Here is a 56,553-nt window from a genome sequence, read left to right on the forward strand (position 1 = left end):
GAACCTTGATATCGTTTTAATTGATGAAACACTTTCTTTACTTCCAAAGCCATTTCATCATTTAGAATTTATAAAAGGTTGTCCGCATCACGATCAAACTTTATTAAAAGCTAACATTGCAACAGCTCACACTATATTAATAACATCAGATAAAGAGAAGAACGAAAGCTTAGCAGATACACAGTCCATTTTAAATATTTTAACTGCAAAAGGACTTAATCCAAACATTCACTGCATCGCTGAACTTCTTACTTCTGAACAAATCCAAAATGCAACGAGAGCTGGCGTATCAGAAATTATAGAAGGAAATAAATTAACGAGCTATGTATTTACCGCTTCTCTTTTATTCCCTTCCATTTCAGGTGTACTATTCTCACTTTACGATGAAATCTCTGATAACAAATTACAACTGATGGAGATTTCCCCGTCCTGCACCGGACAATCCTTTGCAAATTGTAGCTATACTCTTTTAAAACAAAACATTCTCTTACTAGGTGTAAAGCGCGACGAACAATATATGATCAATCCAGTTCATTCTTTCATTCTCATAGAAAGCGACATACTCATCGTTATTCACCATTAAAAAAATGATTTTCTAGTTCTTGTACCAATACTTTACCAATATTGACATACTTTCTTTTCACATCTCCATCTGGATCTTGCGGCTCCGCAAATTGATCCAATCCACTCGTTCCAGCTGTTAAAGCATTAACATTATCATCTAGTTCGTCTTGATATACGTGCGAAAGAATATACGGTGTTTCAAGACGGACTATTACACCAGGCACATCTAGTTCCCCATCCACCGCTGTAAATGGTACGCGTAAAAATTGATACCCTTCTTCTTCGTCGATTTTATAATCAAAGCATCCTTTAGCATAATCCCAATTGCCGCCAATACTATATCCAAGTGGTTTCATAACCTCTTCTAACTTATATAACGCATATGTACATCCTTCTAATTTTGATTGAATCGGAATCAAGCCCATCCCTCCTAGACTTTTCCTTTAGCATACCCATTCTAGTTTGAATATACCGATGTACCTTTCAATAAAATAATAAAAAGCGACCGGAGACCCGATCGCTTTTCATTATTTTAAACGCTCTTCTAATTCTGCTTTTAATTCTTCAAATCCTGGTTTACCAAGTAAAGCAAACATGTTTTTCTTGTATGCTTCTACTCCCGGTTGGTCAAATGGATTTACGCCTAATAGGTAGCCGCTCATCGCACATGCTTTTTCGAAGAAGTATACAAGGTAACCGAATGTGTACTCATTTAATTCAGGGATGTTTACGATTAAGTTTGGTACTCCGCCATCGCTATGTGCAAGTAATGTACCTTCGTATGCTTTTGTGTTTACGAAGTCTATCGTTTCACCAGCAAGGTAGTTTAATCCATCTAAATCGTTGTCGTCTAATTCAATTTTTAGTTCGTGTGTAGATTTACCTACTTTAAGAACTGTTTCGAATAGGTCACGACGACCTTCTTGAATGTATTGACCTAATGAGTGTAAGTCAGTTGAGAAGTTTGCTGAAGATGGGAAAATACCTTTTTGATCTTTTCCTTCACTTTCACCAAATAACTGTTTCCACCACTCAGAGAAGTAGTGAAGTGCTGGCTCATAGTTAACAAGCATTTCAATTGTTTTCCCTTTATTATATAGAGCATTACGAACTACTGCGTATTGGTAAGCTGGGTTTTCTTCAAGTTCTGATTTCGCGAAATCATTATGACCAGCAGCTGCACCTTTCATCATCTCTTCAATGTTTAGACCACTTACAGCGATTGGCAATAAACCTACTGGTGTTAATACAGAGAAACGACCGCCAACATCATCTGGAATAACGAACGTTTCGTAGCCTTCATTATCAGATAATGTTTTTAAAGCACCGCGCGCTTTATCTGTAGTCGCATAAATACGTTTGCGTGCTTCTTCTTTTCCATACTTTTCTTCTAATAATTTACGGAAAATACGGAATGCGATTGCAGGCTCTGTTGTTGTACCTGATTTGGAAATAACGTTAATAGAAAAGTCTTTACCTTCTAGTACGTCCATTAAATCTTTCATGTAAGTGGAGCTAATGTTTTGTCCAACAAATAGCACTTGTGGAGTTTTACGTTGTTCTTTAGAAAGCGTGTTATAGAAAGAATGGTTTAACATTTCGATTGCTGCGCGTGCTCCTAGGTAAGAACCACCAATACCTACAACAAGTAAAATGTCAGAGTCATTTTTAATTTTTTCTGCGCATTTTTGAATGCGAGCAAATTCTTCTTTGTCATATTGAAGCGGAAGCTCTACCCACCCAAGGAAATCGTTCCCAGCTCCAGTTTTTTCGTGGATTGCATGATGTGTTACTTTTACTGCATCACGTAAATAAGTTAGTTCATTTTCACCGATGAAGGATAACGCTTTAGAATAGTCGAACGTTACATGTGTACTCATCTTTTTCCCTCCAATTATGTATATGTATTTCTGTATTCACTTTAGCGAAACTAAAGTTGTAAATCAAGCGATTCAACAATTGTAAACGTAACCATTATTTATTTTTTAGAAAAAGTTCATTTTTTGCATAAAAATTCGAATTTTTCGGTATAGATGTATATACATCGTTTTTCGTACATTTTTCATGTATAAAAACAACAAAACTATACCATTCTATAAAGGAGTTAAATTTTCTTATTAACTCCTTGCTTGCTCACGCTTCACATTAAGGGGGGACTTTTCATGAGTACCTTGCAACGTATCGCATTAGTCTTCACTGTAATCGGCGCTGTTAACTGGGGACTGATCGGGTTCTTCCAGTTTGACTTAGTAGCGGCTATTTTCGGGGGACAGAACTCAGCTCTTGCACGTATTATTTACGGCATCGTTGGTATTTCTGGGCTTATCAATCTCGGCTTACTATTTAAACCATCCGAGAATCTTGGTACTCACCCAGAAACACATGAAATTCAATAGTCAGTATGTCTTTTTCGCCTCCGACATACGAATATGATTGCATGCAATCATATTTGCAAATATATATATCATAAGTCACAGTAAAAGAGGAACGCTCATATGCGTTCCTCTTTTACTTTATTACCTCCGACTCTTCAATCCATTCTGCTAGCTTTTCTCGCAGTGTATTAAATCCGTTCTCTGATGGATTCGGTATAAGAATTCGTCCTTGCTTTCTTTTCGCCGCTTTTAACGATAAACTCATTTTTCTGTGTTCTTCATCAATTGAAAGTACTTTTACTTCTACTGTATCCCCGACCTTTAAAAAGTCATGAATATCTTTTACATATCCATTTGTAATTTCAGATATATGCACAAGTCCTTGTGTTTCTGCATCTAAAGCTACAAATGCACCGTAATCTTGAATTCCAGTTACTTTCCCTGTTACAACCACTCCCGTTGTATATTGTTCTGACATGTGAAACACTCCCATACGTTTACCATTTTCTCTACAATTGTAAATAGCAAAGCAGATGTATTTATTATTAAATATCCGATTGGTGAATAAGTATCCTAAGTAAAATACCGAGGATACTTACACCTTATATTAGTAAATTATACCACTATGATAGAACTCATTCAAAATTCATGAAAAAATTTCCTGTAATACGTATAATTCTCCAATATTAGGATAGAATACTAACACATGGCTTTCTAGTATTCCCCCCCTTTTATGGACAGAACGTATTGTGTTTTGTCCTTTTTTTATTCTCTATGAACCGTTCCATTCTCTTCATGGCTTCCATAAGTTGCTCAAGCGATGTTGCATATGAACAACGAATAAATCCTTCACCACTCCCGCCAAACACATTTCCAGGAACAACAGCCACTTTTTCTTCTAATAATAATTGTTCTGCAAATTCTGCTGAAGATAGTCCGGTTGAAGCTATAGAAGGGAAAACATAAAATGCCCCGCCTGGCACATGACATGTTAAGCCCATTTCATTGAAAGATGTCGTCATAAAGTTACGACGTTTTTTATAGCTATCTCTCATTCGAATTACTTCATCATTCCCTCCGCGTAATGCTTCAAGCGCTGCAAATTGAGACATCGTTGGTGCACACATCATTGAATACTGGTGGATTTTGAGCATTAATTCTGAAAATTGAACAGGGGCTGCAATCATCCCAAGACGCCACCCCGTCATGGCAAACCCTTTTGAAAACCCTGAAATTAAAATCGTATGGTCACGCATATTTTTAATACTCGCGAAACTCGTATATGCTTCGTCGTATACGAGCTCTGCATAAATTTCATCCGATAACACGATTAAATTATACTTCTCAACAATAACAGCTAGCTTTTCTAATTCGGATTTATTTAACATTGCGCCTGTTGGGTTATTGGGAGAACAAAGTAATATTGCCTTTGTTTTCGTTGTAATAGCTGCTTCAATTTGATTTGGCTGTACTTTAAATTCATCTTCTAATGAAGTCGCCACTGGAACTGGGACCCCGCCCGCTAACGTAACAAGCGGTGCATACGAAACGAAACTTGGTTCAATAATAAGCATTTCATCATCAGGGTTTACAATAGCACGCATCGCTACATCTAGCGCTTGACTCGCTCCAACTGTAACAATGATTTCATCATTCGGATCATAAGATACTGCAAATTGTTTTTTTAGATACTTTGCTATTTCTTGACGGAGCTCCAATAATCCTGCATTTGCTGTATATGACGTATATCCTTGTTCTAAAGAACGAATACATGCTTGCCTTACATTCCAAGGTGTAACAAAGTCCGGCTCTCCCACTCCAAGTGAAATAACACCTTTCATACTTGCCGCTAAATCAAAAAACTTTCGTATACCGGACGGTTGTAAAGATTCTGCTACTCTAGATAGGTCAAATTGCTTCACGGTGTCACCACAATTCTCTTATCATCATCTGTCTTTTCATAAATAATCCCCTCATGTTTATACTTCTTCAAAATAAAATGAGTTGTCGTTGAAACGACAGATTCAATTGTTGCTAATTTCTCAGAAACAAACATCGCTACTTCTCCCATCGTCTTTCCTTCTAATGTAATAGAAAGGTCATATGTCCCAGACATTAAATAAACGGATTTCACTTCTGAATAGCGATAAATTTGTTCAGCTACTGCATCAAAACCAACACCACGCTTCGGTGTAACTTTCACATCAATCATCGCCGTTAAACCAGTATGTTCTTTCACTTTTGTCCAATCGATATGTGTTACATAGTCCACGATAATCTTTTCACTTTCTAATTTCGTAACCATTTTTTTCACTTCTTCTACTTCTATATTTAACAACTTCGCTAATGTATCTACAGATAAACGACTATTCTTTTCAAGACAAGCTAATAATTCCAATTCTTTCTCTGTCACCATATAAATCATCCTTCCTTTTAGTTTGTGTCTAAATTATACAAATACTCTTTCCAGTTTGAAAAGAAGATTTTTTTTGAGAATTATGTCAAAATAAAGTGAAACTTGAATCAGTGGAATGCTTTATCTCACTGATTATTAGCCCGCACCAATCGGGCATTTACGGACAGTTGCTTTCCAACTTATATTCTTTGCCTTAGCTGTTCTTCAAGGCGGAAAGCTTACTGCCCGCAAATAGCGGGGTAAAGTGAAACTTGAATCAGTGGGAGCTTCATACCCGCTGATTATTAGCACACACCAATCCAGGTAAAGAGGAAAGGGGATGGAACCGTGAAACCAAAAGTATATATTGCCGAACCAGTTCCAACATTTGTAGAAAACTATTTATCAGAACACTGTGATTTTGAAAAATGGGATCGAAACGAGAAAGTACCTCGTGATGTTCTATTAGAAAAAATAAAAGATAAAGATGGGTTATTAAATTTCGGATCTACTATAAATGAAGAATTATTGCAGGTTGCTCCTAATTTAAAAGTAGTAAGTAACATTTCTGTTGGCCATGATAACTTTGATTTAAAAGCGATGGAGAAACAAAATGTTATCGGAACGAATACTCCATATGTGTTAGATGATACAGTAGCCGATCTCGTTTTCGCTCTTATGTTATCTGCTGGTCGCCGTGTTTGCGAACTCAATTCCTATGTAAAAAATGGTGAATGGAACGCTGAAATTGGAAAAGAACACTTCGGACTAGATGTACATCATAGTACGATTGGTATTATCGGAATGGGACGAATTGGAGAAGCTGTCGCAAAACGAGCGAAATTCGGCTTTGATATGAATGTCCTTTACTATAACCGTCGCCGTAAAGAAGAAGCTGAGCAAAAATTTGATGCTACATATTGTGATTTACAAACTTTAATCAAACAATCTGATTTTATTATTCTTCTTACTCCATTAACAGATGAAACGTATCATCTTATCGGTGAAAAGGAATTTTCACTAATGAAAGAAACAGCAATTTTCATTAATGCTTCTCGCGGGAAAACAGTAGATGAAACTGCATTAATTCATGCGTTAACAGAAAAGAAAATATTTGCAGCCGGCATCGACACATTTACACAAGAGCCGATTCAAAAAGAGAATCCGCTCTTATCATTACAAAACGTTGTAACTTTACCGCACATCGGATCTGCAACATTAAAAACTCGGCAGCAAATGGCAATGACAGCTGCTGAAAATTTAGTAGCAGGATTACAAGGAAAAACACCACCTAATATTGTGCGTGGGTAATTATAAAGTGAAACTTTAATCAGCCCTTACCAATCGGGCTTTTACGGGCAGTTATCTCCCACCTAACTTCCTCGCATTCGCCGAATTTTGAGGTGGGAGTCTACTGCACGATAAATTGCGGGATAAATATGCGAAAGGCAAGATGACATCGTCATCTTGCCTTTTTTTGTTAACATATTTTGTTTCTTGCCGGGAGATGATATGAACAAAAATCAATGGAGTGACAAAAAATGAACCATGAATGCAAATGCCCTTACTTCACTTTTTCCACTCGCGGGACTACTATTCATTACGAATTGTATGAACATAATACTAAAAAAGAACGACCTACTTTCGTACTCGTTCACGGCTTCCTCTCTTCCTCATTTAGCTATCGACGACTCATTCCTTTACTAACAAAGGAAGGTACAGTAATTGCCCTTGATTTACCACCATTCGGAAAAAGTGATAAATCTCATCTCTTTAAATATTCTTATCACAATTTAGCAGCTATTATTATCGATTTAATCGAACATTTATCTCTCGCGAATATTGTATTAGTTGGCCATTCTATGGGCGGACAAATTTCACTCTTTGTAAACCGTTTACGCCCTGAATTAATTTCAAAGACGATTTTACTATGTAGCTCTAGTTATTTAGCACGCGCAAACTTACCTTTACTGTACTCCTCTTATTTACCGTTCTTCCACTTATACGTGAAGAACTGGATTATTCGAAGGGGCATCGTCCATAACTTAATGAATGTCGTTCATGACCATTCATTAATTGACAATGAAATGATGGAAGGCTATGCTGCTCCTTTTTATGATGATCGTATATTCCCTGCTTTAACTCGAATGATAAGAGACCGCGAGGGTGACTTATCTTCAACTGAATTACAAAAAATCGAAACCCCAGTATTACTCATTTGGGGTGAAAAAGATCGCGTCGTCCCTGTACATGTAGGACACCGTCTCCATAAGGACCTACCTAATTCAACTTTCATTTCTTACGAAAATACAGGGCACTTACTACCTGAAGAAAAGCCCGATCATGTTTATGAAGAAATTATTACGTTTGCGACGCAATAAAGTGAAGCTTTAATCCGTGGGGGTTTTTACGGGCAGTTTGATTTCTCGCCTAACCTCTTTGCTTCAACTGAATTTTGAGGCGGGAGTCTTACTGCCCGTTAAAACGGGATAAAGTGAAGCTTTAATCAATCTGCACAAATGAAAATAAACAAAAAGGCTGTCGTAAATTCCGACAGCCTATAATGAACAACTTCCGCCTTCTTTTAGTACGAGTAACTCTACTGCTAATTTTTCGCATTTTTCAAGTGCAGGTACTTCTTCAAAAGACATAAAGTATATATGTTGAATCTTCTTTGCGATGTATTTCGGATCATCAAACACACTTACGACGTTTACAACATCGCTCGCTTCTGTTTCATAAAACTCCGGTCCCATTTGAAACGGATCCCAATTTTTCACAACCTCAATCATTTTGTCATATGCACCCATCTGCTTCCCGCCTTTTCACTTTTTAATGCTTTTCTTTATCGTATCACATCAGCTATTCTATAAGAAGAGTGAGAATTTTCATAACTTAACAGTTTGACAGAAGAAAGGAGCAAACATATGCAACTATTTCATAAAACGGTAAATCGTCGCGGAACGCATAGTACAAAATGGGATACATATAAAAATGAAGAGCTCATCCACGCTTGGATTGCCGATATGGATTTTGAAGTACCAAAACCAATTCAAACTGCATTACAAAAACGCACAGAACATCCTATTTTCGGCTATACACTTCCTCCTGAAAATATTTGGGATATCATTTGTAATTGGACGAAAAGCCAATACAATTGGGAAATACAAAAAGAATGGATTGTATTTAGCGCAGGTATCGTTCCAGCTCTTAGTACGAGCATACAAGCTATAACGAAAGAAGGAGAATCCGTACTCGTACAACCTCCTATTTATCCACCATTTTTTGAAATGGTCAAAACAAATAATAGACAATTATGTGAGAGTCCCTTGCTTAAACAAAATGGCATATATAAGATAGACTTCGAGCATCTAGAAACTCAATTTAAACAAGGTGTAAAACTAATGCTTCTTTGCAGCCCTCACAATCCTATCGGGCGCGTTTGGACGAAAGAGGAGCTAACAAAACTCGGTACGTTATGTACGCAATATAATGTAACCGTTGTCGCGGATGAAATTCACGCCGATATTATTTATAGAGGCCATACTCATACACCGTTTGCTTCTTTATCTGAAGAATTAGCAGCACGCACTATTACTTGTATGGCTCCGAGCAAAACATTTAATATCGCTGGATTGCAAGCATCGATCATTATTATTCCGAACGAAAATCTCCGTACTACCTTTATGTCTATCCAATATAGACAAGGATTCCATGGATTAAATACATTTGCTTATACAGCAATGCAAAGTGCCTATACAGAATGTAATGATTGGCTAAATGAAATTCGATTGTACGTTGAAGATAACGCTCAATTTGCTTGTGAGTATATTCAAAATCACATACCAGCTCTTTCTATAATTAAACCAGAAGGCAGTTTTTTACTGTGGATTGATTGTTCCCACTTGGACCTTTCTCAAAATAAACGAACAGCCTTGCTTGAAGAGAAAGGTAAAATCATCGTTGATCCTGGTGAGAAATACGGAACAGGTGGAGAAGCCCATATAAGAATTAACATTGGCTGTCCTAGATCTGTTTTAGAAGAAATTTTAAACAGACTGCGTCATACATTCTCCTAACAAAAAAAGAGGCTGTTCCAAAATCATTTTGGGACAGCCTCCTTTTTTCGGTAAATCGATATAATTCCACTTACTATCATGTGGTTTCTCAACAAAATCTACCATTCACGGTACATTCTATTTTTTCTTCATGTCCGACGCTTTTTTTACGATAACACCGCAAGCAATTCGATCACCAGATTTTCCTGTTGGTTGTGTCATACCATCATCAGGGTTTTCTGTAATTATAATAGACGCTCCATCTTTTCTATGAATCGTCGTTTTTCCTTCTTCAAGCGTTATATGCGGCGCATCGATTTCCGCTTTAATCTTTCCAGAACCGTCTGCAATTACGTTCGGTAAATCACCATTTTCTGCACCCTTCGGATTGAGGCGTCCGTGCTTTTTATTGTCTGGATTAAAATGATTCCCAGATGATTCAAAACGAGGTGCTTTACACTCTCCAATTTCGTGTACATGTATTCCATGCGGGCCTGGTGTAAAACCTTCCGCTTTAATCTTAATCTTCACTCCACTTGTTTGCTGAACTACTTTTGCAGTCCCAACTTCATCACCTGAAGCATTATGTAATTTCACGTCAATTTCTTTCGGCTTTCCTTGGTCACAACCCGCCATCAGAAATAACAAACAACAACTGAAAAAAAGCCGTCTTTTCATTCAATTCCCTCCAAAATACTTTCTGCCCTTAGATTGTCCGAGCATAGAGGGAAACATGCAAAAATGAATTACTGTTTCTTTTCAGCTAAAAGCTTTTCTTCTACTTTCTGTAATCGCTCTGCTTCTCGTTTTGATACACGAATAAACATACGCCACGTAGCAACCGCACCGATGATAAATAGAACGCAAACAATACCTGGAATAATATACTCCGTTTTATCTTCAGGAAAATATAAAGGCATCATATAGAACACTCCTTATCAGGGAATTTATGAAAATAATCAACATCAGAATTTTCTGTTATATCATTTTAAATTATAGTTGAAGCCTGTCATATTCTCAAGGACATTCAAAAATCAACTAATTTCTTTGACTCCTTCTTATACTTTCCTTACTATAAACTTGAGGTGAAAAATATGAGAGAAACATTTGAAATTGGTGAAATCGTTACTGGTATTTATAAAACTGGAAAATACATCGGCGAAATTACAAATAGCCGTCCTGGCAGTTACGTCGTAAAAGTACTAGCTGTTTTAAAACATCCGGTGCAAGGTGATTTACATAATGTAAAACAAGCTGACGTACCATTCTTCCATGAAAGACGTGCTTTAGCTTTTCGTGAACAGACGAACATTCCAGAGCAAATGGTGAAGAAATATGAAGGAGAAATTCCGGATTATACAGAGTCACTAAAATTAGCATTAGAAACTCAAATGAATTCATTTTCTGAAGATGATTCACCTTTTGCGGGGCGTAGTCTAGAAACACTTCAGCAATTGAAGCAAGATTACAAACTTTAAAAAACAAAACGACCAAATTACATATTTTGCAATTTGGTCGTTACTGTGTACTCACTTTCTTTAACACTTTCGAAAAATCAACAAGTTCCCCTAATGTCGGAGGTGCTGGTTTGACTAAATACTCTTTATCTTTTTCTACTAACTTAAAAATATTATATGTCGTCATCGCATCATCAAGTGCACAATGATGCTTTCCGGTTCCTGCTTTTCCATACGCCTCAATTGCCTTCCACAGCCCTGTTTGATTTCTCTCTCCAAAAAACTTCTTATACTCAAGCGATAAATCACGAAATTGTCCAAAGAATGGAAATTCTACTCCCGCCATTTCACAATTATGCTTTAAGACTTTCATATCCATATTTCCCCACGTTACAATTGTCGGTTTACAACTCTTTTCATATTCTGCAAGTTTCTCAACAAGTTCATGAAAAGAAATTCCTTTGTCCACTACTTCCTGTTTAATTCCTAAAAATTTTTTACATCGATCCGTTAAAGACGGAAATGTTTTCGGTCTAATATGCGATGAATACGTATCTTCCACCTTACAACCAACAACTGAAACGAGTCCGACCTCAATAATTTCTGGGAAAAAACCTTTTGGCTTCTTTCTATGCTGGGGCATCGTAAACTCAAAGTCTAAAAACAAAAATCGTTGTTCATCCATACGATCCCTTCCTTATCATCTTTGTCATTCCTTTCTATTTGACACTCCTACACGAACAAGCTCGAATGCTGATTCGATTTTAAATATTCAGATTGGATGTATCTTATATATATGTCAGATGCCCACAAATATTTTTAAAAATAAGAAAAAATGACCTATGCAGAAAATATGACAAAATAAACCCTTTCATTTACATCCGCCATTTTTCTACTTTATAATGACGTTATGTGTGTTCCATCTAGTTAATTTTTTGACACACTAAGAAAAGTGAATGAAGGGAGATGAGAGTTTTGCACGAAACAACGCAAGAACTCGCAAACTGGCAGTATTATTTCGCTATCGCAGTCTTTTTAATTACATATGCCATTATTATTTCTGAAAAAATTAACCGTGCTGTCATCGCACTTCTTGGTGCGGCATTCATGGTAATTGCAGGGGTCGTTGACTTACACAACGCCTTTACGAAACATATTGAATGGGGAACAATTACATTACTCATCGGCATGATGATACTGGTAAACATTACAAGTAAGTCAGGTGTCTTCCAATACGTTGCCATTAAAGCCGCAAAAGGAGCACAAGGAAATCCAATTAAAATTTTAATTTCACTTTCCTTACTTACCGCGCTTGGCTCCGCATTTTTAGATAACGTTACAACAGTACTTCTTGTTGTTCCAGTTACTTTATCTATTACGCGCATCTTGCAAGTAAATCCTGTTCCATATTTACTTTCTGAAATTATTTTTTCAAATATCGGAGGAACAGCAACATTAATTGGTGATCCACCAAATATTATGATTGGTTCTGCAAATAAGCATTTAGATTTCAATGCTTTCTTATTCAACTTAGCACCTATCATAATCATCATTATTGCTGTTACAGCAACAATTCTTTACTTCATGTACCGTAAGCAATTAATTGCTGATCCTGTACAAATTAAAAAATTAATGAGCTTAGATGAAAAACAATACATTAAAGACCCAGTATTAATGAAGAAATCTTTAACAGTACTTGGCCTTACTATTTTAGGTTTCATGACTCATTCTATTTTCCATATTGATGCAGCTATCATCGCCTTAACTGGCGCTACTGTACTTATGTTAATCGGTGTGAAAGAACATGAAATTGAAGAGGTATTCGCAAGTGTAGAGTGGGTAACAATCTTCTTCTTCGCGGGACTATTCGTACTCGTTGGAGGACTTATCGATATCGGGCTTATCAAAATGTTAGCTCAAAAAGTAATTGGGATAACAGGCGGAGATATTTCTCACGCATCTATCCTTATTCTATGGGTATCTGGTATCGCCTCTGCAACAATCGATAACATTCCATTCGTTGCAACAATGATTCCGCTTATTAACGATATGGCAGTTGGGCTAGGTTTATCACCTTCTGACGCACAAATTGACGTACTATGGTGGGCATTAGCATTAGGTGCTTGTCTAGGTGGAAACGGAACATTAATCGGTGCTTCTGCTAACGTAATCGTAGCTGGTATCGCTAGCCGTGAAGGACATAAATTTAGCTACATGGAATTCCTAAAAGTCGGATTCCCAATTATGATCGTTTCATTAATCATTTCTCATATTTACATTTACTTACGCTATCTTATGTAGTAGAAAAAAGCGCCCTGCTCAGCAGGGCGCTTTCGTTCTTTTTTCAGCATATCCGAATTATTATGAAACCAAATATATCGACCGCAGGGCAACTTTGATACGCCTACTCGTTATACCTCACCGGCTCATTCCGAATAATGAACAAATGAATCGGCAAGAAAACCGAAAATGTGATTGTATGAACGATCGTAAATAGTATGGAATTCGTTCCGTATCTATCCAAAATAGCGTAGATAAGATAAATAGACAGTACAAGTGATACAGCTGTTGCTAATATATATAGAATTGGTACGAAATTAAAGATGAAGCATCCAACATATATGCCAAATACTTTCCACCCTGCTTCTTCTTTCAAGAAATCTGGTAATTTATCTTTCGCTAAATCACCCCATATCTTACTATTTATAAACGGAATAAAAGCAAGAACACCATCAGTTGCACCATCATTTTTCGCCATCGTATAAAGTGCAAAAGCCGTTAACAAATACGAAATAATTGCCCAAATTATTATAACAAGAATAAACGTAAAACTAAGAGCAAAGAAACCTGCTAGTACGCCTTGTTCTTCCATCTTATCCTCTCCTCTCTCTTCTCAACATATTTCATTACAGTGCAAGTTATGTTTTAAAATTTAACCAAACTCTTTGTATAATAAGAAGAGAAAGATAATGAGAGAGGAGTACATACCTATGCATCCATTTGTAAGGGCATTACAAGAGCATTTTACAGCTCATCAAAATCCCGAAAAAGCAGAACCGATGGCACGTTATATGAAAAATCACTTCCCGTTTCTCGGTATTCAAACTCCTGAGAGAAGACAGTTATTGAAAGACGTAATTCAAATACATACTCTCCCAGATAAAAAGGACTTCCAAATTATCGTGCGTGAACTTTGGGACCTACCAGAACGTGAATTTCAAGCTGCCGCACTCGATATCATGCAAAAATATAAAAAACACATAAATGAAACTCACATCCCATTTTTAGAAGAACTTATTGTCACAAAATCTTGGTGGGATTCTGTTGATAGCATCGTCCCTACATTTTTAGGTGCTATCTTTTTAAAACATCCAGAATTAATTTCTGCATATATTCCAAAATGGATTGCATCAGAAAACATATGGTTACAGCGTGCCGCTATTTTATTCCAGCTAAAATATAAACAAAAAATGGATGAAGAACTCCTTTTCTGGATTATCGGGCAACTACATTCCTCAAAAGAATTTTTCATTCAAAAAGCAATCGGCTGGGTCCTTCGCGAATATGCAAAAACAAAACCAGATGTGGTATGGGAATACGTTCAAAACAACGAACTCGCTCCACTTAGTAAACGCGAAGCAATTAAGCACATTAAGCAAAATTACGGAATAAATAACGAAAAAATAGGCGAAACTCTATCCTAGATGGGCACGTTCCTCTATTGAGATTTAAAAAAGAACGTGTTAAAATATGTTCATTATTATTAATATAAGTAGCGATGACGGACTTATAAGTACTTGCATAAAAAGCGATTCAGGGATAGTGAAAGCCTGAAGCCGCGAGGAAACGGCAGTCTCGAGCAATACGTGATAAAGTGGATGCACATTTTGTGTATCAACTAGGGTGGAACCGCGGGCAAACGCTCGTCCCTAGGCGATTAAGCCTTGGGATGAGCGTTTTTTTATGTTTTTTAAAGCATATATTGCTCGTTTCCAAAGTACCCATCACGTCATCGCAAATACGTTAACTTTCAAAAGGAGGATTTTATTATGTATTCAATGGAACAAGTTGTAAACTTAGCGAAACATCGCGGTTTCGTTTTCCCTGGTTCTGAAATTTACGGTGGTCTTGCAAACACATGGGATTACGGTCCACTTGGAATCGAATTAAAAAATAACGTCAAAAAAGCTTGGTGGAAAAAATTCATTCAAGAATCTCCACACAACGTTGGTTTAGATGCTGCTATTTTAATGAACCCAAAAACTTGGATCGCTTCTGGTCACGTTGGTAACTTTAATGATCCAATGATCGACTGTAAAAAATGTAAAGCTCGTCACCGTGCTGACAAATTAATTGAAGATGCATTAGACGCAAAAGGTATCGAAATGGTCGTTGACGGTCTTACTTTCGACCAAATGGCTGACTTAATGAAAGAACATGAAGTAAAATGCCCAGATTGCGGTAGCCAAGAATTCACGGAAATCCGTCAGTTCAACTTAATGTTCAAAACATTCCAAGGTGTTACAGAGTCTAGCACAAACGAAATCTTCCTTCGTCCTGAAACAGCACAAGGTATTTTCGTAAACTTTAAAAACGTACAACGCTCTATGCGTAAGAAACTTCCATTTGGTATCGGCCAAATCGGTAAAAGTTTCCGTAACGAAATCACACCTGGTAACTTCACATTCCGTACACGTGAATTCGAACAAATGGAACTTGAATTCTTCTGTAAGCCTGGTGAAGATTTAGAGTGGTTCGCATTCTGGCGTGAAACTTGTAAAAACTGGTTACTTTCACTTGGTATGACTGAAGAAAGCATGCGTCTTCGTGACCACGGTGAAGACGAATTATCTCACTACAGTAACGCAACAACTGATATTGAATTCAGATTCCCATTCGGTTGGGGCGAACTATGGGGCGTTGCATCTCGTACAGACTTCGATTTAAAACGTCATATGGAACACTCTAACGAAGACTTTAACTATATCGATCCACAAACGAATGAGCGTTACGTGCCTTACTGCATCGAGCCATCTCTAGGTGCAGACCGTGTAACATTAGCATTCTTATGTGATGCATATGAAGAAGAGCAATTAGAAAACGATTCTCGTACAGTTCTTCGTTTCCACCCTGCTTTAGCACCATATAAAGCAGCTATCTTACCATTATCTAAAAAGCTATCTGAAGGTGCTACTGAAGTATTCGCAGAACTAGCTAAAGACTTCATGGTAGACTTTGATGAAACTGGTTCTATCGGTAAACGTTACCGTCGTCAAGACGAAATCGGTACTCCATTCTGTATCACATACGACTTCGACTCTGTTGAAGACAAAGCTGTTACAGTACGTGACCGTGACACAATGGAACAAGTTCGTATGCCAATTAGCGAACTAAAAGGTTTCTTAGAGAAAAAAATCCAGTTCTAATTAAAAAAAGAGGCAGCTCATAAGAGCCGCCTCTTTTCTATTTTTCACGTTTTTCTTTAATTGCTACTGTACATCTTGAAATACATAATAAGTCATCATTTTCATCAATGATACGAATATCCCAAACCATCGTTGAATGACCTCTATGTATCGGTGTTCCAATTGCTGTTACAATTCCATCTTGCTTTGAGCGAATATGATTTGCATTAATTTCTAATCCGAAACAAATACATTTCTCTTGATCAATTAAATTGTATGAACCAACACTTGCCACAGTTTCTGCTAATGCAACAGATGCACCGCCATGTAAAAATCCAAACGGCTGATGCGTACGTTCATCAACAGGCATTGTAGCAACTACTTTATCCTCTGTCATTTCTAACAACTCAATTCCAAGCGAATCCATTAAAGTTTTTGACATATCGTTTCCCCCTTTTCCTCACTTTTAATTAAATGTATATTTTTACCTATTTACTTTCAAACTACCTATAACACTTATATAAGGAGGTTTCACCTAAATGAAACAGAAATTTTGTATACTACTGCTTATGTTCTCCTTACTCACTATTGTACCAAATTGTACGCATGCAGCCAAAGCATCCAACCTGACAATCGATGTGAAGACTGTAACGCAAAAAGGTAAGAAACCTTATATAGAATATCAAATTAATAGGCCTTCTTTTCACAATTTTTCTGATTCACAATTCCAAAATAAGCTGAATTCCTATTACAAAAACTCTACTACTAAATTTAAAAGTAAATTAGAAAAAGAAGCGAAGAAATATTATAAAGAAACAGAAGGATCTAGCACACCTTTTCATCCATACGTTGCAAATGTTGACTATAAAGTAGCTTTAAACAAACCACCTTTCCTCAGTCTATATGTGAATTACTATCAATATACAGGCGGAGCGCACGGACTGTATACGTGGAAGGCAAATACATTTGATTTAAACGAAAAAAAATTATTACACTTAGACGATTTATTTCAGCAAGAGGATAAATATAAAGAAATAATTCGCACAGAGATTGTAAGACAAATTAAACAAAATGAAAGCATTTATTTTCCTGATGCAGCCGAAAAGGTAACGAGCACTAAAAAGTTTCACTACTTTTTAGAACCGGATAATCTTGTGATTTATTTCCCTTTATATGAAATTGCTCCTTATTCAAGCGGAATCCCGCAATTTCGTATTCCATACACATTGCTTAGAGACTATTTAAAGCCTTCTTATCAAAATATTTTGATTGACAACAAGTAAATATTTTCGCTACGATAATGTTAACCTAAACACAACCGGAGGTTAACATTATGAAGAAACTTCATGTTTTAGATTTAGCATTAGCTGCCATGTTCGTCGCTCTTATGGCTATTGGTGCAAATATTGTATCTTGGGCACCATTCCTGCAAATAGCGGGCGTTCCATTATCTATGCAACCATTTTTCGCAATTTTAGCAGGGCTTCTTCTGGGAAGTAGACTCGGGGCATTATCAATGACTGTTTACATGCTTGTTGGAGTAGCAGGTGCGCCAATCTTCGCTAACTTCAAAGCTGGTTTTGGAGCACTTTTAGATCCTACTGGTGGTTTTATTATCGCATTTATTATCGTTGCTTACGTATCAGGAAAACTAGTAGAACAAAAAGAACGACCAACATTCAGCACCTTTGCAATTTCTTCTTTCGTCGGAATCATTTTAACGTATATTATCGGTACTACTTATATGTACGGGGCAGTCAATATTTTCATGGGTGGTAATATGAGTTATAAAGCTGCCTGGATGATTATGATGTGGTTTGCAGTAAAGGATATTGCGTTTACAATTATCGGCGCTATTATCGCACCTCGCATATACTATGCTGTACGTCGTTCGGCTTATCAGCGTTCTCATTCGACGATTTCATAATAAACAAGGAGCTGTTCCTATAGGAACAGCTCCTTGTTTATTATATTAAGACTCTTGCTTCATTTGCTCTTCTAAAATTTTCTTCATCATTACTAGCATATCATCACGTAATTCTGGGTGTTGCAATGCCATTTCAATTGTTGTTTGAACAAATCCTAATTTTTCACCAACGTCATAACGCTTTCCTTCGAAATCATATGCAAATACACGTTGAATTTCATTTAAGCTTTGAATTGCATCCGTTAACTGAATTTCGCCACCCGCTCCCACTTGTTGCTGTTCCAAGAACATAAAGATTTCAGGAGTTAAAATGTAACGTCCCATAATCGCTAAGTTTGAAGGTGCAGTACCTTGCGTTGGTTTTTCAACGAAATTACGAACTTGATAACGACGTCCCTCTTGCTCTAACGGATCAATAATTCCGTAGCGATGTGTTTCTGCTTCAGGAACAGTTTGTACACCAATAACAGAAGAAAGTGTTTTATCATACTCGTCCATTAATTGACGTAAACATGGTTTTTCAGCTTGAACGATATCATCGCCTAATAATACTGCAAACGGCTCATCACCAATGAATTTACGCGCACACCAAACAGCATGTCCTAATCCTTTTGGTTCTTTTTGACGAATGTAATGGATATCTACCATTTTAGAAGAAGCTTGTACTTTTTCAAGTAACTCATACTTTTTCTTCTCTAATAAGTTTTGCTCTAATTCAAATGCGTTATCAAAATGATCTTCGATAGAGCGCTTTCCTTTACCAGTAACGATAATAATATCTTCGATGCCTGATTTTACTGCTTCTTCTACGATGTATTGAATTGTTGGTTTATCTACAATTGGAAGCATTTCTTTTGGCATTGCTTTCGTTGCTGGTAAAAAGCGTGTTCCTAATCCCGCTGCCGGGATAATTGCTTTTCTCACTTTTTTCATGACAAATACCCTCGCTTTTCATTCTAATTCTCTTAGTAAAGTGTAAATTTATAACACTCGCTCGTAATAATCCTCTACATCAAACAAAACTACAAGAAAAGAGGAGGCCGTTCTCCGTTCTCCTCTTTTCCTATCAGTAGCACTCTATTCTATTATAAACGATTCATAATATCTTCTTTAATAGTAAGTAACTTTTGTTCACTATTTTGTAAGGAATCATCTTGTACACCAAAGTAGAATTTAATTTTCGGCTCTGTTCCAGATGGACGTAAGCAGAACCAAGAACCATCTTCTAATTGATATTTTAACACATTTGATTTCGGTAAGTGAATCTCTTCCTTATTTCCATCTTGTAACGTTGTAATGATGCTTTCTTTATAATCCTCAACTGCAACGACTGTTAAACCAGCTACTTCTTTCGGAGGATTCTCACGGAATGTTGCCATCATCTTTTGAATCTGTTCGGCACCGTCTTTTCCTTTTAACGTTAACGATACAAGGTCCTCGCGGAAGAACCCATACTTCTTAAATACTTCTAACAGGCCATCATATAACGTTTTACCTTGTGATTTGTAGTACGCAGCTACTTCACATGCAAATAGAACGGATTGTACTGCATCTTTATCACGGCAGAATGGACGGATTAAATAACCATAGCTTTCCTCATAACCGAATTGGAATTCATATTGTCCGCTTTCTTCATACTGTTTAATTTTTTCACCGATAAATTTAAATCCAGTTAACGTATCAACTGTATCTAAACCGTATGCTTTTGCAATCGTACGACCAATTTCAGACGTTACGATTGTTTTTAATACAACACCGTTCTCTGGAAGTGTTCCGTCTTTTTTCTTTTGAGATAATAAATAATCAAGCATTAATGCACCTGTTTGGTTACCAGTTAATACTTGGAACTCACCATCATGATTACGAACTGCTACACCAAGACGGTCTGCATCAGGATCTGTTGCGATTAACACATCAGCGCCTACTTTTTCACCGTCGCGAATTGCATACTCAAACGCTGCATGCTCTTCTGGATTTGGTGATTTTACTGTAGAGAAGTTTGGATCTGGTAACTCTTGCTCTTTTACAACTGTTACATCTGCAAATCCAACTTCTTCTAAACCACGGCGTACCGAAATATTTGATGTTCCATGTAATGGTGTAAAGACGATTTTTAAATCTTTTCCTACTTCTTTCACCATCTCTTTATTAATAATGACATTGTTCAATTCTGCCGCATATGCATCATCTACTTCTTGTCCAATTATATGTAATAAACCGTCAGCTTTTAATTGCTCAACATCAGCAACTTCAACTGTTAATTCATTTTCTACTGCATTTACATAGCTAATTAACTCATCAGCTTCTTTTGGAGGCAACTGCCCACCATCTTCACCATATACTTTATAACCGTTATATTCGGGCGGATTATGGCTTGCCGTAAGAACGATTCCACTTACTGTATGTAAATGACGAACTGCGAAAGAAAGCACTGGCGTTGGACGTAAGCTTTCAAATACGTATGTTGTAATACCCTGTGCACCAAGAGTAGCAGCTACTTCCATTGCGAATTCAGGTGATTTATGACGAGAATCATAAGCGACAACAACACCACGTTTTTTCGCGTCTTCACCTAATTTTTCAATAAACCTAGCTAATCCTTTTGTTGCTTTACGAACTGTATATACATTTAAACGGTTCGTACCAGCACCAAGTTCACCACGCATACCGCCTGTGCCGAACTCTAGATTTTTATAAAAGCTATCCTCGATTTTCTTCTCATCTTGCTTCATGTTTTCTAGCTGTTCTTTTAATTCTGCGTCTAATTCTGCATATGAAAGCCAGCGACTAAATTCTTGTTTCCAATTCATACTTCCATCTCCTCTCGCCTGTCGTACCTTCATTATATGAAAAAAACAACCTGCATCTCAATATTTTTTAAAATCTAACAGGATTTTACTATAAATATTTGTATACACTATGGTTAAATACTCCACCAAAGGGAATGAGGATTATGCAAGAATGGGGCTTGTCAGAAGAGCTCAAAATAAAAACAAAGCAGATGATTGAAATTGCTGAAAAAGAATTATCAAACATGAAGCATGCAATCGATAAAGAAGATGAATGTATTTTATGTAAAATGGAAGATATTCATCATATGTTAACAAATGTACAGACGTTAGCAGCTACATATTATATTCAAGCATATTTATCACCTTATACGGAAAGTTCACATTTCATCACTACAGCTGTCCAACATTTAAGCGCTCGAAAACACGGTGCTCTTATTATCGTGGAACGAAGTGACGCTCTTGATTCTTTCATTCAAACTGGAACGACATTAAACGCACACTTAACCGCGCCACTACTTGAATCGATTTTTTATCCAGGGAACCCTCTTCATGACGGAGCCGTTCTCATTAAAAATAATCATATTGTCTCAGCAGCTAATATTCTCCCATTAACAAAAAGCATGGAAATCAATCCTGAGCTAGGAACACGTCATAGGGCTGCAATTGGCTTATCCGAGAAAATTGATGCACTTATATTAGTTGTCTCTGAGGAAACAGGGCGTACTTCATTCGCTTTAGGCGGGACGTTATATACGATTTCTTTATAGGACGAATCTTTCACTATGTAGCACTTTTTGAAACGGTAAAATAGTAAATGAAATTATATGAACCGTAACTCCAAATATATCGACTTACCGACAAAAACTGACAATAGTCATACCATATCAATAAGAAAAGGCTATCCCAAAAATTTGAGACAGCCTTTTCTTCAAAAATTATTCTTCTCCGAAACGCTCAACAAGTGTTGCAAGTGTACGCACCATTGCACCTGTTGCTCCAGATGGTCCTAAATCATGTGCTCCAGATGTTTCAGATGTTCCAGCGATGTCTAAGTGTACCCATGGTGTTTCTTCTGCAAATTCACCAAGGAATGTCCCAGCCATAACCGCATGTCCTTCACGGCCTGGTGAGTTATTTAAATCAGCAAATTTACTGTTTTTGACACGTTCTTTATCACGTTCAAAAATCGGCAATTGCCAAATTGGCTCATCCGTTTCCATAGAAGCCTCTAACACTTGTTCAAACAATTCTTCATTATTTGTCATTGCACCTGTTGTATGATTTCCAAGTGCAACAATTACACCGCCTGTTAATGTTGCAACATCAACTAAGTAATTTGCACCAAGTTTCTTCGCATACGTAATACCGTCAGCTAACGCTAGGCGACCTTCTGCATCTGTATTTAATACTTCAATTGTTTTTCCGCTCATAGATGTAATAACATCGTCTGGCTTAAATGCCGTACCACTTACAACATTGTCAGTTGATGGAATAACAGCAATTACATTTTGCTCGGGGCGAAGTTCACCGATGATCTCCATCGCGCCAAGAACAGCTGCAGCGCCGCCCATATCACCTTTCATACCAACCATGCCTTCACGTGGTTTTAAAGAATAGCCGCCTGTATCATATGTAATCCCTTTTCCAACAAATCCAATTACATCTTTCCACTCTTCTTTTCCTTTATAAATAAGAGCGATCATTTTTGGCGGTTCAGTAGATCCTTGGTTTACTGCAAGCAATGCACCCATACCAAGCTCTTCCATCTCTTCTTTCTCAAGAACCTTATAATCCATATCGTATTTTTCCGCTAATTCAACTGCATACTCAGCAAGCTTTGTCGCTGTTAATACGTTTGGCGGCATATTTACAAGCGTACGAGCTGAATTCGTTGCACGTCCATGTACGTATCCTACCGTTAATGCTGCTTCAATTTCTTGTGCATCTTCTGCTGTAATAGCCGTGAACTTCTCTAACTCTACACGATCCTTTTTATCTGATTTATACGTTTGTAATTCATATGTACCAAGACCTTGTACTTCTGCCGCAATATGAGCTACATCAATCGCATCTAATTTCTCTGTCACGAAAGAATCAAGTAAGATTGCTGCGTCTTTTACTTTTGCTGATTGTAACGATTTAAAAGCTTTACTAAGAGCTGCACGTAACGTTTCTGTTGTATATGACTCTTTCTTACCTAAACCAACAAAATAATAACGCTTAACATTCGTTTTTCCTAAGCTATGTACTTTTGAAATGGCTTTCTTCTTAGTTGAAAGTTCTTTTTCTTCTAATAAAACTTGTAATTGTCCTTCAAACGCTTTATCCAGTTCTTGTACAAAGCTATTCGTTTTATCCTCTTCAAATAAGGCAACAATTACCGCTTCATGACTTGCTAATTCTTTTTGTATTTGAAACATGTTCAGACCCCCTAAATTTCTCTACGTCCATTATAACTTTATTTTCGATAAAATGCGACAATTCTAAATTCTATCATTTCATATAAAGTGAAACTTTAATCAGCCCGCACTAATCGGGCGTTTACGGGCAGCAAGGCTCCCACCTACCTTCTTTGCTCCAGCTGAATTTTGAGGTGGGGGTTTTACCGGCCGCAAATAGCAGGTTAAAGATGCTATCTCCAATATCTTCTATGGTGAAATAAGACAAGAAAAAAGTCTAGCGTTATTGCCACTAGACTATCTTTGTTTTAAATATTGTCCACGAAACACTTGCATCGTTTCGTCTTGATTTAACATCGTTAACTCTTCTTCCGAAAACTTGCCATTTCCTATTTTCACTATATACACATTTACTTTTTTCTTACCCCATTGGCTATAAACATCTTTCACCGTATCATAATATAAATCGAGACGATTTCCTTTTATAGCACCGCCCTTATCAGCTACAACACCATATCCGTAACCTGGCACGAATAGAATTGTCCCAAGCGGGAATACGCGTAAATCGGCAGCGATTGTGGAATATAAATCCCTTTTTGCTTTAACACCTGAATATGTAATGCCATACTCTGGATGCCCCGGCCTCTTTCCAGTTGACTCTATACCTGATGTATAACCAGTTGCAGTCATTTCTATAACACGATATTTAGACCAGTCATTTGCCTGCTCTAAAGCATTTATCACTTCTTTACTCGGAGCAACTTTTTTCTCAATTTCTGCTGCATGTACTTCTTTTACACTTGTTCCTTCATATGATTTTATAATCTCTAATAAAGAAACTCCTGTGAAAGCCTGCCATGTTACGCATAATGCGAATGCAAGTAAACAAGTCATCATAATGCGAATACAATATCGTTTTAACATTTTTATATTCCACACTCCTTCATCGTTAATCATTCCCTATACGATGAAGGAATATGCAAAAAAATAATCTCCAAATTGATTGGAGATTAAAACATTTGATATCCACTTTTCCGAAGTTTTTTAATTATAATTCCTGCTAAAGCAGCACCTACTAATCCAGTAGATAGAATAAACACATCTGCGTGTCCTAAATGCGATACACTTGTCCCAAATGAAGAAAATGTTTCTTTTGGCTTTGAAAAATAGTCCCATACACTCGCTTTATTAATAATAAGCATACAAATAATCGGATATACAATAACCATTACCCACGTAGCTCGCAAAATCATGTTGAGTAAAAATCCAATTCCAAAAAATAAAATAAAGAACAACATCATTGAAATAAGTAGTACCGGTATACTCACTTCTTCTCCCTCTCCTTCGCATACGCCGTAAACACATGATAAGCCGTATAACCAAATTGCTCTCCTGGATTTAATGTTTTGTCCATTTCAAAATGCGGCTCTGCTCTTCCTTCTAATAAATATTTGATGAGTACAGAAGTATTTTGATCATCTGCAATATTTTCCGGATGTAAAAAAGCTACTTCCGACAATTCTTTCTCCTGTACGATAACGTCTTCTCCCTCTGGCTCTAGAAGAAAAATAATCATATTATCACTAATTTCATTATGAATAACACCTGAGCGAATACCAATAATCCCCTTTACATGAGCAACAATGCCTGTCTCTTCCAAAATTTCACGTTTCACAGCTTCATCAACAGTCTCGCCTTCATTAACAAAACCAGCAGGTAAAGACCATTGCCCTTTCAATCCACCGTATTTTTTCTTAACGAATAGCCATCTCCCATCTTTTGTAGCTACTAAGCCACTGACAGCTAACCACACTTTCCCTCGCTTCCCCATGATATAACCTCCTCTACCGAACGGACAGAATATTCTTTCTTTTTATATATTATACTATATTTTTAAGTACACTGTGATTTTTCCTTTCTTAGGGTAATGCCCCATTACCATCGACTTAAAAAATTGGCATTTCCCCATATTGAAAAAAATGAGCTGAATTATTATAAATAACTCTGGAAAGATAAAGTTTTCATTTTGGGGATACTTCAAAATATTAGCCTGATGGATATAGGTATCACCACATGTCCATGGATTAAAGAAAGAGCCTATTATTAAACTGTACCCTACTCTTTGGGTCTGAAGAGGTGTTATAGATGAATGTAAAGACATATAGGGCTCAAGTGTTTTCTTGGTCTAAAGAGGCCAAGGTAGAAATAGTAGAACTCATTTCCGCCGGCATAGGTATGGCCGGACCTGTTCTGTTCGCCACAGTTCTAGGCTATCCCGCTCTTGGTTTTGCTGCATCGGTCGGCAGTTTGGCAGTCAGTAGCGTGAAAGTCGGTTCGAGTTTTATAAATCATGGGAAAAATTTGGCATCAGCGCTGATATCAATAGTGCTTGCTGCGATTGCTGCTGTTCTCTCTTTCGGACATGGCTATCTAACATTTGGAGTCTTGATCCTGCTGGTAAGCCTTGCTGCGTTAATTGGCGGATATAGTCGTGCCTTGGCGGTGGAAACAACACGCTTTTTCGTATTCCTGATCATCATCCTCAATATGGTCGACCAGACGGAGTACCGGATGGAACTAATTTTTTCAATCTTAGCAGGGGCGATTTGGACCGTCAGTATCAGCTTGTTGTTAGGCATCTGGGTACACCGTTGTTTTAAATCATCGCTGGATGGAGCTGTGAAAGGTCCAACATCGAAAAAAATCATTCTATGGCGGAATTCTCTTGCACACCTATCCGGTTGGCAATTCCCAATCAGGCTCGCATTATGTTTAGGTATAGCTGAGGGATTGCGAATACTTTGGCCCGAGCACCACTTCTATTGGATTGCAATTACCGTAGCGATCCTTACTCAGCGGAAAATAGAACTCTTTCCAATCAAAACAACACAACGAGTGCTTGGTACAGTAATCGGCGTGATTGTTGCGAGTTTGCTTCTCGCAACTAGCCTACCAATTTGGGGGTTAGTTATAAGTATCGGGCTATTTGCAGGTGTTCGGCCTCTTCTAAAGGTTCGAAATTATCTTGTATACTCTGCAACCATGATTCCGCTCATTATTTTGATCATGGAAGCCGGAAAACCGTTCCAGTTTATCATTCTGTTCGACCGTGTATTCGCAACCCTTATCGGCGCAGTCATCGTGATTGCAGTGAACTTGATATTCAGTAGAGCGATGGCGAAATCAGTGTGAAGGTGGTTATCTAGCGAAAGATGCTTTAATATTTCGGGTATCTTTTCTAGTTGAACAAAATCCCCCCTAAAATGAAAAAATACGCTATTCTTTCTGTAGAATCATAAGAAAGGATGGCGTTTTTGTATGTCTATTTCTGTATCTGATGAATTACAACTATTTGCTAAAAAACTATATGGAAGGGAAAGTAAGTATGAAGAAAACGAAACAGTGACCTGGCGAATCTGCATTTTCTTTCTTCGGAAACGCAATTATTCTATATGTAATTCCTTTCACTTTTCACCCTCTTTTTATTACTATATCGAAAACGTGTATTATACAAAAAAAGCAGAAACAGCTCATAGCCGTTTCTGCTTTTTCTACTATATATTAAAAGAACTTCAATTTACCTTTTTTAAGAACTAATAAAGGTCCGCCTAGTAAGAATAAGTAACGGTTGTCGATTACTTTCTTCATGAATGAAGCTTTCCAACCTGTTAACTTTTTACCCATAACAACGCCCATTGCATCGTCATGACCTAATGAACATACAGATCCTTTATTATCAAATGCAAACTTTTTCATTTCGCCTTTGCCGCGAACTAACACAGTTAAATTGTGTGCAATGTTATAACCTTCTTGAATTGCAATCTGTGCTGTTGGTGGGTATGGACGGTTAATCTCCTCATTGATGATTAACGCTGCGTCACCAACCATGAATACATCTTCATGACCCGGAGCGTGCATGTACTCATCCACTTTAATACGTCCGCGCATTGCTTCAAATCCAGACTCTTCCACAATACCGTTACCACGAACACCTGCAGCCCAAACTACAGTTTCAGATTTAAGAAGTTCAGCATCATCACCGTTTGCAACGATAATACCTTCTTCAGTTGCTTCCTTAATTGCTGTACCGATGCGGAATTCTACACCTTTTTTCTCAAGTTGTTTTACAGCGTACTCTACTAATGCTGGATCGAAACCAGGAAGTGCTGTTGGAGCAGCTTCTACACAGATGATACGTGCTTTTTCACGTGGAACATCGTACTCTTTGCAAAGTTCAGGAATACGATTTGCAAGCTCACCTACGTACTCGATACCAGTAAATCCAGCGCCACCAACAACGATTGTTACTAATTCATCGCGTTTTTCAGTCGCATATTGAGCGAATTTTTCTTCCATATGCTCACGAATTTGACGAGTTGCATTAATGTTAGTGATTGAGAATGCATGCTCTTTTAATCCTTTAATTCCGAACGTTTCTGATTCGAAACCAAGACCGATTACTAAGTAATCATACTCTAATTCACCATCTTTTAAGATAATACGTTTTTCAGCAGCTTTAATCTCTACTACTGTATCTTGTACAAAGTTCACTTTATTTGTATCGATAACGTCTTGAATATCTAGACAGATTTTATCATCTTGTAATGTACCAGCTGCACTCTCATGTAACCAAGTTGCTTGGTAGTGATAGCTGTTGTTGTTTACTAACGTAATTTCAGCTTCACTTACAGATAATGTTTTTTGCAGACGAACAGTCGTAATCATCCCGCCATAACCTGCACCTAAAACTACGATTTTTGGAGTCTTCACCAAATCACAACCCTTTTCTTTATATAATAGTAATTAAAAATAATACCAAGTACTAAAAACTCTATTTGTCAAGAATGTGGAATTTATCACATTCTATATCATAACAAAACGTAGTCAAAAAATCGTACGAAATTTGTCATAGAAATTTAACATAATACTTCCCTATATTAGTCGGTTTCATTCCATAATTCAAGCACCTAGAGAATTATCAATATTTTAAAATAACATAGCGTTTTCAAGGGTTTTTCAGCCTTTTTTTCATGTATTTTCCTTTCGCTATATTTTATACGATTCTAAAACATCTATGCGCAAACTTACTTATTATTCAGTCGTTTTCAGAAGTATTATTAACTGAAATATGCTATCATTTATTTGAAAGTGTCATCATTTGCAGGATTTTCGTGTACATATGAACAATATATGAAATCAATATTAAAATTCCATCTATAGGGGGAATGAAAGTGACAGAAAATCAAAAAGTTTACGACATAACGATTATTGGTGGTGGCCCAACAGGACTATTCACTGCATTTTATGGCGGAATGAGACAAGCAAGTGTAAAAATTATTGAAAGCTTACCTCAACTTGGAGGGCAATTATCCGCACTATATCCCGAAAAATATATTTATGATGTAGCTGGATTCCCAAAAGTGCGTGCACAAGAGTTAGTTGATAACTTAAAAGAGCAAATGAAGAAATTTGATCCAACTGTTTGCTTAGAGGAAGCTGTTGATACGCTTGAAAAACAAGCTGACGGTATATTTAAACTTGTTACAAATAAACAAACTCACTACTCTAAATCTGTCATTATTACTGCTGGTAATGGTGCTTTCCAACCACGTCGCTTAGAATTAGAAGGCGGGGCAAAATACGAAAAGAAAAACTTACATTATTTCGTTGATGATATGAATAAATTTGCTGGAAAACGCGTCGTTGTATTCGGCGGCGGTGACTCAGCAGTAGATTGGACAATGATGTTAGAACCGATTGCGGACAAAGTTACAATTGTTCATCGCCGTGATAAATTCCGTGCACATGAACATAGCGTAGAAAGCTTAATGAATTCCCGTGCAGAAGTAAGCACACCTTACGTTCCAGTTGAACTCATCGGTGATGATACTATTGAACAAGTTGTTCTTCAGCACGTAAAAACAGAAGAAAAAGTTATCATCGATGTTGATGACGTAATCGTAAACTACGGCTTCGTTTCTTCGCTTGGTCCAATTAAAAATTGGGGCTTAGATATTCAAAAGAACAGCATCCTCGTGAACTCAAAAATGGAAACAAATATTCCTGGCATTTACGCTGCTGGTGACATTTGTACATATGAAGGAAAAGTAAAACTCATTGCTTGCGGCTTTGGTGAAGCACCGACAGCAGTAAACAATGCAAAAGCTTACTTCGATCCAAACGCAAAACTTCAACCAATGCACAGCTCAAGTATGTTTTAATATAGAAATGAAAAGAACTCTTTTTACATGAAAGGAGTTCTTTTCATACTCTCTCCTTTTCCTAACTAAAATACATTCCAATTTTATAAAAAACACTACTCCCTTCCAAAATATGTTACAATAAAAATAGAACGTATGTTTTACTTAATGAAGGGAGGTTTTATTAATGAAAGAACCTATTATCGTAAAAAAAGAAGCTTTCCAAGCAATCGGTGTCTCTATTACGACGACTAACGAAAAGGAAGCATCGACTGAAGGAAGGATTCCAATGCTTTGGAATCGCTACTTTCAAGAACAAATCATGCATCAAATTCCAAATCAACAAACAAAAGAAACATTCGCCTTCTATTCAAACTACGAATCAGATGAAACTGGTACGTATCAATTTACGATTGGTATGCCCGTTTCTTCATTAGAAGACGTTCCTGAAAATATGACAACTTTAACAATACCTGCTACTACGTATGCGGTATTTACAACGAGAAAGGGACCAGTTTCTGAAGTCGTTTGCGAGGCTTGGGAATATATTTGGCAATGGTCGAAAGAAAACAAACGTGCCTTTACAACAGATTTCGAACTGTATGATGAAAAAGCAACAGATCCAAATAACGTACAATTGAATATTTATATTGCATTAGCCTAAAACATTAAAAAGAAGATGCCCTTGGTATCTTCTTTTTTTGTCGTGAAATAGCCACTGTGCAAATTCATTATTATTGTCTACAATGAGAAAGTGCAGTATAGAACTATTAGAAACTGTATAAAACGATTGTTAATAGGTTTTTTAGTCTAAAATCGGTACATAGAAAGGAAGCAATATGGAGGAACTACAACAAAATAAATCTGCTTTAGAAGGAAGCGGAAAACCGTTATTAAAAAATACGAACTTCCTTTTTCTTTGGGCAGCTACTCTCTTTTCAAGTTTTGCTTTAGCCTTTTTTACTTTTTCACAAACATGGTACATAGCAAAAACATTAAACCTTGAGGCTTCACTCGGTATTGTTTTCGTGGCTCTTAGTGTTCCAAGGCTCATCTTTATGATTATCGGCGGAGCATTAGCTGATAAATTCCCGAAAAAAAACATTATGTTTTATTCTAATATTATTCGCGCTATTCTTGTCGCAACTATTCTCACCTGGTTCATCGTCGGTGATGTAACACTATATACATTTGCTTTGTTCGCTTTGTTCTTCGGACTTGCTGACGCTTTCTTCTGGTCAGCAGATGGATCTATTCTGCCTGAACTTGTAGAAAAAAGCCGTTTAACACAAGCAAATTCACTTACTCAAATGACAAACCAAGCATCTGTCATTTTAGGACCTGTACTTGGCGGTATTCTCATTAAATTTACGAACTATGAGACAATTTTTTCAATTACAATCCTGCTACTCATTATCGCTGCAATACTCGTTCAAAAAATACAATTTACCGTACCCGAAAAAAATGAAACAGACAAAGGCATGTTCACTTCTATTAAAGAAGGAATCTTATACGTAAAGGAATCACCATTCCTTTCAACTTTCCTGATTTGTAGCGCCTTTCTAAACTTATTTTTAATCGGTCCGATGCAAGTCGGTTTCCCGCTTTTTGTTAAAAACGTTCTGCACGGTGATTCACTTCAGTTTAGTTACTTAGAAGCATCTGTCGGCGGTGGGATGGCGATAGGAGCTATCATTGTCGGGTTAAAAAACATTAACCGCAGACGTGGTCTATTTTGTATTATCATGATGCTACTGTCTGGTGTATTCTTCTTATCCATCAACTTTAGCACTGTACTTTGGCAAGCTCTATTAGCTGGAATGTTTTACGGTATTACAATTGCGATGGCTATCGTTCCACTTATGGCAATGATCCAATCAACAGTAAAAGAAGAGATGATGGGACGCGTTATGAGTTTACTCATGCTTTCATCGATGGGATTCATTCCGCTCTCTTACGCATTTACATCGCTTGCACTTGGGATCGGTATTCCAATTGTAACGGTTATGAAAAGCGGTGCAATCGCTGTTATCGTCTTCGTACTATTTGTAGCGATTCGTGTTCCAGTTGTAAGGAAATTCGATTAGCTACTAAGAGTCATGTATTATACGCATGACTCTTTTTTAAATGGATCGAATAACGGTATCCCCTTACTCCGCCTCAATGCCGCTCCCCACTCTAATCCAATTTCTAAGAATAAATCTCGCATCGTACTATACAACAGTGCTCCAACATCTTTACGAATTTCTCCGTACTTATACGCTCTCACAACACTTTTCACCCTCCAAATTAAATTTCCACGCACTTCTTCATCAGCTAATATTCCCTCTAATAAAGCACCTTGTTCTAGTAATCCGCTCTTTTTATAAGCAAGTTCCACCTTACTCCAAAATATATTAATCTTCTTCGGATTACTCGTCATCGGCACCAGCGCATATATAAAAGGCTTCGGTATATCGTGACGACAATACGTTTCATCAAGCTCGTACGTTACTTTTCTTTTCTCTTTTATTTGTGGAATGTTTTTAGAAAGAATTGTTTCCCCCTCGTTTTTTTGCTCCTTTCCGCTACAGCTAGCTGCATGCCCCCCACTTTCACATGCGGACATTTTCATACGGTCATCCATGCGGTCAATCGCAGATGTAAGAAATACATATAAGTTTGCACTATATCCGCCGCGCTTATGTCTTTCTTTTGTCATAACACGTTTAATAATTCCTAGTTCCTCTAATTTTGCAATCGAGCGGCGTACCGTACGAATACTCTTTCCAATATTCGTCGCAATTGTCTCCATTAACGGACAAGCAACACCAACTGTTTCGTTCTTCTCATTAACCGCATATTTCCCTAAAAAATGAATGACGGCAGAATCAGTCTTATTTAGTTGAAACTGATAACATTTAAAAACTTGTTTTTGATGGGCATTAAACTCTTCTTTACTTCGAAATTCACTATATGGTTTCATTAAATTATATAAGCTTCCCATTTCTATCACCTCATTTTATAAGTAAGAGGCAGTAAGCGAAATTGGCGTGATAGTTAATATTTTTTATTGGAGATGACAATATGATCGTAATTAGCGCTTGTTTAGGTGGTATCGCTTGCCGTTATGACGGTAACGATAATCTCGTTTCAAAAATAGAAGAGTTATTACAAAGGGAAGACACCATCCTCGTTTGTCCTGAAGTATTAGGAGGATTACCAACGCCTCGCCCTTCAGCTGAAATTATTGGAGGAAATGGCGATGACGTTTTAGACGGAAAAGCGCAAGTGATGACAAAAGATGGTGAAGATGTCACGGAGGCTTTCGTGTTTGGTGCTTATAAAGCATTAGAACAAATAAAAGGTTTAAACCCAGAATATATTATTTTAAAAGAACGCAGTCCATCTTGTGGTAGTTCTACTATTTACACAGGAGAATTTAATGGCAATAAACAAATCGGTTACGGGGTAACAACAGCTTTATTTAAAAGACATGGATTTAAAGTCATTTCAGAAGAGGATTTTGAGAACGAAAAAAGGAATTGACCCTGTTCGTCAATTCCTTTTTTCTGTCTTATTTCACACCTAATTTTTCTTTCACTTTCGCAGGAAGCTCGTCTTTCTTCACTTCTTCCCAAGCTGTTACGCCTTTCTTATCTGAATGGAATACACGTAAGAATGCTTCCTTGCGAAGATTTTTCACAGCTGTAAATTCTAATTCTTTTTCTTTACCTTCTTTATCAAAGGCAGGTAACTTATACTCGAATGATTTATGCGGCTGACCGTCACCAGCTTTTTCATTCTTCTCAATTCCATCAGTTGTAATTTGAACGTAGTACTCATCTTTACCCATACGGTTTAAATCACAACCAACTAATAAACTTGCAAATACAACTAAAATACTAAAAAGTGCAATATGTCTTTTCAATTCCTTCACCTCATGTGTTTTTCTTATATTGTTATCTTAAAGCCTAAGCTTTAAAGAAGAAATTCAAAAACATGACATAAACATTACACTTTTGTAAGATAGTAAAAATCCGTATGTACAACCGTTCAAACATAATTATTTCTTCACTCTAGAAATTGGCCTTCCCCTTCATGCATCCTCTTTAGCCTTCTTCTTGCATATATTCGTTATCTTTGTCATGCTCTTTTTCTTTTTAGCGCAAAAGAAAAGACCTTCCTAACGATTTGGTTTCATCGCTAAGAAGGTCTTTATATGCAACCTACCCATTCAATTTCCACTTAGAATAAAGGGATGACAAAACTTAGCAATCTTCTGGCTTACCAGCATTCGACGCTGTACGGAAAGATGATCCGCATCCACATGATGCGATCGCATTTGGATTGTCGATTGTGAATCCGCCGCCAAGCATAGATTGCTTATAGTCAACTTTCACTCCCTTTACAATCGGAGCACTTTCTTTATCGATAACAAATTCAACACCGAAAAACTCAAGAACTGTGTCGTCTTCTTTTGGTTCTACTTCAAATCCTAAGCCGTAAGAAAGACCACTACATCCGCCGCCATGTACAGCAAGGCGCACGTACTTCTCTCCATCTTCAGCATCTTTTAACATATCTTTAATTTGAAAAGCTGCTTGTTCTGTTACTTCAATCATGAAATACACCTTCCTTTCTGTTCTCATTCTATTATACATCTTTACGCTTCTATCTTGTAATCATACACTCCGTGGCAAATTACTTCTGCTGGTCCTTTCATTAACACATTACCTTCTTCTGTCCATGCAATCATTAAATTGCCACCAGCTAAATGAACTGTAATTTCTTTACCACGTTCCATTTTTCCATTTAAAATAGCCGCAACGACAGCTGCGCATGCTCCTGTCCCGCAAGCTTGTGTTACACCAGATCCTCGTTCCCAAACGCGGAAATTCATCTCTTCATCATTCAAAATCTCGATGAATTCAACATTCACTCGCTCTGGGAACATTTCATGCGTCTCAAGAACCGGTCCTAACGTTGTAAGAGGCGCTTTTTCTACATCATCAACAAAAATAACCGCATGTGGATTCCCCATTGAAACAGCTGTAAATGCATAACGGTGATTATTGTATAAGAAGTTTTCACGAATAAATGGTGTTTCTCCTTCACCAAGCATCGGTATCTCTTCACGTGTTAAACGAGGTGCTCCCATGTCGATTTTCGCTAATGTAACTTTGTCATCTTCTACCGTTACTTCTGCCGTAACAATACCCGCTAACGTTTCAATTGTGAAAACTTTACCTTCTACTAGTTTATGCTCATACGCATATTTCGCTACGCAGCGTAAACCATTTCCACAGCTCTTTCCTTCTGAGCCATCGTTATTAAACATGCGCATTTTTACTGGTGCCACGTCAGAAGGACAAATTAAAATCATTCCATCTGCACCAATACCAGTATTAATATTTGAAACCTTTTCCGCTACAATTGCTAAATCTTCTTCTCTAATTTGTTCCTCAAACATATTTACATATATATAACTATTTCCAAGACCATGCATTTTTGTAAAAGAAAATTGGCTCATTTTTATTCACTCCAAAAATAATTTATTATTTCAAGTATAAAATGCATGCTTTTAGAACACAATATGAATGTCCCCCGTTTCTCATATTTGACAGTGTTTTGGCAATAAGCCGTTCTTACACAAATCGTGTAAGAAAAAAGCCCTTCTAAAAGGGCCTTTTTTTTTCGAAATAAACACTCCTAATAAAGTGAAACTTTAATCAGTGGGGGGGACGGGCAACAGGGCTTCAACCTAACTTCTTTGCTTCAGCTGAATTTTGAGGTGGGAGTCTTACTGCCCGCAAATAGCGGGATAAATGAAAAAAGAAAAACGTTGCCTGTTTGCAACGCTTTAAAACATTGGATTTTCATCCATATAATCATATACATTATTTACAAGTTCTTCTACTGTTGCACCTTGTACCACTTCACCATTTACAAGTGCAAATGGACCTTCAAAACAGATGCCACAATATCCTAAACAACCATATTCCATTACGTCTAAATTAGGATCTTTTTCTAATTTTTCTAAAGCTGCTTGCGAACCGCTTGCAAGGTTACCTACACAAAATTCGATTAATGGTTTAATCAAAACTCTCCCCCCTGTATCTCTAAACAAATTACCATTTACTTCATATGGTATGTGCATACCTAATTTGCGAAACGGATAAGTAACCCTCTCTACTTGTTACCATTCCACTTTATTTATAAGAAGAAAACTAAGCTGTTTCTTGTTGTTTTCGTTATATATTCTAAACTATTTAGTTACTTCACTATTTCACTTCATAATAGATAGTCTTCTTTATATAACATACTACTCATAATGAAATAGTAAATAGTAACTAGAAAATGAAAACCACTTACTTTACTTTTCTTCTTATTGTACAACAGAGTATTCATTCATGCATTGTTATTTGTTCACAAATTCGATATAATTTGATTGTGTAAAGTCAAAATATTTTATTAATATAAAATTGTATGATTAGGGGATATTTCAACAGAAAAGGGGTAATCCATCATGAAACACCTCGTACTACTAGGTGGTGGCTACGGTGGAATGAGAATTCTGCAGCGGCTACTTCCAAGCAACCAACTTCCAGATGATGTACAAGTGACATTAATCGACAAAGTACCATATCATTGCTTTAAAACTGAATATTATGCATTAGTTGCGGGTACAATTTCAGAAACGCATATTCGCATACCGTTTCCTGAGCACCCACGTCTCAATATTCAATACGGAACAATAACAAATATTGACCTCGAAACGAAAGCCGTTCATCTCGATGGCGGTGAAACGATTCAATATGATGATTTAATTATCGGGCTTGGCTGTGAAGATAAATATCATAACGTTCCTGGGGCGAAGGAATATACACATAGCCTACAATCAATTGAACAAACACGTAAGACATATGAACAATTAAATAGCTTAGAACCAAATGCAACAGTAGCTGTCGTTGGGGCTGGTTTAAGCGGCGTTGAAGTGGCAAGTGAACTTCGTGAAAGCCGTTCAGATTTAAAAATCTATTTATTTGATCGAAAAGATAGAATTTTATTCCCATATCCAGAGAAATTAAGTAGATACGTAGAAGAATGGTTTGTAAAACATAAAGTTACGATTATACGAAACTCTAACATTACAAAAGTGGAACCAAACATTGTATACAACCATGATGAACCACTTGAATGTGATGCAATCGTCTGGACAGCTGGTATTCAAGCAAATGAAGTTGTTCGAAACCTTCCAGTTGAACAAGATGGTAGCGGACGGGTTGTTTTAACGAAATATCACAATATTCCAAATAACGAGCACGTTTATGTCGTAGGAGATTGTGCAGCACTTCCACACGCACCATCTGCTCAACTTGCTGAAGGTCAAGGAGAACAAATTGTCCAAATATTATTGAAACGTTGGAATAATGAACCACTTCCTGATGAACTGCCTGTTATTAAATTAAAAGGGGTTCTCGGTTCTCTCGGCAAAAAACACGGATTTGGTTTACTAGCAAACCAACCATTAATGGGACGTGTACCGAGATTATTAAAATCCGGTCTTCTTTGGATGTACAAATATCATAACGGTTAATACTTTAAAGGCTGCCTACATAGTAGACAGCCTTTTTCTATTCATTTTTTGTAACTACTCAGTCATTCTATGAAAAACCGACAGAAAAGCATTTTTTTAAATGGTCGAGAGGGACTAGCTATGTATAGGATCGGTCAGTGCCTTTTCCTGCCACGCGCAAAGTTTTAAAACAAAGAAAAAAGATGTTCCTTCTAAAGAGACTTTATTTTTCTATTTTTCTCTCTTTTTGATACGATATAACTAGAATCAGAAAGGAGCAATTTATGTTTATATTAAAAGACATCAAATATAAAAACATTCTACACATTCCTTATTTACAGATTCAACAAGAAAAAATAACTTGTATTATCGGTGAAAGTGGTAGTGGAAAAAGCACATTACTTCGTATGTTAAATGATTTACAATCACCTACATCTGGCACAATTGAATATAACGGAAAATCCATTTTAGATTATCCTCCCATTCAATTACGACGTGAAGTTGTCATGCTTGGACAAACTCCGCCTATTTTTGATGGAACAATTAAAGATAATTTATTAATGGGACTGCGCCTTTCTGAAAAGCCATTTCCAAATGACGATGCCCTGCAAGGCGCATTAACAACTGTTAGCCTAGATAAAAAATTAGAAGATAGCGCCTCTTCTTTATCAGGCGGTGAAAAACAAAGACTTGCTTTCGCTCGTATTATACTAATGGATCCGCCCGTCTATTTATTAGACGAACCAACTTCGGCACTAGATGGTGACACAGAACGCCGCGTTATGAAACAATTCACTCTACTGGCAAGAGAAAAGAAAAAAACAGTTATCTTCATCACGCACTCGCAACAACTTCCAGAAGAAATCGCAGACGATATTATTGAAATTAGTAAAACAAACGGTGCAACTAGAAAGGAAGTGCTATCAATTGAAGGGCGTTATTGAACTACAAATTTGGCAACTTGCAGCTGCATATATTTTCATCCTTATTTTAATCGGGCTTGTGAAATTAAAAGGAATACCGCGTGAGAAACAAATTACAATTGCTACATTACGTATGACAATTCAGCTCGTACTAGTCGCATATGTTCTTACATACATATTTGAAAATAGTAATCCGTTTTATACAATAGCTCTCATTACTTCTATTACTACCTTTGCAATTTTCAACATTTATAAACGAATAAACCTTCCTATGTCAAAAGAATTAAAAAGAGTTGCTGCCATTTCCATGATTGCTGGATCAATCGGCCCTCTTCTACTATTTATCTTTGTCATTATCGGGCACGATCCTTGGTATGCTCCGCAGTATATCGTTCCTATTGCCGGTATGCTAATCGGTAATGCTATGACAGGTATTTGCCTCGGGGCAAACACCTTTTTAAACAGTATGAAATCACAAAGAGACCATATTGAAGGGGCACTTATGCTTGGCGCAACTCCAAAACAAGTAGCCGCCCCGCTTATACGCGATGCTTTCGATTCTGCTATTTTACCAACAATTAATTCTATGGTCGGAATGGGGATTATAAGTCTTCCCGGCATGATGACAGGACAAATTTTATCCGGTGTATCACCATTTACAGCTATTCAATATCAAATTGCGATTATACTTGGCATTTCTGGAAGTACAGCTTTCTCTGTTATTATCTTCTTACAGCTTGGGTATAAAACGTTCTTTAATAAGCGGTGTCAGTTGAAAGAGGTTGAAGCACAATCATAAAAAAGACGCTCTGCAAGTTACTTACAGAGCGTCTTTTTTCTTTGCTAATCTTACGCTTTCTTAACGAACTGTGATTTTAACTTCATAGCTCCGAAACCATCGATTTTACAATCAATATCGTGATCTCCCTCAACTAGACGGATACTCTTTACTTTCGTACCAATCTTTACAACTGAAGAAGTTCCTTTTACTTTTAAATCTTTAATTACAGTAACAGCATCGCCATCTTGAAGAACGTTTCCGTTCGCATCTTTGACAACTTTTGCACCATCATTATTTTCAGCTTCCGCTTCTTGACCCCACTCATGGGCACATTCTGGACATACGAAAAGAGCGCCATCCTCATACGTATATTCTGAATTACATTTTGGACAATTTGGTAAAGTAGCCATAAATTCATTTCCTCCGTTCATTATTTATACGTAAAAATCAAATCGAATTTTTACATGTCGATAAATAAAATTTGTATAGCATTTCTTTATACTGCCATAGTCTCACGTTATTGACAAGCCTACCTCAAATTCTCATTTTTTATTGTATTTTACAAAATTTTAATTAGTATGCCGTTTTTTATGTCTTCCCCAATAAACAAAAAGAAGAACCTTCACAAGATTCTTCTTTTCCAAATAAACGAGTTCTCTCTAAAAACCCCAACTATTTTCTTCAATGTAAATTTGATACTCTTCTGCTTCTTCTTCAATTAACTTCTTATTGTTTTCATATACTTCTTGCCATTCAAAATAATCCTCACTGAAATAAATAGCAAATTTTATTTTCACGTTTTTCTTCTCTACATAATCATAACCAGTAAACTCTACTACGTCATAATCCTTTTCTTTCTTTACAAACTTCCAAGTTGGATTATCAGTCATAACCTCTAAAGTAAATCCTTCATCACTTGAACGAACAACATTTTTTATATTTGGTTCAGTTGGTAAAAGGGAGAGTCCGAACATAGCCCCGCCAAACACTATCCCCACTATAACTTGTAAACCAATCATACCAGCAACACTAGCGCCACCCTTTGATTGTAAGTAATACACCTTCTCATGATCAGGCATATCTTCTGCCTTATGTAAAATACGAACAGCGTGCTTATAATATAAACGGTTTCCTTGCCATCCAGTAAATATCATCATTCCTAATTGAAGAACTAAACTAAATGTTAAATAAATCCCATCTGGAATATCTATAAAAGGGGGTACAACTATACTAGGTATAGCCAATAACGCAAATATAATAAATAATTTATACATTTTACGATAAGCTAACCAAAAAGTTGGGAAGAAAAAGGCTACCCAATTCCATGTATTCCCTTGCGCTTTATTTTCTACTTTTCCCCATTTAAAGTCATAATAAGCTGTATTCTTTTTAACAACTTTATGTAAATCTTGCGTAGCAATTGTTTCTTGTAAAACAGTGTCCTTCACGTACATCATCCTTCTCTTATTTCTATATAATTTTTATTGTAAAGAAATAAAAAAAGGAATCTAACAAAAAATAGTTGTATTTCATAAAAATGAACAAAAATCGAATACATTCCGACAATTACCCATTATATATTCCATTTTACTATTAAATATATTAGAATACTTATATATAAGATATTTAATACACTATGTTAAACATCTTGTATATTCGCAAAAAAGGATGTCTCAAAATCATTTTGACACACCCTTCTCCTATTATATAAATTACTCCTGTAATATGACCAAACCTAAAATCTCGACTTAAGAGACTTCACAAATTAGCTTTCTACTATTTCAAACATATTTCCACTTACACAACTAATGAATAATCTATCATTAACTTCCTCAATTGATACAATAAAATCCATTTCAACTACATTTTTAGGGAGTTTAATAATACCTTTTACTTCGCCACATTCAGCATCAAGTATTATTAATTCTAAATTTGAAGTAGCAATATAAATTTCTCCATCTTTATATAACAGAACCTTTGCAATATCATGTAAAGTAGTATGGTTCCAAATCACTTTACCCGTTTGAATATTAACACCATAAATTCTGCCTTCTCCTAGGGACAATACCATCATCTCTCCGATAAGAAACGGAAGCAATTCAATTGCAGAAGGCACATTTACTTCATAATTTGATTACATTCTACGAACGAGAATAGAGCCTATACATATGAAACAGAACCAGTTATTACATAATGTTTCACATGAAACTATCCATATTCCGGATTACCTTTCTACTTCTCATTTCTTGTAAAGTACTTTTTCATTATCTAAAAATAGTAAAAGCACCCTTCATACAAAGGATGCTTTTACTATTCACCTACCACTTTCGCCTACACTCCTCAATCACACTAAGCAAATACCTCTTCGTCATATCAGCCCGTCTCCAACTAGAGATCTTTCGCTTTTCCTTTGGATTATGCCGCATTCGCTCTACTTCTCTTAATAAAGGCTCCCACTTATGAGAGTAAAGTTCCAACATATATTGCAACCCTCTATCTTTTGAAACGATTGTTTTATGATCTAACGTATATAAAATACGTCCCATCGTAACGACAGTTGATTCTACCCATTCTTCTATGAAAAACAAATAGGGACGCTTCGCTTTTTCACTCCAGTAATGTTCTACGTTATATTTCATTGTATTTACTACATCGTCCCATTTTATTTGAAACGGAAGGTCTTCCGCTTCTTTCCCGATAATTTTAATGCCTTGATTTTTCAATGTCCACCATGTGACCGCATTAATGTCCCAATAACCACTATCCGCTTTCCCCTCTGCACAATACACGTACTCATTCATTTCATGATTGTATTTCCCTAAGTCAGCAAGCGGAATATACATACCATCCATTCTTTTACCTAACGTACTTTTACTAAGCTTTTTATGCAATTCTATAATTTGCTTTTTTTCAGCTTCGTTCACGAAATCACTTATTACCGTAACAAAATCAACATCGCTCGTTTCTATATGAAATGCTCCTAGCGCGATCGATCCGTAAATGTATACCCCGACTATTTTTTCGTCCAAAAAAATTTCTTTTAATTCTACTGTGTACTGCTCCATTAACCTTTTTACTTCTTCTGGTAGAGCCTGCTTTATTCCATTCTCCACATATATCCCTCCAATAAAAAAAGCCTTCGCAAATTCGCAAAGGCTTCATGCTTTATAAATATTTCTCGATTTCTTCATAAACATCCTTCAAACGTGGATTTCCTTCTCCAACGATTTCACCATTTACAAGAACGACTGGATAAAATAGATCTTCCTCCACTACTCGCTCTGCGAATACTTTTTTATCTTCATCTTCTTGTTCTTCTTGAAAATCAATATACTCAAACTTAAATTTATTTTCTTGTCCTTCATATTTACGACCAATCGCCGCTTGTAACCACTCAAACGTTTCTGTTGAAGATGGCATTCCAACGCAGCTCGCACAAATTACTTTCGTCCCATACACTTGCACATTAACCATTTCTTCTCCCCCGCTTCTTGTTTCAACAGTATATTCAGATGTCTTATTTCATAAGCACATCATTTTACAAACTTATTCCATACCCCTATACTGAAAAAACACGTTGTACACACGATATAATATTTTGACAATAAAACAAGAAGAGAAAAAATAGATTTTCCCCTCTATCTTGATTATAATAAAACTGATGAAAGGAGTCGATAAAAATGGAAAACCCACATATGCAAGAACAAGTATTAGAAGTATTAGATAAATTACGTCCATTCTTACTTCGCGATGGCGGAGACGTTGAATTAGTAGACATTGAAGAAGGTATCGTAAAATTACGCCTTATGGGTGCATGCGGAAGCTGCCCAAGTTCTACAATCACACTAAAAGCTGGTATCGAACGCGCACTACTTGAAGAAGTACCAGGCGTTATTGAAGTAGAACAAGTATTTTAATCTAAAAGCGGAAGCGGCTCGTTCAGAACAGAAGGTCATTGGAGCTCCTGACGAAGAGGCGCTTTTTGCCTCACAGGAAGGCGCGAAATGGCCGACTGTTCTAGCCGCTGGAGCTAGACATTATTTAAAAGCTGCGGTGGCTCGTTCAGCTCTGACTGGCTAAGGTTCTTTCGCATAGAAGGCTCTTTTTGCCTTCTTATGCGGAAGGTTCTTAGACACGAAGAGCTAGCCACCAGAGCTGGATAATATCTAAAAGCAGAAGCGGCTCGTTCAAAGCTACTTCTAAGAAAAGAGACCAAATTTGGTCTCTTTTTTTGTACGCAAACAAGACATACTCCCCTACACTATTAACATCATAAAACAAAATTGGAAATCCTTCTCAAAAAATGCGATAATTAATATATAGTGAATCGTTCACACATATAAAGCGAAAAACGTAGGGGGAAGACGTATGCCAAAAATAGGGAGTACTTTTGTAACAATTCAAGAATTAGAACAGAAAAAAGAATATTTATTAAGTCTTTCACCCGTTATACCGACATGGAATACGAGCTATCAATTTTTATTTAAAGAAATACAACAAGAATTATTAAAAAAGGTAAATGAAAAAATTGAAAGACACCACATTATTTTAACTATATGTACAGATCAAAAAGTAGGAGCATAGCTTCTTATTATATAAAGATAGACATGGGTATCGGTTGTAGCATAAAAAAAAGACCTCACTTGGTCTCTTTTTTATACTTTTAAGATAGCCAATCTAATTTCCTAATGCCTAACTTATCAACTGGTAAACGAAATGACTCGTAAAAATGATTCATAAATTGCTCAGTGCGCTTCACATCATGTAAAATGATTTCTAAACGAGCTCTATATATGCCTTTTTGTTCTTCGTTTCCTGTTTGATAATATCGTTCAACCGTTTCAAAGTAGTGAAGCGGGAACAGAAGCCTTGCGAATAATAAGCGCCAACCAAATGAAGAGAGCGAATAATTACGTTCATAATCTGTAATGAATTGGACTACCGTCTGCTCCCAATCTTTCTTCTTTTCTATCATCATATAGCGAATACATTCTGCTATATCCCTACTTGGGTGATCATATACCCAATCAAAAGGAAGTTTTAAACGCTTCGTTTCATGCCATAATAGAGGTGTAAATCGTTCTTGGCAAATTGTTGCTGCGTCAGTTATTTGTGGTGTATCGTCCATTTCTGTATCGACAACATATTGAATTGCATTTTCTGCAACTCCTAAGTAATACGGGAAGGATTCAATAAACAATTGATCGAATACGTCTGAAGGATGGTTCATCACTTGCGATTGCCAAAACCTTTCTAATTGGTCGAGCCTTTTTTCCCATAATGCTTTCCATTCACCAATGCGGCTTAATTGCTCAACTTCTTCCGGAAAGAATGCACCACGTTTATGAAATATAGAAAGCTCACTTCCTAATGATGTAGCATGTCGTTCTAACATACGCATACCTTTTAATAAGCAATAATTTTTTTCTTCTATCTCACTTACATAGTAGCCGTGTATAGTCGGAACGAAAGTCGAAACGGTTATATCCCCTTGCTGGTTCATATAATCACTGAGCTTTTTCATCTCTACAAGTACTTCTTCCTCCATTTCTCCAATTGGAACAAGTACATAAACTTTGTTGCGAATCCAAAAGCTTTTATAGGGGCCAAGGGGGATTAATTCTTTAACATGCATGTGATAATGCTCATAAATATGCTGAATCATCGCAGTCGCCACCTATGGTTTTTCTTTATATATATGAGCTTGTGCTCGCCTTTCATTCCTATGCACATGATAAAGCAACGAAACGTATACAAATACTAAAAAGAAAAAAAGGTGATAAACATGAAAGACTCAAATCAACTACAAGAAAGAGCATTACAACTATTACAAGAACGCGGTGTAACAATTGACGATATTGCTGAACTTGTTCATTTTCTTCAAAAGAAATACCATTCAAATTTAGAGATGTCAGAATGTCGCTATAACGTTGAGCGTGTACTATCAAAACGAGAAGTACAAAACGCACTTATTACAGGGATTGAACTTGATGTCCTTGCTGAAAAAGGAATGTTAAGCGCGCCGTTACAAGATATCGTAAAGCGTGACGAAGGACTATATGGAATTGATGAAGTTATCGCACTTTCAATCGTTAACGTATACGGGTCAATTGGCTTCACGAACTTTGGATATATCGATAAATTAAAACCAGGTATTTTAGAATACTTAAATGATAAATCAACTGGAAAGGTGCACACATTCCTTGATGATATCGTTGGCGGAATCGCTGCCGCTGCTTCAAGCCGTTTAGCGCACCGTGCTGAGCATTCAGAGTAACGTATCTAGGCCGTCAGTTTCATACTGACGGCCTTTCATATTCCATAAGCATAAACTCTCTTCCACGGCTCAAAAAAAGAGGTCCTACTTGAAATCCAATGTTTTTATATAGCCTAATCGCTCTCTTATTGAATGTCGCTACACTCAGTCGAAACATTTTCGAATTCAATTCCTCAGTAGCAAATGCTATTCCCGCTTGAAAAAATAATTCCCCCATCCCGTTCCCTGTTAACTCGGGCTTCATTCCAAGTCCTATATCTACTACATCTTCACCTTCATATAAATTGGCATCTCTTCCGCCCGGAACTTGTGCATTTTCTCCAAAACAAAAATAGCCGATGAATTCTCCCTTCTCTCCGCAACAACCGTAATACGTCCCATCTAGCAACTCTTCTATTACTTCAGCATCTCCCGAAAAGCTATATAACGTATAGGGATTTTCATACTTCCACGTATTTATTTCTTTCGCTTCTTCTTCTGTTAACTTATGTATATCCATTCATCTCGCTCCTTATCAAATACTCTACTAATCTATATGTATTTACTCATTCATTTTCCATACTTGATTCTCCTCTAATCGTAATATGCATAGTTACATACGCACACCCCTTTAAAAAATGCTAAAATTTATTTGAATCGCTGTTGCTACACTTCTTGATTAAAGAAAAGACGTTAAAACGGAAATTAGCGTCTTATCGACCTCAAGCAATTGACACATTTTGTCATCATGAAAGACACTCGAAAGAGTGTCTTTTTTTTCTATACCTGAGCAGGACCTGCTCATTTACAAAATTAATGCATAAATTAATATAACTCTTAAACGTATTATTCCCTTTCTATATGTTGCAGCGTTCGTTGCGACAGATTCGGATAATAAAAAGCACTCCAGCCAGAGTGCTTTTTACTTTCAAACAAGGAGGTTACATATATGGATAGTACTCTTGTATTTAACTTTGGCATTGGTATTGTTATCATTTTATTCGTCTTCTTTGTACTTTGTATGAGCGGGGTATAGTAATCTTTTATGCTGATAATTCCTTTAAAGTATCACTTAATTTGAACTTTCTTAATTGTAATGAAGCAATCATTGCCGCTCCTCCTCCGAGCACTAGACTAGCTAGAGCTAATATGAAAACTTGATTATACGGAATGATAATAACCGTTAATTCTAAACTTGATAACACAATATAACTAAATAAAATCCCGCCAAAAATGCCAATACAACCAGCTATCGCTCCAAGTAAAGTGCCCTCTAATAAAACAATCCGTCTCATTTGCTTCGGAATAGCTCCTACCGCACGAATCATACTAATTTCAGCACGTCTTTCATGTAAACTTGAGACAATCGCATTCATTAACCCTATACCAGAAATAATGAAAACAATTACAACTAACAAGCGAATTAACATCATCATTTGCGATAATAACTGCTCCTGTTCTTTTAATAAATCATGGCTATTAATAACTTCTACGTTCTCTTTATTATTTGTAATTTGTTTTACTTGCTTCTTAATTGCTTCAAATGATTGATTAGAATTTGTCATAATTTGAATCGCTTCATATCCTTGCACGTGAAACTTATCACGGGCCCATTGTTCATTTACAAAAACATCTGATCCTCTTAACCTTAATCCTTGCTCAATAATCGAAACGACTTTAATCGTTTGTTTTTCTTTTCCCTTCCCTTGTACTTCAAACGTATCATGCAACTGAAGCCCTAATTTTTTAGCCGTTTCCTTCGTAACAACTCCCTCACCGTCTTGTAATGGCTTATTTAAATTTTGTCCTGAAATCACTTTTGCCTTTGTTACTTTCTGATACGCTACAATATCATTACCTATAACTTCCATTGAATCATAGTTAAGATTATTTTTTTTCACATATTCATACCATTCTTGATTGGCTTTTTTAAAATCATAATTTACAAGTTTTGCTGTGAAATCAGTAGCATTCCCTACACTCGCTTCTACACCGTCAACTTTTCTAACCTTCTCCATCCAACTAAATGGTAAAGTTTCAATTCCTTGCGATTCCATCGGTACACGTATTACTAAATCAGCTGGTAAATGCTTTTGTAATCCTTTCTTCGTGCCTTCATACATGGAGTTTACATACATTGTTCCAACAAGTGCTAACATAAAACCAAATGCTAATATAGCAACTGACACCGCTGCCTTATTCCGATAACGAATTACATTACGGCTACTAATCGTCGTTTCAATTCGAAATACCATTTGCAAAGGTTTCGCAATAACTGGCGCTATCATACGAATAAATAACGGAATCGCAAATAACAAACCAACTGCAAATAACAGCGCTCCTATCGCACTTGGATTAAAACCGATATACTCCTCTAATACGTTACCTGCTAGTCCAATAACAGTACCAATGATTAAAATGCTACAACTAAAAGCACTCCATCTTTTTTCTTTTTTCTCATTACTAGGAAGTCCTGGCCGAAGTGCTTGAACTGGTGGAATCTTTCTAACCATGAAGGCAGGTATAATTGCCCCTATGACAGACATAACAATCCCTAGTAAAAACGTAATGAGTAAAATCTCACCTGAAATTGAGAATGATTCTTTCCCTGCCCCCTCAATATTCACCCATTTATTAATGAATGATGCTGCAATTGTTTGCGTACCTGCTCCAAGCATAACTCCTGCTAGCGATCCGATTGCCCCAATACATAAAGCCTCTAATAAAACGACTAATATAATTTGATTTGGATTACTACCAAGTGCACGTAATAGTGCCCATTGCTTAAATCGACTTCTGACAGATAAGAAGAAACTTCCCATTATTAAAAGGGCTACAACAAATAAGGCAATACCACCTAAACTAAAAATTAATGGCTTCATTACATTTAGTCGTTCAAATGCCTTATCTACATAAGTACGTTGGTCCACCTTTATATTTTCAATCTTTTTATGTACATCAAAAGCAATCGCTTTTTTCACATTTACATCTTGTACTTTCACTTGAACGAGATTGAATTGATTTGGTAAATTTAATTCTTTTTGAAGCCAATGGATTGGAAAATAAGCACTATGCCCCATTGACGCCATTAACGGTGGATTTAAAATACCGACAACTTTCACAGCCTTTTCGCCATGCTGCGGGAATGGCAGTTTAATCGTATCTCCTACACGTATATTTTCACGATCTGTATACCCTTTTGTCAGTGCTACTTCAGCACCTTCTTTCGGATATCGTCCTTCTAATATTTTATAAGAATGCATTTCTGGAGAATCTTGCTCAACACCCCAATAAGATGGCTTTCCCGATAACTCTTTATAATGTGGAAAAGGATACGGTATAAGTGCTTTTGATATTTTTTCAGCATTTTCTAGGCTATCTATTCCTTTTAAACTTTCATTATTTAAATATATATCATTTTTTATATAGCCAAATTGTAAATGATAATCTCCATACCGACTCACTACTTGTTCCTTCACACTTTGCTCTACTGATTGATTGCCTAGTAATAACATCGTCGCTAACATAACACCTAAAGCTGCACCAAGGGCAATCAACATATTTCGCAACCAATTTTGTTGCATTGATTTCAACGCATACTTAATTACCCAGCGCATCACCTTTACCTCCTACTTTAAAGTGACGATTCATAATCTCTTGAATTTGAGTAACTTGTTGCGGGATGTTTCGAAATTTCCATCCTTTACTTTCAGCATGCTCATGAATTACTTCACCATCTAATAAGACAACAACTTTATCAGCATGGGCCGCTACGAACGGATCGTGCGTTACAACGACAGCTGTTTGCCCTAATTCATCACATGCATTACGAAGTACCGCGATTATATTTTTGCTATTTTCTGAATCCAATGCTCCTGTTGGCTCATCAGCTAATATAATAGCTGGCTCATTTGCAAAAGCCCTTGCTATCGCAACCCTTTGCTGTTGCCCACCTGATAACTGTGCTGGTAAATGCTTTTCTTTTCCTTTCAATCCAACGAGCTCTAATAAACGATTTGCTGTCACCGTTGCCTTCTTTTGCGAAACATTATCTAATAGTAAAGGCAACCCTACATTTTCCTCCGCATTAAACACTGGAATTAAATTAAACTGCTGAAAAATAAAACCGATTTTATGCCTTCTAAATAAAGCGAGCTCTTTTTCTTTTAATGTTGAAATCTCCGTACCATCAACTCGAATACTACCTACCGATGGAATATCTAATCCACCTAACAGCTGAAGTAAAGTCGTTTTACCCGATCCACTTGCCCCCATAATACAAACAAAGTCACCTTTTTGAATTTGAACATTAATATCTTTTAAGATTTTTACTTTACTATCCCCAATATCAAACGATTTTTCTAACCCTCCAATTTCAATAATATTCATCCCGATATCCCCTTTTCTCTCTATTTACCAATCTATATATTCTATTCGAAAATGCAAAATCCCTACTATTTTGTATTTTTTTGTCACATACTAACATTTATATTAACCGGCAGTAAGTGCCCGATTAGTGTGAGCAAATAATCAGTGCGGGATGGACACCCCCCACCGATTAAAATTTCACTTTATTTCTCACGTCAGAAAAGTTGACTCTCGCAACGGAAGTAACCATAATAGTTACACGGATATATAAAAACTATTCACATATCCACAATTAGGAGGAAGAACAATGAAACATGTGATCGTTTATGCACACCCGAATACAGAAAGCTTCAACCATGCAATTTTAGAAACTGTAAAAAGTGAATTAGAAGGAAAAGGTCATGAAGTACGCGTTCGTGATTTATACGAATTAAACTTCAATCCAGTATTAGGTGCTTCCGATTTCATCTCATTTTCCCAAGGAAACACACCAGAAGATATTAAAGAAGAACAAAAGCATATCTCTTGGGCTGATAGTATTACATTCATTTACCCAGTTTGGTGGGCGGGTCTTCCTGCTATTTTAAAAGGATACGTTGACCGTGTATTTAGCCACGGCTTCGCTTATGCTTACGGTGAGAATGGTATTGAAAAGTTATTAAGCAGTAAAAAAGGATTGTTATTATCTACGATGGGAAATTCGAAAGAAGTATACACAGCAGGCGGGATGTTTGATGCAATGAAAAAAACAACTGATGCTGGTATTTTTGAATTTACGGGCATTGAAACACTTGAGCATACATTCTATACAAGTGTTCCTTCTGTGGATGACAGTGTGCGTAAACAATATCTTGAAGAAGTAAAAGAAGTTGTGAATCGCGTATTTTAATAAAAAACTCCGGTTATAACAACCGGAGTTTTTTATTTCATCATCAATTTCGGAATATATCTTTGAAGAATGCTTTCTAATTCATTCATATCTTCCTGTCTAATAAGTAAATTTACATTGTCATTCATTTTTTCTCGCCCGCGATATAAAAATATATTTTCTTTTGGATTTTCCCATGTTGATGTTTTATAGCCTTTTAATTCTTCGTATGAATAAAAGTTCAATCCGTCTATTACACCTTTTTCATATATTTGTACACTTTTAATAAGATGGATAGCTATTAAAGTCATAAAACAACTTGCTACAGCATAACTACCTGACTGAATGAGAAACTGTTCAAATGTACCAATATCACCACTTACGTATTGAGCATATATATACATACATTGTCCGATAAAGTACGCTGGTCCAAGTAAGGCAATCCAACGTCGTTTCACCCGAGGATATGCTGCAATAAGCTTTCCCGCGCTTTTTTTCATTTCATTTATTTTATATATCTTCCATAGAACAAAGAATAAAACACATAATGTAAAAATAAACATAATACATGACATCCAGTACACTCTTATTTTCCCCCTTCACATCATTACATATAAATTTTACATTTTAAATCCCTATAGTACATATGCAATTGTGCATAAAAAAACAGGCAACCTCTTCCGGTTACCTGCCTTTCATTACATCTTCTCAATCCACTCCGTCAAGTTATGCACAACTTGCGTCGGTTGTACTTCATATTCTGTTAACTTGTCCACAGTTGTTACTCCAGTGTGGACAATAAGGGTATGCATACCAGCATTTATCCCCGCTAAAATATCTGTATCGTAGTTATCCCCAACCATTAAAGCTTCTTCTTTTCCTACGCCAAGCACTTTTAACGCTTGTTCCATAATGATTGATTCTGGTTTTCCAATAAAGATTGGATCCACACCTGTTGATACTGCTACAACTGATGTTAATGAACCGTTACCCGGTAATAATCCGCGCTCGGTCGGAATTGCGATATCCCCATTTGTTGAAATAAACGTTGCACCGTTACGCACAGCAAGACATGCTTTTGCTAATTTTTCATATGTGATATCGCGATCTAAACCAACAATGACGAAATCAGGATTTTCATCCACAAGTTCAAATCCTTTTTCCACAAGAGCAGCGTGTAAGCCTTCTTCACCAATCATATATACAGTTGCATCTTGTTTGCGCTCATAAATAAAGTTCGCTGTAGCCATGCTCGTTGTGAATACTTGCTCCGCTTTCGCTGGAATATCGAAACGAACAAGTTTTTCTGCAACTTGTTCTGGTTTACGAGTTGAGTTATTTGTAACGAATAAATATGGAATACCGCGTTCTCCTAATGCTTTTACGAAGTCACTTGCTTCTTCAATTTGTTCTTCACCGCGATACATCGTACCGTCTAAGTCAATTAAATAGCCTTTATACATCTGTTTGCCTCTCCTTCTATGCTAACGTTCATATCTATCATACCACTCTTATATTAACCCCTTTTTCAAAAGAAAAAAACGCTTTACCCTAAAGCGTCCCATAACGTTCATTTTTTCTCTTTTATTTGGTACGAACAATTACAATCGCCCACGCACATGTTTGCTAACGTCTTCACATTTGCATCTGCAAATAACCGCTTATACATATCTTTTTCATCTTCACACACTTGCGGGAATCTCTCTGCAATTTCCTTTAACGGACAGTTTTGCTTTTCAAATATGAAAGAATGCTCCCCATCTCGCTTTATTTGAACCATATAACCGTTTCTCTCTTGCATAGCAGCTACTTCTTGAACTTTATACGCTAAATTGCTTTGATTACTTATCCTCTTTTGCAACTGTTCTTCCATTCGTTTCGTTCTCGCTTGCAAGACGTGACGCAGCATTTTTTCATCGCCCATTCGAGCTAAATCTTCTAGCATATCAATAGCAAATTGCTTATATTCTTTCGGGAATGTATCTTCTCCCTTTTGACTTAATCCATACAAATATGTTGGTCGTCCGACATGCTGTCTTACCATCTTTGAATAGATTAGCTCATCATTTTCTAGTTTACTTAAATGCCTTCGAATCGCCATCTCAGTAATCTCTAAAGCTTCAGCTAAATCTGCTACAGTATGCTCACCCTTTACCTTCAATAATTGTACAATCTCTTCTTTCGTAGTACGTGCTTCCCCCATATTTCACCCTTCTCCCTTTTCTCTCTCATATACAATATAAGATCCCCAAAGGAATCTCCGGGGATCTTATAAGCATAATTATTCTGGTACAAATGCAGATACAGGTCCTAATTCCTTTTCTAAATAACTACGAATATTCGCTGGGTATTTCTCTACCACTGCGATATTTTTTTGAATCGTCTTATATAATTCATCATGATTCATTTGAATATAATCTTGCGTAAGCATTTTTCGAAGAAGAATAATTTCTTTAATATGCGCTCCCTCTTCTCCACTTATAACTCTCTCGTCCATTAAAATATCAATAATATCTTCGTAACTTCCTGGATCGCGCATAATAAATCCATCAATCATCGCATTCCCTACATCTAATATACAATCGATAATAAGATGCGCCATGCGCTCTAATGCGTAAAATTCAAACTCGGTTTCATATGTCTTTTTCTCTTGAAATGTATTTGTTGCTTGTTCTAAACATACTAGCATTTGTTCTATTTTTTTTCTGTCTACGAAGTACATGAATGTCACCTACCTGGAAATTAAAGCATTTACATTTTAATTGTAACGCTTTCTTCTGAAAAAATCGACAATTTTTCGAATTCACCTTTTCCTCGTTATTTGTTATAGTTATATTTGTATGATTTTTGAAATTGGAGGAATGCAACCTTGGAACGTGAACTCGCACTAGAAATTGTCCGTGTAACAGAAGCAGCAGCCTTAGCATCCGCACAGTGGATGGGCCGCGGAAAGAAAAATGAAGCAGATGATGCAGCAACTACAGCTATGCGTGATATGTTCGATTCAGTAAACATGGCAGGTACAGTTGTAATCGGTGAAGGAGAACTTGATGAAGCACCGATGTTGTATATTGGTGAAGAACTAGGAACAGGTAACGGTCCAGAAGTAGATATCGCTGTTGACCCATTAGAAGGTACAAACATCGTTGCGAAAGGCCTTGCAAATGCAATGGCAGTTATCGCAATCGCAGATAAAGGAAACCTTCTTCATGCTCCGGATATGTACATGGAAAAAATCGCGGTTGGTCCAAAAGCAGCTGGTAAAATTAGCTTAGATGATCCAATTGAAAAAACAATTGAAATTGTAGCAGAAGCAAACAATAAAAAAATTCGTGACCTAACGGTTATCATCCAAGAACGTGAACGTCATCAAGATATTATTGACCGTGTTCGTGCAAAAGGTGCACGCGTAAAACTATTTGGTGATGGAGATGTTGGTGCATCAATCGCTACAGCTTTACCTGGAACGGGTATCGACTTATTCGTAGGTGTAGGCGGAGCTCCAGAAGGCGTTATTTCTGCAGCAGCATTAAAATGCCTTGAAGGTGAAATGCAAGCTCGCTTAGTTCCAATGAACGAAGAAGAAGAAGCTCGTTGTCGTGAAATGGGATTAGAAGATCCTCGTCAACTTCTTATGTTAGATGACTTAGTAGCTGGTGATGACGCAATCTTCTCAGCAACAGGTGTATCTGCTGGTGAATTATTAGACGGCGTGAAATTCCTTGGCGGAGATTTAGCTGAAACATATTCTATCGTTATGCGTTACAAAACAAGAACGGTACGATTCATTAAAACGCATCACCATTTAGATCATAAACCACACTTAAACTTAGATATTTAATAAAGGAGCCATGTGTATGGAAGAACGTTTCTTTCTGTACGACGATACAGTCGCTACAAAAACTCGTTTCGTTAGCTTTTTGGGGGAAAATGAGCGTCATGATTTAGCGCTTTTATACTCCGATCGTCATTACGGTAAAACGATAGTCCTTGATATGCAGAGCAACAAATTTGCTATCATCGGTCCTGACGATTTAAACGAACAAGGCTACTTAGAGCATGCATTTTCGATGTCTGAAGAAAATGCAGAAGAATTACGCTCATTTTTATTTGAACTTATATAATTTATCTAGTGCACCAGCTATGTTAGCTGGTGTTTTTTCACAATTTATATTTTGAATTTTCAATCTTATGTGTTATACTTATGAACAAATCTATTTGGATAGAAAGGACGTTATCTGCGTATGCCAACATTTACTTTGTAATGGACCAGCAATTGGATAGCATTACTCTCAAAAAAGCACCGTGCTTTTTCAAGGGAGTAGTCTGCCCATTCCCATTACAAAGGAACGTAACGCATCTGTAGTATGATGTTTACGGAGGTTCCTCTTGGGGGAACCTCTTTTTATTTTTGTCTACTTCTTATGTCTTCATACTACAAGACATCCAAATAGCTGTATTACGTTCTTTTGCCACTAATATAAGAGGTGAAGGAAAATGCAGAAAGTACAACTTTCTTGGAGTTTATATGAAAATGAGTTATCCACAATCGAAAAATATTGTAAAAATTGCAGACGTACTACCCTTTTTACTGATACGAACATTCGCAGGCATAATGCAAACGGAAAGAATATATACCGATTTGCAATTTATAAATGTCCGAAAGATCATACGTGGAATCAAAAACTTCATATTTATAAATCATTTACTGATCACGTCGAAACTGTCGACATGACTCAGCAAGAACAAACTGAAACAAGTACTACCATTTCCATTACACAATACAAAGAAAGTGGTATAGCCGAAATAACAATCGTATTAGACATCGTTTTTGGTTCCCACCGAATTGATAAAGTGTTATCCACATATATTTCAGATTGGAGCCGTACTATCATTGTGGATAAAATTAAAAATGGAGCTATCCAACTAAATGGACAACAAATGAAACCAAACAAAATGCTTTCTGAAGGTGATTACATTTCAATTTGTTTGTAAGGAGGACTCCCATGTTAACGGTGAGAAAAGGTACGATTGATTTATTGAACGACTTAGATGTAATGTATACAGCATGCAAAGAATTACTCTTACAGAACAAAATTTATCAATGGGATGATTCTTATCCGACGCGAGAACACATTTCCTATCATTTAGAACAAGACGAATTATATTGTCTATTCCAAGACCAAGTACTTGTCGGCGCTGTTGTCTTAAACGAAGCAGAGTCTCCAGAATACAAACTAATTGACTGGTCAGAAACAGACGGACACTTTCTTATCGTCCACTCTTTCGTTATCCATCCGCTCGCGCAAGGCAAAGGATATAGCAAAGTACTATTATCCTTTTGGGAAAACGAAGCAACACAAAACACCTACACTGGAATACGCCTAGATTGTTTTACAGGTAATCCCGTCTCATTAAGCCTATATGAAAAAAATAATTATATTTGCCGAGGTGCTGTTTATTTCAAAAGTAAACAGCCTCCTCATAATTGGTACAACTGCTATGAAAAAATCCTCTTACAATCGTAAGAGGATTTTTTCATTTCTTCACTTTTCGTAATACGAAGTGTGCACAACCGAAGTTACAGTACTCGTATAAATACTCTGATAAAGTACTAATTTTCGTATCATATGTCGAACGTTGATTACTATCATCAAAGAATCCACGCAATCTAAGTTGCTCATAACCCCAGTCTCCAACGATATAATCATATTTATTTAAAATTTCTGCATAGCGCTCTTTAAGTGCTTCTTCACTAAAACCATCACGAAAGTTTTTAATTACTTCGTACTGAACATTATTAACGCTCACCGTAGTATGAATCTCTTGCTTTTGCTCCATTATGAACTTCCTCTCTAAGCATTCTTCTTTTTATCGTATCACAAAGCATAACAACCAACAATTTCAAATACAAAAAATTGAAAATTAGTGCATGCTATGGAGAAGGAGGTGATACATCGTGAAAAAGCAAATTATACTCTCTCTTCTCACTCTTTCCTTATTTGCAGGCTGCCAATCAACTAATAAAGCTGAAATGGAGCGTGAAGAAGGAAGTCGTGTTCTTGTTTCCAACAAAAACGACATGTATCATACGGAAAACACAAATACAAGGTTAACGAGAGTCGGTTATTCTTCTAAACAGAAGCATGAAGTATCTAACAAACAAGTAGGCGCTATTAACCGTGAGAAAGTCGCCGAAATGATTACGAGCATGACAGTCAAACTTC

Annotated in this window: 65 protein-coding genes and 2 pseudogenes (2 of these 67 cut by a window edge); 30 read left to right on the plus strand and 37 right to left on the minus strand. The window is 36.7% G+C overall.

Annotated elements, in window-relative coordinates; all coding sequences use genetic code 11:
- Positions 1-583, plus strand: the 3' portion of a protein-coding gene (locus JFT89_RS15755) for a potassium channel family protein (protein ID WP_016096636.1). It extends 413 nt beyond the left edge of the window; only the last 583 of its 996 coding nucleotides appear in the window; its start codon lies beyond the left edge, outside the window; it ends in the stop codon at positions 581-583.
- On the opposite strand, the gene JFT89_RS15760 is transcribed toward JFT89_RS15755, so the two are convergent.
- Positions 570-983 carry a YugN-like family protein gene (locus JFT89_RS15760; protein ID WP_002112567.1) on the minus strand — a complete coding sequence of 138 codons (414 nt, stop codon included), beginning with the start codon at positions 981-983 and terminating at the stop codon, positions 570-572. The genes JFT89_RS15755 and JFT89_RS15760 overlap by 14 nt on opposite strands.
- Before the next feature lie 108 nt (positions 984-1,091).
- Positions 1,092-2,444, minus strand: a complete 1,353-nt coding sequence (locus JFT89_RS15765; protein WP_002015845.1) for a glucose-6-phosphate isomerase — start codon at positions 2,442-2,444, stop codon at positions 1,092-1,094.
- 282 nt (positions 2,445-2,726) lie between these two features.
- On the opposite strand from JFT89_RS15765, the gene JFT89_RS15770 reads away from it, so the two are divergent.
- Entirely contained in the window at positions 2,727-2,960 is a 234-nt protein-coding gene (locus tag JFT89_RS15770) for a DUF378 domain-containing protein (protein ID WP_002034535.1), read from the plus strand.
- A gap of 112 nt (positions 2,961-3,072) precedes the next feature.
- On the opposite strand, the gene yugI is transcribed toward JFT89_RS15770, so the two are convergent.
- The 3 genes from yugI to JFT89_RS15785 all read right to left on the minus strand — a co-directional run bounded on the left by yugI (position 3,073) and on the right by JFT89_RS15785 (position 5,355).
- Positions 3,073-3,417, minus strand: coding sequence for a S1 domain-containing post-transcriptional regulator GSP13 (gene yugI / locus JFT89_RS15775; protein WP_002015848.1), 345 nt, complete (start codon positions 3,415-3,417; stop codon positions 3,073-3,075).
- Between the two features lie 253 nt (positions 3,418-3,670).
- Positions 3,671-4,861 (minus strand): aminotransferase, encoded by a 1,191-nt coding sequence (locus JFT89_RS15780; protein WP_201040345.1) that lies wholly within the window; start codon positions 4,859-4,861, stop codon positions 3,671-3,673.
- Positions 4,858-5,355, minus strand: coding sequence for an Lrp/AsnC family transcriptional regulator (locus tag JFT89_RS15785; RefSeq protein ID WP_002067952.1), 498 nt, complete (start codon positions 5,353-5,355; stop codon positions 4,858-4,860). The genes JFT89_RS15780 and JFT89_RS15785 overlap by 4 nt, the downstream gene beginning before the upstream one ends.
- A gap of 297 nt (positions 5,356-5,652) precedes the next feature.
- On the opposite strand from JFT89_RS15785, the gene JFT89_RS15790 reads away from it, so the two are divergent.
- A complete protein-coding gene (locus tag JFT89_RS15790) occupies positions 5,653-6,645 on the plus strand; it encodes a 2-hydroxyacid dehydrogenase (RefSeq protein ID WP_033707267.1) in 993 nt (330 codons plus the stop codon).
- A 230-nt stretch (positions 6,646-6,875) separates the two neighbouring features.
- Positions 6,876-7,715 (plus strand): alpha/beta fold hydrolase, encoded by an 840-nt coding sequence (locus JFT89_RS15795; protein ID WP_002089283.1) that lies wholly within the window; start codon positions 6,876-6,878, stop codon positions 7,713-7,715.
- Between the two features lie 177 nt (positions 7,716-7,892).
- Here JFT89_RS15795 and JFT89_RS15800 read toward each other — a convergent pair whose 3' ends face one another.
- Complete coding sequence (locus tag JFT89_RS15800) at positions 7,893-8,144, minus strand: YugE family protein (protein WP_002015854.1); 252 nt, start codon at positions 8,142-8,144, stop codon at positions 7,893-7,895.
- Positions 8,145-8,261: 117 nt separating this feature from the next.
- Here JFT89_RS15800 and JFT89_RS15805 point away from each other — a divergent pair, with 117 nt between their 5' ends.
- On the plus strand, positions 8,262-9,413 hold the full coding sequence (locus JFT89_RS15805; protein WP_016096633.1) for a MalY/PatB family protein: 1,152 nt from the start codon (positions 8,262-8,264) through the stop codon (positions 9,411-9,413).
- Between the two features lie 117 nt (positions 9,414-9,530).
- Here the strand turns inward: JFT89_RS15805 and sodC are convergent, their stop codons facing one another.
- Both sodC and JFT89_RS15815 read right to left on the minus strand, forming a co-directional pair.
- Positions 9,531-10,070, minus strand: coding sequence for a superoxide dismutase [Cu-Zn] (sodC, locus tag JFT89_RS15810; RefSeq protein ID WP_016096632.1), 540 nt, complete (start codon positions 10,068-10,070; stop codon positions 9,531-9,533).
- A 68-nt stretch (positions 10,071-10,138) separates the two neighbouring features.
- Entirely contained in the window at positions 10,139-10,315 is a 177-nt protein-coding gene (locus tag JFT89_RS15815; protein WP_000982763.1) for a hypothetical protein, read from the minus strand.
- 171 nt (positions 10,316-10,486) lie between these two features.
- Here JFT89_RS15815 and kapB point away from each other — a divergent pair, with 171 nt between their 5' ends.
- Positions 10,487-10,870: a kinase-associated lipoprotein KapB gene (kapB, locus tag JFT89_RS15820; RefSeq protein WP_001209324.1), complete on the plus strand. Its 384-nt coding sequence runs from the start codon at positions 10,487-10,489 to the stop codon at positions 10,868-10,870.
- A 40-nt stretch (positions 10,871-10,910) separates the two neighbouring features.
- On the opposite strand, the gene kapD is transcribed toward kapB, so the two are convergent.
- On the minus strand, positions 10,911-11,534 hold the full coding sequence (kapD, locus tag JFT89_RS15825; RefSeq protein WP_016093478.1) for a 3'-5' exonuclease KapD: 624 nt from the start codon (positions 11,532-11,534) through the stop codon (positions 10,911-10,913).
- Positions 11,535-11,824: 290 nt separating this feature from the next.
- Between kapD and JFT89_RS15830 the strand changes: the two genes are divergently transcribed.
- Entirely contained in the window at positions 11,825-13,150 is a 1,326-nt protein-coding gene (locus tag JFT89_RS15830; protein WP_002167463.1) for an ArsB/NhaD family transporter, read from the plus strand.
- A gap of 103 nt (positions 13,151-13,253) precedes the next feature.
- Here the strand turns inward: JFT89_RS15830 and JFT89_RS15835 are convergent, their stop codons facing one another.
- Positions 13,254-13,721, minus strand: coding sequence for a hypothetical protein (locus JFT89_RS15835; RefSeq protein ID WP_201040346.1), 468 nt, complete (start codon positions 13,719-13,721; stop codon positions 13,254-13,256).
- A 118-nt stretch (positions 13,722-13,839) separates the two neighbouring features.
- Here JFT89_RS15835 and JFT89_RS15840 point away from each other — a divergent pair, with 118 nt between their 5' ends.
- Both JFT89_RS15840 and JFT89_RS15845 read left to right on the plus strand, forming a co-directional pair.
- Complete coding sequence (locus tag JFT89_RS15840; protein ID WP_016096631.1) at positions 13,840-14,553, plus strand: DNA alkylation repair protein; 714 nt, start codon at positions 13,840-13,842, stop codon at positions 14,551-14,553.
- A gap of 345 nt (positions 14,554-14,898) precedes the next feature.
- Entirely contained in the window at positions 14,899-16,275 is a 1,377-nt protein-coding gene (locus JFT89_RS15845; RefSeq protein WP_002015863.1) for a glycine--tRNA ligase, read from the plus strand.
- Positions 16,276-16,312: 37 nt separating this feature from the next.
- Here JFT89_RS15845 and JFT89_RS15850 read toward each other — a convergent pair whose 3' ends face one another.
- A complete protein-coding gene (locus JFT89_RS15850) occupies positions 16,313-16,696 on the minus strand; it encodes a hotdog fold thioesterase (RefSeq protein ID WP_002067934.1) in 384 nt (127 codons plus the stop codon).
- 97 nt (positions 16,697-16,793) lie between these two features.
- Between JFT89_RS15850 and JFT89_RS15855 the strand changes: the two genes are divergently transcribed.
- Both JFT89_RS15855 and JFT89_RS15860 read left to right on the plus strand, forming a co-directional pair.
- Positions 16,794-17,537 (plus strand): DUF3298 and DUF4163 domain-containing protein, encoded by a 744-nt coding sequence (locus JFT89_RS15855; RefSeq protein WP_016096630.1) that lies wholly within the window; start codon positions 16,794-16,796, stop codon positions 17,535-17,537.
- A gap of 50 nt (positions 17,538-17,587) precedes the next feature.
- Positions 17,588-18,181, plus strand: a complete 594-nt coding sequence (locus JFT89_RS15860; protein ID WP_002067931.1) for a biotin transporter BioY — start codon at positions 17,588-17,590, stop codon at positions 18,179-18,181.
- A gap of 45 nt (positions 18,182-18,226) precedes the next feature.
- Here JFT89_RS15860 and galU read toward each other — a convergent pair whose 3' ends face one another.
- Positions 18,227-19,114 (minus strand): UTP--glucose-1-phosphate uridylyltransferase GalU, encoded by an 888-nt coding sequence (galU, locus tag JFT89_RS15865; protein WP_002067929.1) that lies wholly within the window; start codon positions 19,112-19,114, stop codon positions 18,227-18,229.
- Between the two features lie 152 nt (positions 19,115-19,266).
- Positions 19,267-20,991 carry a phospho-sugar mutase gene (locus JFT89_RS15870; RefSeq protein WP_016096629.1) on the minus strand — a complete coding sequence of 575 codons (1,725 nt, stop codon included), beginning with the start codon at positions 20,989-20,991 and terminating at the stop codon, positions 19,267-19,269.
- 143 nt (positions 20,992-21,134) lie between these two features.
- On the opposite strand from JFT89_RS15870, the gene cdaS reads away from it, so the two are divergent.
- Entirely contained in the window at positions 21,135-21,740 is a 606-nt protein-coding gene (gene cdaS / locus JFT89_RS15875; RefSeq protein WP_002067925.1) for a sporulation-specific diadenylate cyclase CdaS, read from the plus strand.
- Positions 21,741-21,908: 168 nt separating this feature from the next.
- Here the strand turns inward: cdaS and pepA are convergent, their stop codons facing one another.
- The 4 genes from pepA to JFT89_RS15895 all read right to left on the minus strand — a co-directional run bounded on the left by pepA (position 21,909) and on the right by JFT89_RS15895 (position 25,203).
- Positions 21,909-23,393: a cytosol aminopeptidase gene (gene pepA / locus JFT89_RS15880; protein WP_002067923.1), complete on the minus strand. Its 1,485-nt coding sequence runs from the start codon at positions 23,391-23,393 to the stop codon at positions 21,909-21,911.
- 276 nt (positions 23,394-23,669) lie between these two features.
- Positions 23,670-24,296, minus strand: coding sequence for a 3D domain-containing protein (locus JFT89_RS15885; protein ID WP_002089307.1), 627 nt, complete (start codon positions 24,294-24,296; stop codon positions 23,670-23,672).
- 86 nt (positions 24,297-24,382) lie between these two features.
- Complete coding sequence (locus JFT89_RS15890) at positions 24,383-24,700, minus strand: YuiB family protein (protein WP_002089308.1); 318 nt, start codon at positions 24,698-24,700, stop codon at positions 24,383-24,385.
- Positions 24,697-25,203 (minus strand): NUDIX hydrolase, encoded by a 507-nt coding sequence (locus tag JFT89_RS15895; protein WP_201040347.1) that lies wholly within the window; start codon positions 25,201-25,203, stop codon positions 24,697-24,699. Before JFT89_RS15895 ends, JFT89_RS15890 begins: the two co-directional genes overlap by 4 nt.
- A 314-nt stretch (positions 25,204-25,517) precedes the next feature.
- On the opposite strand from JFT89_RS15895, the gene JFT89_RS15900 reads away from it, so the two are divergent.
- Entirely contained in the window at positions 25,518-26,564 is a 1,047-nt protein-coding gene (locus tag JFT89_RS15900; protein ID WP_016096627.1) for an FUSC family protein, read from the plus strand.
- Positions 26,565-26,933: 369 nt separating this feature from the next.
- On the opposite strand, the gene JFT89_RS15905 is transcribed toward JFT89_RS15900, so the two are convergent.
- Positions 26,934-28,142 (minus strand): NAD(P)/FAD-dependent oxidoreductase, encoded by a 1,209-nt coding sequence (locus JFT89_RS15905; protein ID WP_002067919.1) that lies wholly within the window; start codon positions 28,140-28,142, stop codon positions 26,934-26,936.
- 461 nt (positions 28,143-28,603) lie between these two features.
- Between JFT89_RS15905 and JFT89_RS15910 the strand changes: the two genes are divergently transcribed.
- The 3 genes from JFT89_RS15910 to JFT89_RS15920 all read left to right on the plus strand — a co-directional run bounded on the left by JFT89_RS15910 (position 28,604) and on the right by JFT89_RS15920 (position 31,659).
- The gene (locus JFT89_RS15910) at positions 28,604-29,593 is read left to right on the plus strand and encodes an NAD(P)/FAD-dependent oxidoreductase (RefSeq protein ID WP_002145100.1); all 990 of its coding nucleotides are present in this window, start codon (positions 28,604-28,606) and stop codon (positions 29,591-29,593) included.
- Positions 29,594-29,759: 166 nt separating this feature from the next.
- A complete protein-coding gene (locus tag JFT89_RS15915) occupies positions 29,760-30,236 on the plus strand; it encodes a GyrI-like domain-containing protein (RefSeq protein ID WP_002112609.1) in 477 nt (158 codons plus the stop codon).
- A gap of 175 nt (positions 30,237-30,411) precedes the next feature.
- Entirely contained in the window at positions 30,412-31,659 is a 1,248-nt protein-coding gene (locus tag JFT89_RS15920) for an MFS transporter (RefSeq protein ID WP_002145098.1), read from the plus strand.
- Between the two features lie 17 nt (positions 31,660-31,676).
- Here the strand turns inward: JFT89_RS15920 and JFT89_RS15925 are convergent, their stop codons facing one another.
- Entirely contained in the window at positions 31,677-32,558 is an 882-nt protein-coding gene (locus tag JFT89_RS15925) for a helix-turn-helix domain-containing protein (protein WP_016096625.1), read from the minus strand.
- A gap of 80 nt (positions 32,559-32,638) precedes the next feature.
- Here JFT89_RS15925 and JFT89_RS15930 point away from each other — a divergent pair, with 80 nt between their 5' ends.
- Positions 32,639-33,100: a 2-thiouracil desulfurase family protein gene (locus JFT89_RS15930; RefSeq protein ID WP_016096624.1), complete on the plus strand. Its 462-nt coding sequence runs from the start codon at positions 32,639-32,641 to the stop codon at positions 33,098-33,100.
- A 28-nt stretch (positions 33,101-33,128) separates the two neighbouring features.
- On the opposite strand, the gene JFT89_RS15935 is transcribed toward JFT89_RS15930, so the two are convergent.
- From JFT89_RS15935 to JFT89_RS15950, 4 genes are all read right to left on the minus strand, one after another.
- Positions 33,129-33,482: a YxeA family protein gene (locus tag JFT89_RS15935; RefSeq protein ID WP_016096623.1), complete on the minus strand. Its 354-nt coding sequence runs from the start codon at positions 33,480-33,482 to the stop codon at positions 33,129-33,131.
- 340 nt (positions 33,483-33,822) lie between these two features.
- Positions 33,823-34,176 carry a HesB/IscA family protein gene (locus JFT89_RS15940; protein ID WP_002034566.1) on the minus strand — a complete coding sequence of 118 codons (354 nt, stop codon included), beginning with the start codon at positions 34,174-34,176 and terminating at the stop codon, positions 33,823-33,825.
- Positions 34,177-34,217: 41 nt separating this feature from the next.
- Positions 34,218-35,084: a diaminopimelate epimerase gene (gene dapF, locus JFT89_RS15945; protein WP_201040348.1), complete on the minus strand. Its 867-nt coding sequence runs from the start codon at positions 35,082-35,084 to the stop codon at positions 34,218-34,220.
- 330 nt (positions 35,085-35,414) lie between these two features.
- The gene (locus tag JFT89_RS15950; RefSeq protein WP_002015892.1) at positions 35,415-35,654 is read right to left on the minus strand and encodes a YuzB family protein; all 240 of its coding nucleotides are present in this window, start codon (positions 35,652-35,654) and stop codon (positions 35,415-35,417) included.
- A gap of 426 nt (positions 35,655-36,080) precedes the next feature.
- Here JFT89_RS15950 and JFT89_RS15955 point away from each other — a divergent pair, with 426 nt between their 5' ends.
- From JFT89_RS15955 to JFT89_RS15965, 3 genes are all read left to right on the plus strand, one after another.
- Positions 36,081-37,151: an NAD(P)/FAD-dependent oxidoreductase gene (locus tag JFT89_RS15955; RefSeq protein ID WP_002067895.1), complete on the plus strand. Its 1,071-nt coding sequence runs from the start codon at positions 36,081-36,083 to the stop codon at positions 37,149-37,151.
- 263 nt (positions 37,152-37,414) lie between these two features.
- Positions 37,415-38,074 (plus strand): ABC transporter ATP-binding protein, encoded by a 660-nt coding sequence (locus JFT89_RS15960; RefSeq protein WP_002067894.1) that lies wholly within the window; start codon positions 37,415-37,417, stop codon positions 38,072-38,074.
- Positions 38,058-38,852 carry an ABC transporter permease gene (locus tag JFT89_RS15965; protein ID WP_016096621.1) on the plus strand — a complete coding sequence of 265 codons (795 nt, stop codon included), beginning with the start codon at positions 38,058-38,060 and terminating at the stop codon, positions 38,850-38,852. The genes JFT89_RS15960 and JFT89_RS15965 overlap by 17 nt, the downstream gene beginning before the upstream one ends.
- Positions 38,853-38,902: 50 nt before the next feature.
- On the opposite strand, the gene phnA is transcribed toward JFT89_RS15965, so the two are convergent.
- The 3 genes and pseudogenes from phnA to JFT89_RS15980 all read right to left on the minus strand — a co-directional run.
- The gene (gene phnA, locus JFT89_RS15970; RefSeq protein WP_002112620.1) at positions 38,903-39,244 is read right to left on the minus strand and encodes an alkylphosphonate utilization operon protein PhnA; all 342 of its coding nucleotides are present in this window, start codon (positions 39,242-39,244) and stop codon (positions 38,903-38,905) included.
- 249 nt (positions 39,245-39,493) lie between these two features.
- Positions 39,494-40,288 carry a DUF2628 domain-containing protein gene (locus JFT89_RS15975; RefSeq protein WP_002067886.1) on the minus strand — a complete coding sequence of 265 codons (795 nt, stop codon included), beginning with the start codon at positions 40,286-40,288 and terminating at the stop codon, positions 39,494-39,496.
- Between the two features lie 311 nt (positions 40,289-40,599).
- Positions 40,600-40,962, minus strand: a pseudogene (locus JFT89_RS15980) (outer membrane protein assembly factor BamB family protein); the annotation flags it as partial.
- Position 40,963: 1 nt separating this feature from the next.
- Here JFT89_RS15980 and JFT89_RS30905 point away from each other — a divergent pair.
- A pseudogene (locus JFT89_RS30905) lies at positions 40,964-41,071 on the plus strand (DUF4304 domain-containing protein); the annotation flags it as partial.
- A gap of 81 nt (positions 41,072-41,152) precedes the next feature.
- Here the strand turns inward: JFT89_RS30905 and JFT89_RS15985 are convergent.
- Together JFT89_RS15985 and JFT89_RS15990 are read right to left on the minus strand one after the other, a co-directional pair.
- Positions 41,153-41,947, minus strand: a complete 795-nt coding sequence (locus JFT89_RS15985) for a nucleotidyltransferase domain-containing protein (RefSeq protein ID WP_002069367.1) — start codon at positions 41,945-41,947, stop codon at positions 41,153-41,155.
- A gap of 52 nt (positions 41,948-41,999) precedes the next feature.
- The gene (locus JFT89_RS15990) at positions 42,000-42,308 is read right to left on the minus strand and encodes a YuzD family protein (protein WP_002068102.1); all 309 of its coding nucleotides are present in this window, start codon (positions 42,306-42,308) and stop codon (positions 42,000-42,002) included.
- 206 nt (positions 42,309-42,514) lie between these two features.
- Here JFT89_RS15990 and JFT89_RS15995 point away from each other — a divergent pair, with 206 nt between their 5' ends.
- A complete protein-coding gene (locus tag JFT89_RS15995) occupies positions 42,515-42,751 on the plus strand; it encodes a NifU family protein (RefSeq protein ID WP_000431159.1) in 237 nt (78 codons plus the stop codon).
- A gap of 451 nt (positions 42,752-43,202) precedes the next feature.
- Positions 43,203-43,418 carry a hypothetical protein gene (locus JFT89_RS16000; RefSeq protein ID WP_002068096.1) on the plus strand — a complete coding sequence of 72 codons (216 nt, stop codon included), beginning with the start codon at positions 43,203-43,205 and terminating at the stop codon, positions 43,416-43,418.
- A 79-nt stretch (positions 43,419-43,497) separates the two neighbouring features.
- On the opposite strand, the gene yutH is transcribed toward JFT89_RS16000, so the two are convergent.
- Entirely contained in the window at positions 43,498-44,499 is a 1,002-nt protein-coding gene (yutH, locus tag JFT89_RS16005; protein WP_016096615.1) for a spore coat putative kinase YutH, read from the minus strand.
- A 120-nt stretch (positions 44,500-44,619) separates the two neighbouring features.
- On the opposite strand from yutH, the gene JFT89_RS16010 reads away from it, so the two are divergent.
- A complete protein-coding gene (locus JFT89_RS16010; RefSeq protein WP_002068093.1) occupies positions 44,620-45,111 on the plus strand; it encodes a phosphatidylglycerophosphatase A family protein in 492 nt (163 codons plus the stop codon).
- A gap of 19 nt (positions 45,112-45,130) precedes the next feature.
- Here JFT89_RS16010 and JFT89_RS16015 read toward each other — a convergent pair whose 3' ends face one another.
- From JFT89_RS16015 to JFT89_RS16025, 3 genes are all read right to left on the minus strand, one after another.
- Positions 45,131-45,610 (minus strand): GNAT family N-acetyltransferase, encoded by a 480-nt coding sequence (locus JFT89_RS16015; RefSeq protein WP_002068092.1) that lies wholly within the window; start codon positions 45,608-45,610, stop codon positions 45,131-45,133.
- 523 nt (positions 45,611-46,133) lie between these two features.
- Entirely contained in the window at positions 46,134-48,707 is a 2,574-nt protein-coding gene (locus tag JFT89_RS16020) for an FtsX-like permease family protein (RefSeq protein WP_033707275.1), read from the minus strand.
- Positions 48,691-49,479, minus strand: coding sequence for an ABC transporter ATP-binding protein (locus JFT89_RS16025; RefSeq protein ID WP_002068086.1), 789 nt, complete (start codon positions 49,477-49,479; stop codon positions 48,691-48,693). The genes JFT89_RS16020 and JFT89_RS16025 overlap by 17 nt, the downstream gene beginning before the upstream one ends.
- 286 nt (positions 49,480-49,765) lie before the next feature.
- On the opposite strand from JFT89_RS16025, the gene JFT89_RS16030 reads away from it, so the two are divergent.
- Positions 49,766-50,347, plus strand: a complete 582-nt coding sequence (locus JFT89_RS16030; protein WP_033707274.1) for an NAD(P)H-dependent oxidoreductase — start codon at positions 49,766-49,768, stop codon at positions 50,345-50,347.
- 32 nt (positions 50,348-50,379) lie between these two features.
- On the opposite strand, the gene JFT89_RS16035 is transcribed toward JFT89_RS16030, so the two are convergent.
- The 4 genes from JFT89_RS16035 to JFT89_RS16050 all read right to left on the minus strand — a co-directional run bounded on the left by JFT89_RS16035 (position 50,380) and on the right by JFT89_RS16050 (position 53,048).
- Positions 50,380-50,910 (minus strand): hypothetical protein, encoded by a 531-nt coding sequence (locus JFT89_RS16035; RefSeq protein ID WP_016096610.1) that lies wholly within the window; start codon positions 50,908-50,910, stop codon positions 50,380-50,382.
- Positions 50,911-51,024: 114 nt separating this feature from the next.
- Positions 51,025-51,789, minus strand: coding sequence for a TIGR01457 family HAD-type hydrolase (locus tag JFT89_RS16040; protein WP_016096609.1), 765 nt, complete (start codon positions 51,787-51,789; stop codon positions 51,025-51,027).
- 107 nt (positions 51,790-51,896) lie between these two features.
- Positions 51,897-52,529 (minus strand): helix-turn-helix transcriptional regulator, encoded by a 633-nt coding sequence (locus JFT89_RS16045; protein ID WP_002068078.1) that lies wholly within the window; start codon positions 52,527-52,529, stop codon positions 51,897-51,899.
- A gap of 78 nt (positions 52,530-52,607) precedes the next feature.
- A complete protein-coding gene (locus tag JFT89_RS16050) occupies positions 52,608-53,048 on the minus strand; it encodes a DUF86 domain-containing protein (protein ID WP_002068076.1) in 441 nt (146 codons plus the stop codon).
- 147 nt (positions 53,049-53,195) lie between these two features.
- Here JFT89_RS16050 and glpX point away from each other — a divergent pair, with 147 nt between their 5' ends.
- From glpX to JFT89_RS16070, 4 genes are all read left to right on the plus strand, one after another.
- Positions 53,196-54,167, plus strand: coding sequence for a class II fructose-bisphosphatase (gene glpX / locus JFT89_RS16055; RefSeq protein WP_002068074.1), 972 nt, complete (start codon positions 53,196-53,198; stop codon positions 54,165-54,167).
- Between the two features lie 16 nt (positions 54,168-54,183).
- A complete protein-coding gene (locus JFT89_RS16060) occupies positions 54,184-54,450 on the plus strand; it encodes a DUF3055 domain-containing protein (protein WP_002034592.1) in 267 nt (88 codons plus the stop codon).
- Positions 54,451-54,823: 373 nt separating this feature from the next.
- A complete protein-coding gene (locus JFT89_RS16065) occupies positions 54,824-55,321 on the plus strand; it encodes a cytoplasmic protein (protein WP_201040349.1) in 498 nt (165 codons plus the stop codon).
- Positions 55,322-55,332: 11 nt separating this feature from the next.
- The gene (locus JFT89_RS16070; protein ID WP_201040350.1) at positions 55,333-55,854 is read left to right on the plus strand and encodes a GNAT family N-acetyltransferase; all 522 of its coding nucleotides are present in this window, start codon (positions 55,333-55,335) and stop codon (positions 55,852-55,854) included.
- Between the two features lie 10 nt (positions 55,855-55,864).
- Here the strand turns inward: JFT89_RS16070 and JFT89_RS16075 are convergent, their stop codons facing one another.
- Positions 55,865-56,167 carry a YutD family protein gene (locus JFT89_RS16075; RefSeq protein WP_002015914.1) on the minus strand — a complete coding sequence of 101 codons (303 nt, stop codon included), beginning with the start codon at positions 56,165-56,167 and terminating at the stop codon, positions 55,865-55,867.
- 118 nt (positions 56,168-56,285) lie between these two features.
- On the opposite strand from JFT89_RS16075, the gene JFT89_RS16080 reads away from it, so the two are divergent.
- Positions 56,286-56,553 carry the 5' portion of a YhcN/YlaJ family sporulation lipoprotein gene (locus JFT89_RS16080; protein ID WP_002068062.1) on the plus strand. It continues 311 nt past the right edge of the window, so only the first 268 of its 579 coding nucleotides appear in the window; it begins with the start codon at positions 56,286-56,288; its stop codon lies beyond the right edge, outside the window.

It is taken from the genome of Bacillus sp. TH25, from assembly GCF_016650935.1.
Taxonomy (GTDB): domain Bacteria; phylum Bacillota; class Bacilli; order Bacillales; family Bacillaceae_G; genus Bacillus_A; species Bacillus_A mycoides.

What these genes read in the sequence shown, in the direction of transcription:
- JFT89_RS15765 (WP_002015845.1), bottom strand. Translation starts at nt 2,444, where the DNA reads ATGAGTACACATGTAACGTTCGACTATTCTAAAGCGTTATCCTTCATC.
- JFT89_RS15770 (WP_002034535.1), top strand. Translation starts at nt 2,727, where the DNA reads ATGAGTACCTTGCAACGTATCGCATTAGTCTTCACTGTAATCGGCGCT.
- yugI (WP_002015848.1), bottom strand. Translation starts at nt 3,417, where the DNA reads ATGTCAGAACAATATACAACGGGAGTGGTTGTAACAGGGAAAGTAACT.
- JFT89_RS15785 (WP_002067952.1), bottom strand. Translation starts at nt 5,355, where the DNA reads ATGGTGACAGAGAAAGAATTGGAATTATTAGCTTGTCTTGAAAAGAAT.
- JFT89_RS15795 (WP_002089283.1), top strand. Translation starts at nt 6,876, where the DNA reads ATGAACCATGAATGCAAATGCCCTTACTTCACTTTTTCCACTCGCGGG.
- JFT89_RS15800 (WP_002015854.1), bottom strand. Translation starts at nt 8,144, where the DNA reads ATGGGTGCATATGACAAAATGATTGAGGTTGTGAAAAATTGGGATCCG.
- JFT89_RS15805 (WP_016096633.1), top strand. Translation starts at nt 8,262, where the DNA reads ATGCAACTATTTCATAAAACGGTAAATCGTCGCGGAACGCATAGTACA.
- sodC (WP_016096632.1), bottom strand. Translation starts at nt 10,070, where the DNA reads ATGAAAAGACGGCTTTTTTTCAGTTGTTGTTTGTTATTTCTGATGGCG.
- JFT89_RS15815 (WP_000982763.1), bottom strand. Translation starts at nt 10,315, where the DNA reads ATGATGCCTTTATATTTTCCTGAAGATAAAACGGAGTATATTATTCCA.
- kapB (WP_001209324.1), top strand. Translation starts at nt 10,487, where the DNA reads ATGAGAGAAACATTTGAAATTGGTGAAATCGTTACTGGTATTTATAAA.
- kapD (WP_016093478.1), bottom strand. Translation starts at nt 11,534, where the DNA reads ATGGATGAACAACGATTTTTGTTTTTAGACTTTGAGTTTACGATGCCC.
- JFT89_RS15835 (WP_201040346.1), bottom strand. Translation starts at nt 13,721, where the DNA reads ATGGAAGAACAAGGCGTACTAGCAGGTTTCTTTGCTCTTAGTTTTACG.
- JFT89_RS15840 (WP_016096631.1), top strand. Translation starts at nt 13,840, where the DNA reads ATGCATCCATTTGTAAGGGCATTACAAGAGCATTTTACAGCTCATCAA.
- JFT89_RS15845 (WP_002015863.1), top strand. Translation starts at nt 14,899, where the DNA reads ATGTATTCAATGGAACAAGTTGTAAACTTAGCGAAACATCGCGGTTTC.
- JFT89_RS15850 (WP_002067934.1), bottom strand. Translation starts at nt 16,696, where the DNA reads ATGTCAAAAACTTTAATGGATTCGCTTGGAATTGAGTTGTTAGAAATG.
- JFT89_RS15855 (WP_016096630.1), top strand. Translation starts at nt 16,794, where the DNA reads ATGAAACAGAAATTTTGTATACTACTGCTTATGTTCTCCTTACTCACT.
- JFT89_RS15860 (WP_002067931.1), top strand. Translation starts at nt 17,588, where the DNA reads ATGAAGAAACTTCATGTTTTAGATTTAGCATTAGCTGCCATGTTCGTC.
- galU (WP_002067929.1), bottom strand. Translation starts at nt 19,114, where the DNA reads ATGAAAAAAGTGAGAAAAGCAATTATCCCGGCAGCGGGATTAGGAACA.
- JFT89_RS15870 (WP_016096629.1), bottom strand. Translation starts at nt 20,991, where the DNA reads ATGAATTGGAAACAAGAATTTAGTCGCTGGCTTTCATATGCAGAATTA.
- cdaS (WP_002067925.1), top strand. Translation starts at nt 21,135, where the DNA reads ATGCAAGAATGGGGCTTGTCAGAAGAGCTCAAAATAAAAACAAAGCAG.
- pepA (WP_002067923.1), bottom strand. Translation starts at nt 23,393, where the DNA reads ATGTTTCAAATACAAAAAGAATTAGCAAGTCATGAAGCGGTAATTGTT.
- JFT89_RS15885 (WP_002089307.1), bottom strand. Translation starts at nt 24,296, where the DNA reads ATGTTAAAACGATATTGTATTCGCATTATGATGACTTGTTTACTTGCA.
- JFT89_RS15895 (WP_201040347.1), bottom strand. Translation starts at nt 25,203, where the DNA reads ATGGGGAAGCGAGGGAAAGTGTGGTTAGCTGTCAGTGGCTTAGTAGCT.
- JFT89_RS15900 (WP_016096627.1), top strand. Translation starts at nt 25,518, where the DNA reads ATGAATGTAAAGACATATAGGGCTCAAGTGTTTTCTTGGTCTAAAGAG.
- JFT89_RS15915 (WP_002112609.1), top strand. Translation starts at nt 29,760, where the DNA reads ATGAAAGAACCTATTATCGTAAAAAAAGAAGCTTTCCAAGCAATCGGT.
- JFT89_RS15920 (WP_002145098.1), top strand. Translation starts at nt 30,412, where the DNA reads ATGGAGGAACTACAACAAAATAAATCTGCTTTAGAAGGAAGCGGAAAA.
- JFT89_RS15925 (WP_016096625.1), bottom strand. Translation starts at nt 32,558, where the DNA reads ATGGGAAGCTTATATAATTTAATGAAACCATATAGTGAATTTCGAAGT.
- JFT89_RS15930 (WP_016096624.1), top strand. Translation starts at nt 32,639, where the DNA reads ATGATCGTAATTAGCGCTTGTTTAGGTGGTATCGCTTGCCGTTATGAC.
- JFT89_RS15940 (WP_002034566.1), bottom strand. Translation starts at nt 34,176, where the DNA reads ATGATTGAAGTAACAGAACAAGCAGCTTTTCAAATTAAAGATATGTTA.
- dapF (WP_201040348.1), bottom strand. Translation starts at nt 35,084, where the DNA reads ATGAGCCAATTTTCTTTTACAAAAATGCATGGTCTTGGAAATAGTTAT.
- JFT89_RS15955 (WP_002067895.1), top strand. Translation starts at nt 36,081, where the DNA reads ATGAAACACCTCGTACTACTAGGTGGTGGCTACGGTGGAATGAGAATT.
- JFT89_RS15960 (WP_002067894.1), top strand. Translation starts at nt 37,415, where the DNA reads ATGTTTATATTAAAAGACATCAAATATAAAAACATTCTACACATTCCT.
- phnA (WP_002112620.1), bottom strand. Translation starts at nt 39,244, where the DNA reads ATGGCTACTTTACCAAATTGTCCAAAATGTAATTCAGAATATACGTAT.
- JFT89_RS15975 (WP_002067886.1), bottom strand. Translation starts at nt 40,288, where the DNA reads ATGTACGTGAAGGACACTGTTTTACAAGAAACAATTGCTACGCAAGAT.
- JFT89_RS15990 (WP_002068102.1), bottom strand. Translation starts at nt 42,308, where the DNA reads ATGGTTAATGTGCAAGTGTATGGGACGAAAGTAATTTGTGCGAGCTGC.
- JFT89_RS15995 (WP_000431159.1), top strand. Translation starts at nt 42,515, where the DNA reads ATGGAAAACCCACATATGCAAGAACAAGTATTAGAAGTATTAGATAAA.
- JFT89_RS16000 (WP_002068096.1), top strand. Translation starts at nt 43,203, where the DNA reads ATGCCAAAAATAGGGAGTACTTTTGTAACAATTCAAGAATTAGAACAG.
- yutH (WP_016096615.1), bottom strand. Translation starts at nt 44,499, where the DNA reads ATGATTCAGCATATTTATGAGCATTATCACATGCATGTTAAAGAATTA.
- JFT89_RS16010 (WP_002068093.1), top strand. Translation starts at nt 44,620, where the DNA reads ATGAAAGACTCAAATCAACTACAAGAAAGAGCATTACAACTATTACAA.
- JFT89_RS16015 (WP_002068092.1), bottom strand. Translation starts at nt 45,610, where the DNA reads ATGGATATACATAAGTTAACAGAAGAAGAAGCGAAAGAAATAAATACG.
- JFT89_RS16020 (WP_033707275.1), bottom strand. Translation starts at nt 48,707, where the DNA reads ATGCGCTGGGTAATTAAGTATGCGTTGAAATCAATGCAACAAAATTGG.
- JFT89_RS16025 (WP_002068086.1), bottom strand. Translation starts at nt 49,479, where the DNA reads ATGAATATTATTGAAATTGGAGGGTTAGAAAAATCGTTTGATATTGGG.
- JFT89_RS16030 (WP_033707274.1), top strand. Translation starts at nt 49,766, where the DNA reads ATGAAACATGTGATCGTTTATGCACACCCGAATACAGAAAGCTTCAAC.
- JFT89_RS16040 (WP_016096609.1), bottom strand. Translation starts at nt 51,789, where the DNA reads ATGTATAAAGGCTATTTAATTGACTTAGACGGTACGATGTATCGCGGT.
- JFT89_RS16045 (WP_002068078.1), bottom strand. Translation starts at nt 52,529, where the DNA reads ATGGGGGAAGCACGTACTACGAAAGAAGAGATTGTACAATTATTGAAG.
- JFT89_RS16050 (WP_002068076.1), bottom strand. Translation starts at nt 53,048, where the DNA reads ATGTACTTCGTAGACAGAAAAAAAATAGAACAAATGCTAGTATGTTTA.
- JFT89_RS16060 (WP_002034592.1), top strand. Translation starts at nt 54,184, where the DNA reads ATGGAAGAACGTTTCTTTCTGTACGACGATACAGTCGCTACAAAAACT.
- JFT89_RS16065 (WP_201040349.1), top strand. Translation starts at nt 54,824, where the DNA reads ATGCAGAAAGTACAACTTTCTTGGAGTTTATATGAAAATGAGTTATCC.
- JFT89_RS16070 (WP_201040350.1), top strand. Translation starts at nt 55,333, where the DNA reads ATGTTAACGGTGAGAAAAGGTACGATTGATTTATTGAACGACTTAGAT.
- JFT89_RS16075 (WP_002015914.1), bottom strand. Translation starts at nt 56,167, where the DNA reads ATGGAGCAAAAGCAAGAGATTCATACTACGGTGAGCGTTAATAATGTT.